A 57,671-nucleotide genomic window follows, 5' to 3' on the forward strand; every position below is an offset into this window, starting at 1 on the left:
CTTCCAGTGCAGCAAAAATCTCCCGTGCGTCTGCCTCTTCTGTAGGATGAATGGCAATCTGAACCGTATCCCCGTCCGCCTGATGTGACGTGCCCGGAAAAGTATCGGAGAACATGAGATCTGCATTACCGACCTTCAGATGCGCATGCATCACAAGCGTTTTCATCTCATCGGTCAGCGGATGCTCCGGATCTTCCGGCAGGTCTCCGAACGTCGTGATTGCAACTACGCTGCCATGCAGCGCTTTTTCATAGAAATAAAGCGCTTCTCTTGTGTTTCCGTTAAATACAAAATACGGGTTCAAACGGATTGACATCATTCTTCATCCCCTTTGGAATAAGCTTAACAGTCAGCCTTATTATACACCAAATTTGAAGAAAATATACGGTTTTTGCGAACGTATGGTCTTATTTTTATTTTGCTGTAGGCGACCCAACTTCTGGCCTAATCAGGAGCAGCTTATTACAAATACAATTCCAAAGCCGCCTAGCCCATTATCATCTAAAATCTCAATGCGGACTTCAGGTTCATTCTTTTCTATTCCCGTATTCTAAACATAAATTGTAAAATATATCCAAAACAAGACTTAGCGAAAGAACCATTTATTAAATTTGGCATATACCTATCTTGTGAATAAAATTACAAAAGAACGAAAAGGAGCTACGTTAATGAATCAATATCATAACCACTATCATTTTCACTATCCCTCAAGACCGGATCAGCCTGGAGATTCGCAATACTATTTACCACAAGAAACTTTAACGGAAGAATTTGATCTAGGTAGAGTGGGTCATTTTTATAAATCCGGGACCTCTACGATGGGAGAATTCACATTTCAATTTTTAGGAATTTCGCGTAATGGCATGGTTTCAATGAATATTTTTGATACCACAGCTACCCCGGTGAAATTTTTAGGCTTCAGAAAAATACATCGTTCTGATCTTGTCGGGCTAGAATATATTGGTCCAAACCTGACCTAAACAAAAACAGTCCGAAATAACCCACCTTTAATCCTTCATATAAAAGTCAGTCACAAACCCTGCTCCCTTGAGCGGAAATCAGGCGGCCCAATCTGTAATATTGCGTATTAAGCAGTAATATAATCTGCAACAGTCCTCAAGCCCACCGCCTTCGAAAAGCTGCTATAAACGAGAACAAGGACATGGATGAGCCCTCCAAAGTCCTTGTTTTTTATATGATCGATTGAAAGAATAGGAATGCTAAAAGCACTCCCTATGTCCAAAGCCATACTCCATGGCAATCACACAATCCTAACTGGTTAAATAATGCGTCCGTATACGCTACTTAGGGTCTTCTTCTTCCAGGTATCCTAAATAATCGCTATACAACTCCATCATCCCATCTCCGAACCCCAGATTTTTCATCATCTATGTCTCCATATGAAAGAGTAAAGTCTACTCCACATTCCACTGTAAAAATCATTAGCTCTGCAATTTGCCCTTTATTTGTTGAGACATTACTAAAGTCTTTTATTGCTTGCTTCATAATCTGGTATCGCAGAATCTCTCCCTTGTGGACCAATTCCTTCTCAATAATTTTCTTGTACTTGTCTAAGACTTCCTCACTATCAGGAAATAGTATTGAAAAATAGTGCTCCTGAATGATCGGATATATCTTGGTCATATTCAAGATTTCAGCCTCAAGCTCTTCCCTCGTTAGATTCTTTAAATGCTTTTTAATGGTTCAGTTACTTAGTTTCAGCATTACTATGATCTCCTTAATCCGGTTATAATCCCCAATATTATTACTCAGCAACTTACAAGGTATAATATAAATAAAACGCGAGGACCAATCAATGGACAATATCGAGGACAAATATAATGCAGCTCTGGCTCATATTGAGGAACTTAAGCTGGAAGTCACCCGGTTGAGAGGTCTACTATAAGCTCGCCCTGTATAAAAGTTATTTTCGCGGCAGAGACGATGTTTATCCGATTCGTTGGAGCAATAAACAAGGAAAGTCCGGGTATTCTCCGGCTTGCGCCAATGAATGGACTTCCGTTTGCAAGAAACCTAGAGTGAAATGCTCCGTTTGCAAACACCAGAACTTCATGCCCCTTACAAGCGAAGTGCTGTCAGCCCATTTAGATGCAAGGCAAGACCGGACGATTGGTATCTATCCCATGCTGCAGGACGAGACCTGCTGGTTTTTGGCTATGGATTTTGACAAACACGATTGGAAGCAGGATGTTACTGCCGTGATGGAGCTATGTAAAAGCCTTGAAATCCCCGCACTCTTAGAGCGTTCGCGTTCCGGCAATGGGGCGCATATCTGGATTTTCTTCAGTCGAAATATCGAGGCGGCTACAGCCAGAAGATTTGGAATGACCCTGCTGAGTCTTACCATGAACAACAGATATCAGATCGGCATGGAATCCTATGACCGCCTGTTTCCCAATCAGGATACACTGCCCAAAGGCGGATTCGGCAACCTCATTGCCCTTCCTCTTCAAGGCGGGCCGCGTAAGCAGGGAAACAGTGTTTTTGTTGACGAGCGCTTTGAGCCCTACGCTGATCAATGGGGATATTATCCGAACTTGGCAAGATGGGCGAAGACCAGGTGAAGCAATTTATATACACGCACGGGGAGCGTGGACTTTTTAGCAATGACAGAATTACTACGGGATCAGACCACGACTCAGATGGATTAATCTTATTACAAGGGAATCCGACTCAGATTGAAGAGGTTCTAATGGAATCTTTGCCTGCTGAAATACAGATTTTGCAATCGGATCGCCTTTATATCCTCAAGTCTGGACTTCCCTCAAGTGCAATTCATGCGCTGATCAAATTAGCTTCCTTCTCCAACCCTGATTTTTATAAAGCACAAGCGATGCGGCTCTCCACCTATGGTAAACCCCGGGTCATCTCATGCGCCAAGGATCTGGAGAATTACGTAGTACTGCCAAGGGGATGCTTGCCGGATTTGTTATCTTTTTTCGAGCAAAATCAGGTTAAGGTATCGCTTAAGGATCAACGTTCGTCTGGAACTTCTATCGAGGCAGAGTTCACCGGTACGCTGAGTACTCTTCAGGACACAGCAGCCAGAGCTATTCTAAGCCGGGATATAGGCGTTCTCTCAGCGGCAACCGCATTTGGCAAAACTGTCGTAGCAGCCAGCATTATCGCTTCAAGAAAGACAAATACCCTCATTCTGGTTCACCGACGGGAGCTTATGGAGCAATGGCAGGAACGTTTGCAAACCTTTCTTGAAGTTCCTAAACAAGCAATCGGTACGATTGGCGGCGGTAAAAATAAACGAACCGGCATCATCGACATTGCTGTCATTCAGAGCCTCAACTATAAAGGAAACGTTAAACCCTTCATAAGTGAATACGGCCAGGTGATTGTGGATGAATGTCACCACGTATCAGCCTACAGCTTCGAACAGGTTCTGCGGGAAGTCAAAGCAAAGTATGTATTTGGCTTAACAGCCACCCCTAAACGGCAGGACGGACAGGAAGCCATTGTACGGTTCCAGCTTGGACCTGTGCTATTAAAGGTGGATGCCAAAAGCCTAAGCAGCTCTAGAGGATTTTCATTAAGGGTGGTCCCCCGCTATACTCACTTTCAGATCAAGTCAGGGGAACAGGTTGCCGGAATTCAGGACATCTATCAGCAGCTTGTAGACAATGAGGAGCGTAACACGCTTATTTTTGACGATTTGTTAACCTGCTTAGATGAAGGACGTTCTCCACTGCTTCTGGTTGAACGGACCGCTCATGCTGAATATTTTGCAGAGAGATTACACGCCTTTGCCAAAAACGTAATTGTGCTTAGGGGCGGAAAGGGGAAAAAGCAAAGAGAAGCTCTACGCGCCCAAATTGCTTCTATTCCAGACGATCAGGAGCGTGTAGTCATCGCTACGGGTAAGCTAATCGGTGAAGGCTTCGATGACGCCAGACTGGACACCTTGTTCCTGGTCCATCCCATCTCCTGGACAGGCACCTTACAGCAATATGCTGGCCGCCTGCACCGGAGTCATGCGAATAAAGAAGAAGTGAAAATATATGATTACATCGATCTTCAGGTTCCAATGTTAATGGCGATGTTCAAGAAACGAGTGAAGGGATATCGTAAGATGGGGTACCGGGGGGCGGAGTTGTAGGAAAGTGCTTCAAAATAGAGTGGGCATGCTTAACTAGTTGTTTATATCCCAACAAAGAACGTCAGTTTAAGCTCCTGCCAATAGGAAAATTAATAACCGAATCACAAGACATCTACAAAAGATCAAACGGGAGCATCCGCTCATAGGATGCTCCTGCGTTTTTTCTTTCTCAAAGCATTGATCCCCTGCTCCGTTAACCTAGCAGCCTTCTATTATCAGCATAAAACAATCATTATAAATGAAAAAAGACACCTTAGGGGGTGTCTTTCACTGATACTCCATATGGAGCCGAGGGGAGCCCGCCCCCCTGTCCGAAGATAACGGCACATAAGCTTCTACGAGTGTAGTTACAGTTTTGATGTCACCCGAGTATCGCCCCGTAACCGGCTATACGTTGGGTCAGCCTGATTGTCTTCTTCAGTTCACCCCAGGCGGAGATGAGACAGCGTATCCCACTACTTGTTAGCCCCTATCCCTGTCACATGGGCAATGCAGAGTAGAAGCACGCGCACAGTTTCTTAGGCTGCGAAAGCGTAGTTTGTTTGTTGTTTGCCGTTTAATAGGCTTTAGCGTTGATGAAACTTCTATCACTAAACAGGCAACATATTAAAGCTTGATAGACTTGATTTCATCTTCTCTAAGCCCTGTCGCCTTCGCTACAGCTGCATAATCCATCCCCATTGCCAGCAAGTTGCGAGCCACTTGAAGCTTACCCTCGATAATCCCAGCAGACTTTGCCCCTTCAACCATGGACGCTTCATCATGCAAATACTTCTGTCTAGCCTCATACAATCGTCTAGCATCCGAATCCTGACTCAAATATTGCAAGGTATCCATTGCCTTCTCCAACCCTGGCTCATTCATCTTCAGCACCTCCCATTGTGATGTATCGGCACCTTTCAGAAACAGTAACCAATTGATCAGTCCGCCTTCAGACGGAATACTACGTTCATCCAGCTTCGGCAATTCCAAGAAATGAACCTCGATGTCGTCAATCAAGGATATCCCTGTCCGGTCTTCCCGCAGATGAAATACGTTATGATATTGCTCATTCTTCAAGAACGCATAGTTTAGAATGTTAATCGTTACGCATTTCTTAAGCTCTGGATACTTCTCGACAGCTGCATCTCTATATCAAGCAGTTTACCTTCAGAGGTCTTGGCGTAAACATCAAAGATGGATTGTTTGTCGAGCGGATCGTCTTTATCCGTATAAGGATTCATCAGAATGATCTCCGTCAGCGGCGGCTCGCCCGCTTCTGTGAAAATGCGGTTAAGAAACGCCAGGAGCACATCCTTATTGTTCTCGCTGCCAAATATCCGTTTGAATACAAAATCCACACGCGGGTCTAGCAAATCCATCGGCATCAGCTCCATTCATTATTATTATAGCATTTATCAATGGTTTTGAACCTTTTAAGGAGGTATAAGCCCTTCAGATTAAACTAACTATTATCAGCGTAAAACAATCATTATAACGAAAAAGACACCTTTCCAGGTGTCTTTCAATTTACTCCATATGGAGCCGAGGGGAGTCGAACCCCTGTCCGAAGATAACGGCACATAAGCTTCTACGAGTGTAGTCACAGTTTTGATATCACCCGAGTATCACCCCGTAACCAAACACTCATCTATTAGCGTCTACCTCTAACTTTACCAGATTGGCGTCTTGCATGGACCTTAGGAGGGTTATATTGGCTTATTCTCAATACTTTATCACTTATCATACTACCAGACATCTTCAGAGCGGACTGTAACTCTCCCTGATTGTTAAACCAAATAAATGCAAAACCCCTACTTCGATTACCATTATGCTTATCCCTTGGCACTATTAACCTGTCAACCTTACCACATTGATGAAAATGCTTTTCAAGCTTCTCCTCATCTATATCATCAGGCAAATTTGCAACAAAAATAGCTGTCTCACTTGAAAAAGAATTATCTAATGTAGGAAGCTCAATTTTGAATCTTGGAATTGCTTGCTTCTCTTTATTATTTTGTCTAGCCATTTTACTCGCTTCTAAGTTTGATCTTATCTCTTTTAAAATACCAGTTACTCTTAGGGCTGTTACTTCTCTGTCATAAATATTTCTATCATTAGTATTTAAAGCTTGATAAATATCGCTTGGTGAAATCAATCTATCATTCATGCCTAGAACTACTATTTTTTTCTGCAAGTTAGTAAGATTAAAATTACTAAACAAATTGATCCACTCGTTTTCTCTAAGAGAGTAAACTGACTTATGGTATAAAGTAACGCTAAAATAATTATCAATTGAACTTATATTTGGCTTGGATAATTCGAATTCCTCCATTAACTCAAAAATACGGCGCATTCCTTCTCCAAGTTCTCGCATGATTTTATTTTCTCTAAGTATCTTAGCTATTAATGAATTTCTAGATTCATGAACATTTTTTAGTTCTAACAAATCGTTTAAAGATATAGTCGAAAGTAGTAATCCTGGACTTTTAATTTCCATCCTGTCATCAAAAATGAAAACGTCAATTCCATTTTGAATCACATAGTCTCGATGTGCTATAGCGTTCACAATAGCTTCCCTACATGCTAACTCTGGGTAAATAAATTTCTGTTCAAACTTAGCATCCATTCCAAACTCAGTTTTAAAAGCTAGAAAAGGTCTAAGTGACTCCCAAGATTTCACCAACAACTCAAAAATATTTCCGTAAACTATCTCATCTGAGAGTACATTATACTTTTCTCCTGAAAGAAGTTCTGTTCCATTCACCTTAATTATTCTAACTTGGGAACGTGGGTGCCAACGTTGAATATCCTTTGCAAATAAGAGCAATGCTGCTCTTCTAAGTCTGAGACCACTGCCAGCATACTCCCCTAGTCCTATTTGTTGTATGTATTTTTCAACACTCATTCCTCTCAAGTATGTATCTGCCATTGATTGTACTAAAGTTAAATCCAAATCAGTAGAAAGAGCTCCATCTACAAACTCCCGATCAAATCCTCTTGATTTAACTTCTTGCCTTTCAAATAAAATTCTATTCATCGGAGCTGGCACTGTGCTTTTATCTTGACGGCGAACACATCTTCCATCAGGAAGTTGATAAATTTCACTCGTACCCTTTGAAACAGCGAAGAAAAGAATTGTAAGACCATCAAAATTTAATTGAACATGATTAACCATTGGTAAGAAGCTATTCTCATGTACATGAGTTTTATACGCATTAAGCATTACTTCTATGTCTTCTTCTGAATGAGGAACACCCGTTATCAATCCGTTATCTTCCACTCCAACAAGCAATTCTCCACCATCAGCATTAGCAAAGGATACAAGTGCTTCACCTATATCTTCACATACTTTCTTTACTTGTCTTGGAACCTTCCTGTCTGGTCTACCCTCTAAAGCACTCTTGAATTCACGAAAATGGCTTTCTCCTAATTGAATAGTGTTTTTAACTCTTTCATATAGATTTAATATATCCATGTTTAATATATCCCCCCAACTCCTATTGATATTCCAAAATATTGGTACGAATGCATTTATATTCTCATATCCTGAATTTACTGTCAAAGCATTGTTTAGTCTATATATTTTTCTTTATATTAAGTGCCTTCTTATGTGTTTCTCCCTTAAAAATCCACTTCCCAAATCTGACTTGGAATCAGAACAAGAACGAGAGATTCCCGTCATTCAGTGTCTTTCCCTCGTTTGATGATTTTATTCAATACTGCGAAGATACCTTTCAGTTCATTGAGGATTGATTAAAGCTTGGAGGATGATCACCGTACAAACTCCAGAAGAAATTGAGCTACTTCCCTTGCTCGGGTCGGAGCCAGAACTATTGTAACTGACTTTGGAACAAGATGAACTCACCAGACCCGACCCTACAGCGGGAATTCAAGTCACACTCCAAGTTGAATTTCAAGGAACACTTAAAGCACTAAATGACTGCATCCATAATCTTTTAAGTGGTGGTATCCATTTAAAGAGCGACTAAAAAACTTCTTACACTCGCCATATGCTACCAAAAACCCAGTCATATCAAGGTTTCCGCAACCTCTATGAATAGAGAACAAAACAAAAAGACACCCCTAAAGGTGTCTTACACTGATACTCCATATGGAGCCGAGGGGAGTCGAACCCCTGTCCGAAGATAACGGCACATAAGCTTCTACGAGTGTAGTTACAGTTTTGATGTCACCCGAGTATCGCCCCGTAACCGGCTATACGTTGGGTCAGCCTGATTGTCTTCTTCAGCTCACCGCAGGCGGAGATGAGACAGCGTATCCCACTACTTGTTAGCCCCTATCCCTGTCACATGGGCGATGCAGGGTAGAAGCACGCGCACAGTTTCTTAGGCTGCGAAAGCGTAGTTGTTTTGTTGTTTGCCGTTTAATAGGCTTTAGCGTTGATGAAGCGGACGCGTCCCCACTACTCGCTACTCATGCTCGAACTATCCCCGTCGAATCCAAGAACGGCCCCTCATTAGAAAGGGCGCTTCGGATTAACGGATCAATGATAAGCATAAATGCTGATCCGGTTCACAGCTATCTTGATCAAGATGGCTGTTCAGAAGCAATAAGTTTACTTACACAGTATAGCACATTTATCAACACTTTAACACGTAGGTTAAAGGAATTGAAGGTCGAATCTGGAACAATTGGGCGCCAGGTGGTTACCAGTCTAGCGGGCGATCTTCTGCTTGTCGCGCAGCACACGCTGGATATCACGCTGAGCATCACGCTTCGCGGCGGAATCGCGCTTGTCGTATTCCTTCTTACCTTTACCAAGACCGATCAGCAGCTTGGCATAGCCATTGCGCACATAAATCTTCAGCGGCACAATCGTGAAGCCATCCCGCTTCGAGGAACCAAGCAGCTTGTGAATCTGTTCCTTATGCATGAGCAGCTTACGTGTACGCGTCGGATCGGTAGGATTGGCACGGTTCCCTTGTTCAAAAGGGCTAATATGCATATTGTGAATATGAATCTCACCATTACGGATGGTAGCAAAAGCGTCCCCGATGTTAGCACGGCCGTTACGCAGCGATTTGATCTCTGTACCCGTCAGAACCAAACCCGCTTCATACGTATCCTCAATAAAATAATCATGGGAAGCTTTTTTGTTCTGGGCAAGCACTTTCCCGTCTGCTTTTTTACCCATGAAAGTCACTCCTTGAATCGAATTCCCGGCATCTTATGAACGGACACCAGGTCTATATTGTATCAAAAGCCAAGCAGGCTGCGCAAGGAAGGATCACCCTGTCCCGCAGCAATCATTTTGACATACGGGTGTCAGGAAGTGCTACGTTTCAGTTGAATAGAAGCACTTATATTCTAAAAAAGCACTGTCCCCCTAAAGGAACAGTGCCCTCTATTAATTCAGCCTAGGCCTGAGGTTTCTTCTTCCGCTTTCTGCGGCCGCCGCCTTCCGGATTGCCGCTCTTGTCGCCAGCGCCTGCCGGTGCCGGATTGGTGGTCTCCACGTTGCCTGGAGTCACAGAAGTGCCGATGAAGACGCCGCCTTTCTTCTTCTTGCGGCGGCTCTTGCCCTCCGGCGCCGCGCCTTCGCTTCCGAAGCCGCTGCCGAGGTCTTCGCGGCTGCGGAACCGTGTGCTCGCGTCCACGCCGCGCAGCTCACCGCCCGCCTGCTCGGCTCCGCCCCCGCTTGGCGCGCCGTAGCCGCCCTTGCCGGAGCCGAAGCCGAAGGCAATGCCGCGTCCCCCGGCACTGCCTCCGCCGTCTCCGCCGCGGCCTCTGCCGCGCTCACGCTCGCGCGGAGCACCCGAACCGCCGGCTTCGCCCCGGCGGTCCGCCTTCGCAGCGCCGCCCGCTGCGGAGGCGGCGGCAAGTGCACGCCGCGCTGCCGCTTCCGGCCCGCGGCCGCGCTTACGGCCGCCTGCTGCGCCGCCGTCTTCAGCCGGCGCTACGCCTGCGCGCGGCTCTTCACCAGCGCCAGCCTCAGCGGCGCCGCCCTTAACTGCCCCGCCAAAGACACCGGCGCCAGCGCTGCCGCTCTTGCCTTTACCTTTGGCGCCGAATCCAGCCGCACCGCCGTTCTTGCCCTTCCCAGCGCCGCCTTTACCCGCACCGACAGCCGCGCTGCCTGGTTTGCCTTTACGGCCCTTGCCCGCACCACCGCCGGCCTTACCTGCGAACGGCTTGCTGGCGCCGCCGACACCAGGGCGCCCGCCCTTGCCGCCGCGTCCGCCGTAGTTCCGGTGGTCGCCAGCCGCGCGTGGCTTCATATCAACCAGTTCGAAGTCGATCGTATGATCGTCCATGTTGACCTTGGCCACACGGATCTTCACCTCGTCACCGATGCGGAACACTTTGGAGGTACGCTCACCGATAAGGGCCATGTGCGCTTCATCGAAGTGGTAATAATCATCGCTCAGCGCGCTGAGGCGGATCAGACCTTCTACGGTGTTATCCAGCTCGATGAACATTCCGAAGCTGGTCACGCTGCTGATCATTGCATCGAATTCTTCGCCTACCTTATCCTGCATGAACTCCGCTTTCTTCAGCTGCTCAGTGTCACGTTCAGCCTCTACCGCTACACGCTCGCGTTCGGAGGATTGCTGGGCGATATCCGGCATCCGCGATGCCAGATACTCATGACGTTTCTCAGTCAGAGCTCCGCCATTCTCAAGCACCTCACGCATGACGCGGTGAATGACAAGGTCGGGATAACGGCGGATCGGTGAGGTGAAGTGGGAATAGAATTCTGCCGCCAGTCCGAAGTGGCCTGTACTCTCGGCATCATATTTCGCCTGCTTCATGGAGCGCAGCATCATCGTGCTGATCACCGTCTGCTCTTTGGTGCCTTGAATCTGCTCCAGCAGATCCTGCAGCGCACGCGGATGGACGGAATTGCCGCGACCCTTGACGTGGTAGCCGAAGTTAGCGGCGAAGGCCATGAAATTCTGCAGCTTCTCCGGGTCCGGATCTTCATGAATCCGGTACAGGAATGGCACCTTCAGCCAGTGGAAGTGCTCCGCTACAGTCTCATTAGCCGCGAGCATGAATTCCTCAATAATCTGCTCCGCCACGGAGCGCTCACGCTTCACAATATCGATAGCCTTACCTGCTTCATCCACGATGATTTTGCTTTCTTCAAAGTCGAAGTCAACAGCTCCGCGACGCATCCGGGCATCGCGCAGCTTCATCGCAATTTCCTTCATCAGGCGGAAATCACCGATCAGCGGAGCGTAGCGCTCCAGCAGCTCAGGATCTTCATCTTCAACAATTTTGCGTACATCGGAGTATGTCATTCTCTCCTTGGTACGGATCACACTCGTGAACACATCATGCTTCACAACCTTCATGTGCTCATCGAATTCCATTTCACAGGACATCGTCAGCCGGTCTACCTGCGGGTTCAAGCTGCAGATCCCGTTCGACAGCCGGTGCGGCAGCATGGGAATGACCCGGTCAACCAGATACACGCTGCAGCCGCGGTCATAAGCTTCTTTATCCAGCTCGGAGCCTTCGCGCACATAATAACCTACATCGGCGATATGAACGCCCAGCTTATAATGCCCGTTCTCCAGACGTTCAACGTTCACCGCATCATCCAGGTCCTTGGCATCCGCGCCGTCAATGGTCACAATGTTCAGTCCGCGCAGATCGCGGCGGCCCTGCTGGATAATCTCCTCGTCGGTAATGGAATCCGGTGCCTGCTCCGCTTCCGTCATCACCTCAGCCGGGAAAGCCTCCGGCAGCTGATGCTTGCGGATAACCGACAGAATATCCACGCCCGGATCATCCTTATGACCGAGGATCTCGATAATTTCACCTTCAGCCGCAGCACGGCCTTCCGGATAGTTCACAATGCGGACAACGACCTTTTCCCCGTCAACCGCTCCCTTGAAGGACTGCTTCGGAATGAAGATATCCCGGTTAATCCGCTTATCATCAGGCAGCACGAAGCCATACGTCTCCAGGCTCTGGAATACGCCAACCGTCTGCGACACGCCTCTGATCAGAATCCGCTCGACTTCGCCTTCCATACGCCCGCCGGACGGGCTTTTCGAGGTAATCCGTATCAATACGATATCACCGTTCATGGCGCCCTTCAGATCATTGGCATGGATGTACACATCCGGATGATCACGGTCATCGGGTATCAGAAAAGCAAAACCCTTCGCATGGGCCTGCAGCCGTCCGCGCAGCAAATCCATCCGTTCCGGCACGCCATAACGGCTATTCCGGGTAAGAATAATCCGGCCGTCCTTCTCCAGCTCAATCAGCAGGCTCTCAAAGGCTTTGAACGCCTCGCTGTCCTCTATTGCGAAATGGCTCACCAGTTCTTCATAAGTCAGCGGTTTATAAGCGGTCTCCCGCATGAAATCAAGTAGAATTTCTTGTGTTATCATCTTCGTCACCTCGGCCCTCCGCAGCATTCACATGCCGCTGGCATATATGTATGTCTTGTCCTATCTCACATCTAATAAATCCAAGTAAAATTTACCTTTATATACTTCATACCCTAGTATACACGAAATCAATCCCGGGCATCCCTGTTATGATGTGCAAACACTCAAATCTGCATACAAAAAAGCCCCCGCCTATTCCATTCAGAACAGAGCGAAGGCTTACTGTAGGCAAACTAATCAATAACAATGGCCACAACGATTGACATGATGAAGAATCCTGCAGCCAATCCAACTGTTACACGCTGCAACACAAGCTCCATACCGCGTGCTTTTGTTTTACCGAAGAGATGCTCAGCACCGCCGGAGATGGCACCGGAAAGACCCGCGCTTTTCCCTTTTTGCAGAAGAACGACCGCAATCAGACCTACGGCAAAAATCAGAAGCACCACTTTCAAAAAGATATCCATTCACTTCCACCTCCTACGTCCAAGCATCACTATCTATGCTAAATTGGAATTTCCGTTTCATAAACAGCATTCTTATTTTATCATAGCCATAGATTGAATACAACCTTACAAACCGCATTCTATCAATATGCTACTATTAATGTTCTCAGGTTTGTTTTCTATAGGAGACAAGAACGAGCAGCAACAGACCAGAGATTAATAATATAGGCACAGAGAAGAAGGCATACCCGATCCCCTCCCAGCCTCCAATTACAGTGAAACTTAGAACCAGCAATATCATACTGCCCAGTAAACCAGTGATCCCCGGATAAAAAACAGCTCTGCTCCGCATGCGCCCGGTCCGCGACAGCACCCAGCTGAGAATGATTAGAAATATCCCCACACCTATACCCGCAACAATAGCGTTCATGCCCACTCTCCTTCCAGTTATCTACAATTATAGAATAACCCACTAGAAGCATCCGAGGCAACCTCGCTGATCGCATTGCACTTTCGGATCTAGAATCCAAAAAAAAGACCTGCCGAAGTTCGGCAGGCCCTTTAAATATAGGGTCAAAAGAAATTATCTTTTGAGGTTGTAGAAGGATTTCAGGCCGTTGTATTGAGCCAATTCGCCCAGTTCATCTTCGATGCGAAGCAACTGGTTGTATTTAGCAACGCGGTCTGTACGGGAAGGAGCACCCGTTTTGATCTGGCCAGCGTTAGTCGCAACAGCGATGTCTGCGATTGTGCTGTCTTCGGATTCACCGGAACGGTGGGAGATAACTGCTGTGTAACCAGCACGTTTAGCCATTTCGATAGCATCGAAAGTTTCTGTCAGTGTACCAATCTGGTTAACCTTAACCAGGATGGAGTTACCGATACCTTTTTCAATACCTGTAGCAAGGCGCTCAGTGTTAGTAACGAACAAGTCGTCACCAACCAATTGGACTTTATCGCCCAATTTTTCAGTAAGCAATTTCCAGCCATCCCAGTCGTCTTCGGACATACCGTCTTCGATGGTGATGATAGGATACTTCTCAACCCATGAAGCAAGAAGGTCAACATACTCAGCGGAAGTGTAAGATTTACCTTCGCCTGCAAGTGTGTATTTACCGTCTTTGTAGAACTCAGTGGAAGCAACGTCCATACCGAGGAATACGTCAACGCCTGGTTTGTAACCGGCTTTTTCGATCGCTTCAATGATGGTAGTGATTGCTTCTTCATTCGAACCAAGGTTCGGAGCGAAACCGCCTTCGTCACCTACAGCTGTGTTCAGGCCTTTGGATTGCAGTACGGATTTCAGGTTGTGGAAGATTTCTGCACCTGTACGAAGAGCTTCTTTGAAGCTTGTAGCGCCTACAGGAAGAACCATGAACTCTTGAACGTCGATGTTGTTATCGGCATGCTCACCACCGTTGATGATGTTCATCATTGGTACTGGAAGAGTTTTAGCGTTGAATCCTCCCAGGTATACGTACAAAGGAATATCCAGAGCTGCTGCAGCTGCACGAGCTACGGCCATGGATACTGCCAGGATTGCGTTAGCGCCCAGCTTGCCTTTGTTAGGAGTTCCGTCCAAAGTGATCATCAATTTGTCGATGCCCACTTGGTCAAGAGCGTCCATACCGATTACTTCTGGAGCGATAATTTCATTTACGTTCTCAACAGCTTTCAGAACGCCTTTGCCCATGTAACGGGATTTGTCGCCGTCACGAAGCTCTACAGCTTCATGAGCACCAGTGGAAGCGCCGGAAGGAACGATAGCGCGGCCTTTAGCACCGGATTCAAGATAAACGTCAACCTCTACTGTCGGGTTACCGCGGGAGTCAAGGACTTCGCGAGCATACACATCAGAAATAATAGTCATGTAAGTTTAATCTCCTTTTAACTTTGGTTTTAGTGTAACAATGTAACTTAGGGTATTACCTATTTGCGGCTGGCAATCATGGATTGTCCGGTCATTTCCGCAGGCTGCGGAAGTCCCATCAGATCTAAGATTGTCGGTGCTACGTCTGCGAGAATACCGGATTCGCGCAGTACTACATCTTCAGTCGTAACAATGAAAGGAACAGGGTTGGTAGTATGGGCTGTGAACGGACGGCCGTTCTCATCGAATACCATATCCGCATTGCCGTGATCGGCAATGATGATTGCAACGCCGCCTTTGGCAACCACTGCATCCACAACTTTACCTACGCATTCGTCCGTCACTTCAACTGCCTTAATAGTAGGCTCCAGCATGCCGGAGTGTCCAACCATATCAGGGTTAGCAAAGTTCAGGATAATGGCATCTTGTCTGTCTGCTTCGATCTCCGCTACGCAGGCCGCCGCCACTTCGTATGCGCTCATCTCAGGCTGCAGATCATAGGTTGCCACTTTCGGTGAGTTAATCAGGATGCGTGTTTCGCCGGGAAGCTCCTCATCACGTCCGCCGCTGAAGAAGAAGGTAACATGCGGATACTTCTCAGTTTCCGCGATACGCAGCTGCTTCTTGTTCTGCTGAACCAGCACTTCACCGAGCGTGTTGTCCAGGTTCTTCGGGGAGTAAGCCACGAAGCCTTGAACCGTCTCGCTGAAGGTTGTCAGACATACGAAGTGCAGACCTTCAGGGAACTTAGGGCCACGGTCGAAACCGCGGAAGTCAGAGTTCGTGAATACTTGCGACAGCTGAATGGCACGGTCAGGACGGAAGTTAAGGAAAATGACAGAATCGCCGCTTTCCACTGTCGCAACCGGGTTGCCCAGGCTATCTACAATCACACTTGGCTCTACAAATTCATCATACACAGAATTCTGGTAAGATCCAGTGATTGCCTGAAGTGCATCGGTATATTTAGGACCTTCGCCATACACCATTGCACGATAAGCCTTCTCTACACGTTCCCAGCGTTTGTCACGGTCCATGGCATAATAACGTCCGGATACCGTAGCAATCGTACCTACGCCAACCTCTTCGATCTTGGCTACCAGTTCCTGAATGAACTTCTGTCCACTGTCGGGTGGTACGTCGCGGCCATCCATGAAGGCATGAATATAAACTTCATGCAAATCTTCTTTTTTGGCCAGATCGAGCATCGCGAACAGGTGGTTAATGTGACTGTGCACGCCGCCATCGGATACAAGTGCATAGAGGTGAAGCTTTTTGCCGGTTGTTTTGGCGCTTCTCACCGCAGCAACCAGCGTTTCGTTCTCGAAGAATTCCCCATCACGGATAGACTTATCGATGCGGGTCAGATCCTGGTATACGATCCGGCCTGCGCCGATGTTAAGGTGCCCTACTTCAGAGTTACCCATTTGTCCTTCCGGCAGACCTACAGCTTCACCGCAAGCGGTAAGTGTAGTGTTCGGATATTGTTTCAGGTAACGGTCGTAGTTCGGTTTGTTGGCTTGGGCAACTGCGTTGCCTTCATCCGTATTACGCAAACCGAAACCGTCCATGATGATTAGAGCTACAGGTTTTGGTGCTGACATTCTTATTTCGCCCCCTCAACGAGTGAAACGAAGGAAGCAGGCTGCAGGCTGGCACCGCCGACTAGAGCGCCGTCGATGTCGCTTTGACTCATGTACTCCGTTACATTCTCAGGCTTCACGCTACCGCCGTATTGGATACGGACAGCTTCAGCAGTTGCTTCATCGTACAGGCCTTTTACAAGGGTACGGATGTAAGCAATAACTTCATTAGCATCCTGGGAAGTAGAGGATTTACCTGTACCAATAGCCCAGATAGGCTCATAAGCGATAACTACGCTTGCTGCCTGTTCCGCGCTAAGTCCGGCAAATGCCGCTTCAGTCTGCACTTTGCATACATCTTTAGTCTGGTCCGCTTCGCGCTCTTCGAGCTTTTCGCCTACACAGACAATTGGAGTAATACCATGGCGGAATGCCGCATGCATTTTTTTGTTGACGATTTCGTCTGTCTCGCCGAAGTATGCACGGCGTTCGGAGTGGCCGATAATAACGTATTCCACGCCGAGATCTTTCAGCATTACACCGCTGATCTCGCCTGTGTAAGCACCGTTATCTTCGAAGTGAAGGTTCTGAGCACCAATTTTGATGCTGGTGCCTTGTACCGCTGCAACAAGTGCAGGCAGGTTAGTGAATGGTGCGCAGATTACAGTCTCTACGCCTTCAACTTCCGCCTGGCCTTTGATTTCAGCGATGAAGCCTTCGGCTTCCGGAACGGTTTTGAACATTTTCCAGTTGCCTGCAATGATAGGTGTTCTACTCATAGTAATGGAATGCCTCCTTCTACCTTCTACGTCTTACTTGTCGTTCAGTGCTTCTACGCCTGGAAGTGCCTTACCTTCCATGAACTCGAGTGATGCGCCGCCGCCAGTGGAGATATGATCCATTTGGTCTGCGAGGTGGAATTTCTCAGCAGCTGCCGCGGAATCACCACCGCCGATAACTGTGTAGCCTTCGGTAGTTGCGCAAGCCTGGGCTACAGCAATTGTACCTTCAGCGAAGATATCAATTTCGAATACGCCCATAGGTCCGTTCCAAACAACCAGCTTGGAGTTTTTGATGATATCGGCATAAATTTCACGGGTTTTAGGACCGATGTCCAGACCTTCCCAGCCAGCAGGAATTTCAGTCACATCTACAATTTTGGTGTTGGCATCTGCGCCGAACTTGTCAGCGATAACTACGTCAACCGGAAGCACAAAGTTTTTGCCGAGTGCTTTGGCTTTTTCGATAAATCCAAGCGCAGCATCGATCTTGTCGTTGTCTACCAAAGAATTTCCGATTTCGTAACCTTGTGCTTTGGTGAAGGTGTAAGAAAGGCCGCCGCCAATCAATACGTTGTCAGCCAGAGTCAGCAGGTTGTCGATCACGTCAATTTTGTCTTTAACTTTGGATCCGCCGATGATCGCAGTGAAAGGACGTTCAGGATTGGACAGGGCTTTGCCCAGAACGGACAATTCCTTCTCCATCAGAAGGCCGGATACTGCAGGCAGGAAGTGAGCGATACCTTCTGTCGAAGCATGGGCACGGTGAGCCGCACCGAATGCGTCATTGACGAACAGGTCAGCCAGTTCAGCGAACTGCTTAGCCAGTTCAGGATCGTTCTTTTCTTCACCTTTATAGAAACGGACATTCTCAAGCACAAGCACGTCGCCTTCGTTCAGTTCAGCGATTTGTGCTTTTACCGCTTCGCCAATCGCTTCATCAGCTTTGGCTACCGGTTTGCCGAGCAATTCGGACAGACGTACAGCTGCGGAAGTCAACCGCATGGAATCGACGAATTCACCTTTAGGACGGCCCATATGGCTGGCCAGAATGACCTTTGCACCGTTCTCAATCAGGTATTTAATTGTTGGAAGGGTTTCGCGGATACGGGTATCATCAGTGATCTTACCGTCTTCCACTGGCACGTTGAAATCCACACGCACGAATACGCGTTTGCCTTTTACTTCTACATCACGGACACTTTTTTTGTTCATGATTAACATTTCCTCCACACCCAAAATTGGTTCATTCACGAATCCATTTCATTTAGAAAGAGCGGAAACAGACTTTCATTGTTTCCGCTCTATTGTACTGCCTATATAAAATCGGTATTATTGAGCAAGTTTAGCGAATTTTTCTAGAGTACGAACGAGCTGTGCAGTGTAGGACATTTCATTGTCATACCAAGCAACGGTCTTAACCAGTTGTTTGTCGCCAACAGTCAGAACTTTAGTTTGTGTAGCATCGAACAGGGAACCGAAAGTCATACCCTTGATGTCGGAAGATACGATTTCATCTTCAGTGTAGCCGTAAGTTTCCGGATCGGAAGCTTCTTTCATGGCTGCGTTGATTTCTTCAACAGTTACGCTCTTATCCAGAACAGTAACCAGCTCAGTCAGGGAACCAGTAGCTACAGGCACACGTTGTGCTGCACCGTCAAGTTTGCCTTTAAGTTCTGGAATTACCAGGCCGATTGCTTTTGCAGCACCGGTAGTGTTAGGGATGATGTTCTCAGCAGCAGCGCGGGCACGTCTGAAGTCGCCTTTAGCGTGTGGAGCATCAAGTGTATTCTGGTCACCTGTGTAAGCGTGGATAGTAGTCATCAAGCCTTCGATGATACCGAATTTGTCGTTCAGAACTTTGGCCATAGGAGCCAGACAGTTCGTTGTGCAAGATGCGCCGGAGATTACTGTTTCGCTACCGTCAAGGATGTCATCGTTAACGTTGTAAACAACAGTCTTCATGTCGCCTGTAGCTGGAGCGGAAATAACTACTTTCTTAGCTCCGCCTTTAAGGTGCTTTTCAGCTGCTTCTTTAGTTGTGAAGAAACCTGTGCATTCCAGAACGATATCAACGCCAAGCTCTCCCCAAGGAAGTTCTTCAGGGTTGCGGTTCGCCAGAACCTTAACATCTTTACCGTTAACTTTGAAGAAGCCGTCGTGAACTTCAACATCGCCTTGGAATTTACCTTGAGTTGTATCATATTTAAGCAAATGAGCAAGCATCTTAGCGTCAGTCAAGTCATTGATTGCTACCACTTCGATACCTTCTACATTTTGAATACGGCGGAATGCAAGGCGTCCAATACGTCCAAAACCGTTAATACCAACTTTTACACTCATTGAATAGTTCCTCCTAGATTTCGTTTTATTTATTCAAGACAAGCCGTGAGGCTCGTCAAGACAACAAGGTTAAGTATAATGCATAATACCTTTGCGCGCGTCCCATAAAATGGAATCTATAGGACCTCTTGCAATTGTTTGTCGATTTCTTTGCCGATTTCGATAGCAGCCGCCTCGTCTGTCACGAGAATATCCTCTTGGCCGAACCGCAGCATCGCATGAATGGCCTTAGCCTTGCGTTTGCCGCCGGCAATACCGATGACGACTTCTGTACGGATAATGTCTTCCAGGCGCAGCCCCATGGTCAGCATGGTATGAACCACCTCGCCATTCTCATTGAAATAATATCCGAACGATTCGGCTACCGCACCCTCGTCCTGAATCTCTGAGATGGTACCGGGGTCCAGCTTGCGGCGGTGAGTCATTTCAATGGCATCGCCAATTCCATGCACAATAATACGCGATCTGCGGATAATCTGCACAATCTCTCCAATATTGGAGTCCAGTGCGAGCGACTGATAGGCATCGCCGCTGAGCAGATCAGGCACATGCAGCAGACGGTAATTGGCACCAATCCGTTTGGCCATGGTCGAAGCAATGGTGTTGGCTTGGATCTCCATGCTCTCTCCCAGTCCTCCGCGCGCCGGAACTACCCAGGCGTTCTTATAGGAAAGGGATAGCGGCGGGGTCAACTGATCGGCCATTTCGGCCAGGGTCGATCCGCCTGTGACGGCAATCGTATCGTCACTGCGCAGTACACTGAGCAGTGCCTTCGAACCTGCACGCCCCAGTTCACGTTTGGTGAACAGCGAGGTCTCGCAGTCGCCAGGTACAACAACTACTTTACTGAGACCGTACGTAGTACGAATTTTCTCTTCCAGATCATCCAGGCCGAAGAGGCTCTTGGCGATCGGCTCCAGCAGGTCAAGCAGTCTGCGACCGGCTTCGCTAATGCGCATGCCGACGCTCTCGATCTCAATGAGCCCTTGCGATTTCAGAAGATCCGTCTCGGCGCGCAGCACCCGCTCGGTCATATCAAGCGAGGCGGCAAGCGTTCGGCGCCCAATAATATCGGACAGCATGATCTGATGTAGAATCGTATACCGTCTCTTAAGGGTTTCCATGAGATCAGGCAGAAGCTGCTTTTGGATTTCCAATAAATTACGCATGCTTTCACTCCTGCAACTTCGTCTTTCTCTTTTCCCTTGTTCGTGGTCTCAAAATGTCCCGGGTTAACTTTTTAAGTCCCACCCATATTCTACCCAAAACTGACGCCGAGTGCAAGTGTTCCGAGACTATAATTCTCAGACCCGTTTCATCTTATACATCTGCCGGTCTGTGAGAGGTAACCACGCCCTTAAGCACATGACTGAAAACCTCCATCACCTGACTGTCAAGTGGGAAGCTATCATCTGCCTGGGAGCCGGAAAATTTTTTTTTGCACAACGGGTTTTACACGTTGCTTTTATGCAATAAGTGTATTATAATAATTTCTGTTGCGCCCGTGGTCCAATGGATATGACGTAGGCCTCCGAAGCCTGAGATCCAAGTTCGATTCTTGGCGGGCGCGCCATTATTTTCACTTTTGTACATAATTTAGCAATGCTTATATTATATTTAACCAAAGAGCCGCTTGATGGCTCTTTTTTTTGAATCTAAGTTTGACTTTCTTTGACTTTTTGTTTGAATTTGTTTATCATGTGGTTAATACGGTAACAGTAAAAAATGAACACATTCGAAGCACCAATTTCAAGGAGGTTTTCCACGTGAGTTATATTCCTATGGTAGTAGAACAGAGCAACCGCGGTGAGCGCGCTTATGACATCTATTCCCGCCTGCTGAAGGACCGCATCATTTTCCTTGGAACGGAGGTTAATGACGTGGTAGCCAATTCCATCATCGCACAAATGCTCTTCCTGGCTGCCGAGGATCCGGATAAGGATATTCACCTGTATGTAAACAGCCCTGGCGGTTCCATTACAGCGGGTATGGCTATATTTGATACAATGCAGTACATTAAACCGGATGTATCCACCATCTGTGTAGGGATGGCCGCTTCCATGGGTGCCTTCCTGCTGAACGCCGGCGCCAAGGGCAAACGCTTCGCCTTGCCGAACAGCGAAATTATGATTCACCAGCCGCTCGGCGGTGCCCAGGGTCAGGCTTCGGATATCGAAATCCGCGCCCGCCGCATCATCAAGCTGCGCGAGAAGCTGAACCGTATCCTGTCCGAACGTACGGGCCAGCCGATCGAGAAGATCGAGAAGGATACCGACCGCGACTACTTCATGAGTGCTGCCGATGCAGCTGAATATGGCATTGTCGATAAAGTCATTGAGAAGACCTTGCCGACTGGCGTTTAATTTCTATACTTCACCAACACATAAAGAGGCTGCCACGGACCTACAGGTCTGCGGCAGCCTCTTTATTTGGCATATATACTGATGTTTCACCTCAAGGTTCCATATCCCAGGGCATCCAGCTTGCCGGCAATCACCCGGTAGCCCCTGCCGTTCGGATGGATATGATCCAGGAACAGCAGCCCCCGCTCATTTCCGGCAAATTCATGATAAATGGAAGCAAACCCCACAACATAACTGCTGTAGCCGGCAGCATAGCGGTTGAACTGCCGCACCCAATCTGTAGCCGCATCCACCTGAGGATACGGATTATAGAGACCTACAATCCGGATAATGTAAGGACTTCGCGTACCCGCCTTCAGCTGTGCCAGAGTATTCATAATATCACTGAAATTCCGTTTGCATTCCCGGAGCGCTTTTTGCAGATATCCATTCAGCTCACCTGGCCTCCCCGCTGCGGCTTTGGCGGCCTTAATCAGATCATTGCCGCCAATAGAGACGGTGATGATCTCCGCATCCTTAACCGCAGAACGAAAGCCGCCATCTGTCTTGAGACGCTGCTCCAGCCCTGCTGTTGTCAGACCGTTCACTCCAAGATTCGCTGAAGCCACCGGAGTCTGCAGCCGCCCTTCCGCCATCCGGCGGTAGACGGGGACAAATCCGTTCCCGGGCAGAGCCCCGAATCCGGTCGTTAATGAATCTCCAATGGCCGTATATTGATAGACCATATCCTTCCCTCCCCGCTATAAGCTGCTTGCTTTCTTTAGCTTATGACTGCCTCGGGGATGTGGTAACGGCAGGGCAGCCTTAATAGGCCCGCAAAAGAAATCCTGCCCTTATGTCTCCGGAGGAAACGCATGGGCAGGATATATGAAACTACTATATTATTTCAGTGCAGCGAACGGACTGCTTCCGTCCGGCAGCAGCTCTTTGAAGCTGAAGATTACCTCCGGGAAGCCTGTAGCGTATGCAGTATACTCATATTGCTGGAAGAAGAGCACGGCTTTGCCCTCTTTCAGATAGAAGTATTTCTCTGTATTCAGGCCTGTGAATCCTCCCAGATAACCTCCGTTTGCTTTGATTTCAGTAGATACCTTGGCATTCAGCTGTTTCTTGTAGTTAGGATTAGCCTTGAACAAATCCCCCAGCAGCAGGCGTTTACCGTCTTTAAGTGAGAAGGTAAAGGCATTGCGGATAGTCGATCCATGTGCACCGCCGGTATATCCGTATTGATTCGTGATCAGACTGAGCACGCCGTCCTGATTATAAGTGACCACATAACCGCCTTCGAATTCATACGGACGGTCGTCCTCGGATTTAAGGGAGATTTGATCTTCGGCGTAAGCCGCGTATTTCTGAATCGTCTGTTTGATTGTATCATTGATTGCCTTCTCAGCCTCGCTACTTGCAAGACCGCTGACCTGTGGATAATCCAGCTTGATTGGTGCATCTTTATGGTCCTTAACATAGCTCTCAGTCTTTATAGTTACCGCATTTTGCGTTCTCTTCATCACATTGAGCCGTCCCGTAGCGGCACTCCAGTCACCCTTGTAGCCTAAGTAATCGCTGAGCAGGTCAAACGAAACATAGAAGCGGTTATCCATATTCTTCACTTCATATTCGCCGATAAAATAATTGTTCACTTTAATCGTAGTATAGTATTCAGTAACCGTCAGTTTAGTTTGTGTAGTACCTGTACCGATGGTATACGTCTTCTCTGCTTTATCATAAGATAGCGGCATCCCCAGCGCATCGCGCATAAACGTTACCGGAATCCATACCTTTCCGTCCTGGAAAAGCCCCTTCTGCGCTGCAATCTTGCCGTTTACCTTCAGTACTACCGGGGAGGATGCAGCCTTCACCTGAGCAGCTGCTGGAGCTGCCTGAGTTATACCTGCCGGTATTGCGGCTCCACCGAGCAGCATTCCCGCTGCAATCATTCCTGCGCCCCATTTACGGGCGTATTTCTTCGAAGTATCATTCATTTTCATTGTTGTTCTTCCCCTTCCGCTGGTGCGATGTATTATGACGTGATGTGTTCCCTCAGCTTCACTCTTCCTATTATAGGGATAAGAAGGTCGGCGGATGTTACAATGCGCTTTACAGTTTCTTAAGGATTGAAGAGTCTTTCTATCAACCTTATTACATTTATTTAAACAATTTGAGAGATTTCAACGAAAATTTCTCCTAAAAAAGGCGCCGCCCTGCCATAAACAGCAGAGCAAGCGCCTCTTCGCGGTCACTTTATTTCAATTCATAGGTTACGCTCAGCTGAGTGGTTACTTTAACTTCTCCGGGTTCAACAGAGCTTCCGGCAGCTGAATCATTCGCTGCTTTGGACATGGCGGCCTGTTCAACGAAGACAACCGGGTTATTCCCGTCGTCGTTCTGAATGACCGTTACCACCTGCCCGAGTCCGCGTTTCGCCGCTTTAGCAATCGCTGCCGCTTTTACATCTGCATTCTGCATTGCTTTTTCGATAACCTGTGCTTCAAAGGCTGATGGATCTTCGATCGCAAAGCTTGCATTGCCGATATTGTTCGCGCCTGCCGTCGATGCTGCATCCAGCAATTGTCCGACCTTAGTCAGATCACGGTAGGAAATCTTCAGCGTATGCTGGGCATTATAGCCTTTAACCTGCTGGCCTTCCTTTTCGCTATAGATGTAATTAGGCTGTACATAGAACTGCGTGCTCTGAATATCCTTGTCCGCAATTCCCCAGGTTGTTTTGAATAATGCAGTCAGCTTCGCAATCTTTGCCGCGGTACCCTTCTGCGCCTCTTGTGCAGTATCAGCCGTGGTAGTTACCCCGATGGAGAGATAGACGATATCCGGTTTGATCGCAAGTTCACCTTTACCGACTACGTTCACAATATTCTTCTGCACCTCATCGGCAGCGTAAGCCTTTTCAGGACCTTTTAGCACCCCGCTCAGCCCCATTCCTCCTATAATCAAGCTTCCTGCCAGCAGCACTGCTCCGATTGATTTGCCAAATTTCATCATGCTTGCCATCCCCTTTCGTTTCTTTAAGTTGTTGGTACCCTCTAGACGGACCAGCATGGCAAAAGTTGCATATCCTATGTACGTTATTTAATAATTTATTCCGTCTCTATCCAGAAACGCCGGATGACATTTCCGTCCTCCTCAATATATTCGCTATCCTCTACTCCGCCATTCTTGCGGATCGTCCGTTCCGATGCTGTATTGACGGCGTCGCAGACCACGAGTGCCTTCTCTATACCCAGTTCAGCAGCTTTCACGAGGGCCTGCTTCAGAAGTTCACTGGCATACCCCTGTTTGCGCTCCGAAGGGACCACGCCATAGCCGATATGCCCGCCTGTACGGAGTAACGCTTCCGTCAACCGGTGTCTGATGTTCACGGCAGCCACCACCCGCTGATCCGTTGTCACCAGACAGAAGGTTGAACTGCTCACCCATCCGTCTTTGATATTCACACCGCCGGCATGCTCACGCAGAGACTGAAGCATCCCGGCAAAGTCAGCAGGATCGATCTCGACTACCCAGGGAACGAATGATTCTCCGCTGGCCTTCCACTCTTCATAAAATGCCAGATAGGGCTCTCTGAGAGCTTCTGTAGGCTCCACTAATGTTACCTCACTGCCTTGGATCTGCATCTGTGTATCTCCCCTTATACATAAATAATATGAAAAAAAGCCCCTAAGGGCTTTCGGTAAGACGTGTACCATTTATTGATTCTCGAGTTCTTCCTTACTTACAAGACTTGTCAAAGCGGTTACAGCTTGTTCCGCATCTGCGCCATCTGCGCTGATATAAATCTCCGTACCGGAACTGATCGCAAGGCTCATAATGCCCATGATACTTTTGGCGTTAACTTTTTTATCGTCTTTTTCCACGAAAATCTCCGACGAAAACTTATTAGCTTCTTGCACAAACAATGCTGCCGGCCGAGCATGGAGCCCCGTCTTCAACCGAACAACTACCGGGTGCTTTGTCATGAAACGCTTACCCCCTATTTGAGATCTGCCCAAAAATTTCACATTAATTTTATAATATTATATCATTATAACCTCTACCGCACTAGAAAAAAAATAATCAACTGCCCCGCACCTTGTCAGCCAGCTCATCAATTTTGCGCAAACGGTGGTTTACGCCTGATTTACTGACGGTGCCGCCCAGCATATCGCCAACTTCCTTCAGGTTGATATCCGGGTGTGCAAGTCTGATTTCCGCAACCTCGCGCAGCTTATCCGGCAAGCTTTCCAGTCCCACCTCACGCTGCAGCAGCTTGATATTCTCAATCTGGCGTACCGCGGCGCTGATCGTTTTGTTAAGATTGGCCGTTTCGCAGTTGACGATCCGGTTAACGGAATTACGCATATCGCGCATGATCCGTACATCCTCGAATTTGAACAGTGCCTGATGGGCTCCGATCAAACTTAAGAATTCAATAATCTTCTCGCCTTCCTTGATGTATAGGATGAAGCCTTTCTTGCGTTCTATGCAGCGGGCATTCAGGTGAAATTCACCAGCCAGCTCCACGAGCGCCTTGCAGTGCTCCTCATACATCGAAGCGATTTCCAGGTGATACGAGGAACCCTCCGGATTATTCACCGAGCCGCCAGCCATGAAGGCCCCGCGCAGGTAAGCACGCTTGCAGCAGTTCTTGCCGACGATTTCATCATCGATCCCATCGGTGAAGATGAAGCCTTCCGAGACAATCCGCAGATCCTTCAGGATCTCCTGAACCCGGTTTGGGATTCTTACGATATAGACGTTATTCTTCTTCAAACGCATTTTTTTACGCACGAGCAGCTCGATATGGACCTGGTAATATTTCTTAAGTAAAGAATATACCCGCCTTGCAATCGCGGCGTTCTCCGTCGAAATGTCGAGAACAACCTTTTTGCTCGAAAGCTGCACCGAACCATTCATCCGGATCAGCGCTGACATTTCCGCTTTCTCACAGCAGGGCTGGCTCTCGACCATCGTCAGCTCTTTTTTGGTAAGGGCCGCAAAAGACAAGGGGCTCACCTCTTTCATGTTAACTCTTTCTGTCAATCCAATCCTGAACCAGCTGGAAAATATGGTGGCTAAGCTTATCTGTATCATGCCGCAAATAGGTTTTAAATAATACCAGTTTGTCGGCAATCACCTTATATCCGTTGCCGTCAACGACATCGCGGTCAAGCTGCACCGGACGTGCGCCTTTCTCGGCATATTTGATCTGTACCTGCTCCGGGATCTCTCCGTCGTTCACAATTACATAATCGAACAGATGCAGTCCGATATGGTCGTATACCGCCTGAAGATGATCACTGACCGTATAATTATCCGTTTCACCGGGCTGGGTCATTACATTGCATACAAATATTTTGATCGCATCCGAGGCCACGACAGCTTCAGCCAGCTTCGGCACCAGCAGATTCGGCAGAATGCTTGTATACAGACTGCCCGGACCGAGCAGAATGGCATCCGCATTCCGGATCGCCTCCAGCGCCTCCGGCAGAGGCTCCACATCGGCAGGCTCCAGGAACACACGTTTGATTATACCGCCGGCCTCCGGTATTTTGGATTCGCCGGTAATCAGGGTACCATCCGACATCTCGGCGTGCAGGACCACCGCTTCGCCTGCAGCGGGCAGCACCCGGCCGCGGACGGCGAAAAGGCGGCTAAGCTCTCTGACTGCCGTAACGAAATCCCCGGAGATGTCTGTCAGCGCTGCCAGAATGAGATTGCCCAGGCTGTGTCCGGCGAGGCCCTCTCCGGTACTGAAACGGTAGCGCATGATCTGCGCCATCAGAGGCTCCACATCGGCCATAGCCGTCAGTACGTTACGGATATCCCCCGGAGGCGGCATTTGCAGCTCACTGCGCAGAATCCCGGAGCTCCCCCCGTCATCTGCCACGGTTACGATAGCCGTAATATCCAGCGGCTTCTCCTTCAATCCCCGAAGCATAACAGACAGCCCGGTACCGCCGCCCATGACGACGATCTTCGGACGCTGCCCTTGTTCTTCAGTCACTACTCATCCCTTCTCTCGTCAATGCCGATCACGTTCGGAATCCCGATGGCTGATTGCTACCGATTCCGTCTCGCTTACCCCCAGCATTTTGCCCAGATACTCTGCAATGGCTACGGAACGGTGTTTGCCGCCTGTACAGCCGATGCCGATAATAATCTGGGATTTGCCTTCCTTGCGGTATTGCGGAATAAGAAATTGAAGCATGTCAAGCAGCTTGGTCAGGAACGTCTGCGTTTCAGGCCATTTCATCACATAGTCATACACATCGTTGTCTTGGCCTGTCTTGGGCCGCAGCTGATCCACATAATGCGGATTAGGCAGGAAGCGGACATCGAACACCAGGTCAGCATCAATCGGAATACCATACTTGAACCCAAACGAAGTAATGTTAACGGAGAGGGTGCTTTTCCCGAGATGGGAGAACCGTGACACAATTTTTTCTTTTAGCTGTGCCGGCTTCATGCTGCTGGTATCCAGACACAGGGTAGCTGAATTCTTGAGCTCCTCCAGCATTTGGCGCTCCATCCGGATACCGTCAAGCGGCATGCCCTTGGGAGCAAGCGGGTGGTGACGCCGGCTCTCTTTGTAGCGTTGCACAAGCACTGAATCTGTTGCATCCAGGAAAAGAATCTCAAAGCCTATGGTCGACTCGTCCTTGATATAGGCCAGAGACTCCGACAGAGCGGTGAAGAATTCCCGTCCCCTGAGGTCGATCACGAGCGCCACTTTGGCGATTTTGCCTTTGGACTGCTCAATCAATTCGGCGAACTTCGGGATCAGCACTGGCGGAAGATTATCGACGCAGAAGAAGCCGAGATCCTCCAGGCTCTGCACTGCAATCGTCTTGCCTGCTCCCGACATGCCGGTAATGATGATCAGGGTGGCACGACCGGGCGATATTTGCTCGAATTCGGTCATTAGAGCGTCCCCTCCCTAAGGTTAGTATATGAATAATTCCTGCTCCTTAAGAACGCAGCAAAAGACCTGCCGCACCAATAATACCGGCATCATTGCCAAGCTCCGCAGGCACGATGGTAACACCAGTCTGCAGAGGTGCAGGTGTTAGCTTGGCGAATACACGGCGGACTTCATCAAACAGGATATCGCCGGCTTTGGATACGCCGCCGCCTACGATAAACACTTCCGGATTCAGTACCGCAGCCACCGCAGCCATCGATTTGCCCAGGTAGAATGCTGCACGGTTCACAATACGCAGAGCGACTTCATCGCCTGCCTTGGCAGCGTCAAAGACTTCCTTGGCCGCAATCTTCTCCACCGTGGACAGAGTGGTGCGGTCCCCGCGGGCCACTGCATCATTCGCCATGCGGATAATGCCAGTCGCAGAGGAAACGGTTTCCAAACAACCCATGTTCCCGCAGCCGCACTGGATAGCTTCCAGATCGGGAACTACTGTGATATGGCCAAGCTCTCCGGCCAGACCGGCAAAGCCCTGATACACCTTGCCATTGATAATAATTCCGCCGCCTACCCCTGTACCCAGCGTATAGCAGACGCAATTCTCAATGCCGCGTCCTGCACCGCTCCAAGCCTCGCCCAGCGCAGCCACATTGGCGTCATTGTCTATTTTGACAGGCTTGTTCAAACGACCTTCCAGAATGGAACGGATCGGCACATCTCTAAATCCTATGTTAGGCGCAAGGATGATGATTCCTTCACGAATATTCGTAAACCCGGCAAGCCCGGCTCCCACACCGGCAAGCTGTTCCCAGGAATACGGAGAGTCCTCCACAATCAGGCGCACATACTTCTCGATATTATCGATAACGGCATCGACGCCGTCTGCGGTCCCCGTTGGACCTTCGTAAGTGTGCAGCAGGCTTCCCTCGGCATTGCAGATTCCAACCTTAATCGTGGTTCCACCTAAATCCACGCCAACGTAGATATTTTCAGACATGTTACAAGCCACCTTTTTCTATGCTAAAATAGTTAATCCTACGTACCCACTATAATAGAAGCCTCCCCTGCGGTCAAGGAAAGGCGATACACCCGGGGCAATGTTCTTCAGGAAGCGGTATGGGATGTTTTGACATGCTCCGTCTGCGGACAACCCGCCTAACAAAAAGACCTTCTCACCCGGCAGGCAAGAAAGTCTGAAAGTAATCTTCTATTGCCCTGGTCCCTGTAAATCTGCCATTATTCCGACAAAATACGCTTTTGCCCCTCTAAGGCACGGATCGGAGCAATATTCTGTGTGAACTCCAGCGTCCCCATATAGCGGCCGGTCTCATCACGTACTGCGAAGTAGCGGATATAGATGAATTTATCTTTGATGGCAATCCAGAAATCCTCAGCATCCTTAATGCCTGCCTTGAAATCTGCCAGCAGCTTCTCCACCACATGCACGCTTTGCGGCGGATGACAGTTCTGCACCGTACGGCCGATAACCGCCTTGGTCCGGGCGAAGATCCGTTCCTTGCCATGTGAGAAGTAGCGGACCACATCGTTCTCATCGATAAAGGTCAAATCCACCGGCAGATGATTCATCATCGTCTCGAGCTGATGAAGCGACAACAGGCCGGTCTCAAAGCGGATGAAGCCCTGCGGTGATGCAGCTTCTCCTTCTTCCTGACTCTGGGCACCCTCCGGTTCAGCGGCACGCTCCGGAATCCATTCCTGCTCCGGCGCGGTCAGGCAGAAGCCGATTTCGTCACTTTCGCGGGCGATTTTGACCCATTCATCTTCAGTCAGCTTATCGAGCGCCATCGGCAGCAGAATATTCTCTTCTTTGAAGATCATCTCGTTGACTTCTTTAATGATCTCCTCCAGTGAAGCTGCAATCTGCTCAGACTCCCCGCTATACGCGCTGAGTGCTTTCTTGGCTTCCTTAATCATATTGCGGATCCCGTCATCCACGCCCCACATTACCTTGGTTGGACCATAAATGCCGTACTTCTCTAAGTAAGGAAACAGCAGATTCTCCTTGCGGCTGTAATGCTTGTCGAGGTCGAGCAATAGGCTCAGATCCTCCAGCAGCTTGAAGATGATCTCTTCGCTGGCGTTCTTCTTGAACTTGTCTGTGTGCAGCTCCAGCCGGAAGTTAACCAGCCGTTCAATCTCACGGTTCTCCAGCTTGAAGGTATGCACAGGATGCCCCGGCTGCTCTTCAGCCTTCGAGGAGCGGTGAATCTGCTCGATCGAGCCTTTGAAGATGGCCGTATGCACGGAGCATAGGCGCTGCACTTCCTCTACCGGAATACCCTCTTCGGTCATCAGGGAATGCTCCATGGCAGATATCTCAGCTACAGTCACATCGCCTACCGCTTCGGCAAAACGCGCCTTCACTTCCTCTACACTTTTACCCGCATGCAGCTCCTTGATGATCTCCTTCAGCATAGCCTGGCGGCGTGTCTGCTCCGGTACATCCACTTCACGGTTATTAATCAGTTCGCTCATTATATTCTCTCCTTCTATTCAATAATCTCGAAGCCGTGCTGCTCAAAGGCCAGCCGAACGGTTTCCAGCTCTATTCTCTTTAATTTCATGCCCTTGGATAATGTCATGAACCTGCCTGCCGTCTGCAGCATTCCAGGCTTCGTTATATCATGGAAACCCAGACCGGCCATAATATCTACGGCTTCCGGGTGCCTGGTTACCAGCTCCAATATAGACTCATCTAGCTTCAACACTTTGCTCAAGATCTGCACACCTCACAATTGAGAATTCTTCTCAGCAACAGCTTAGCATAGGGCAGGGGGGTAAATTGTGATTACAGTCACTAAGTATAAAATTACCCCACAACATATTAGCTTTTAAGGAAAAAGCTGCCCGTACGCCTGTTACAGCATAGGGACAGCCATGTATGTTAAGAATTCACAGAATTCAAGGCTTCGGCTATGAAAAGCGTACATATAAAATTCCTTTGCAGGGTGCCGCCATTCCGGCCGATCAGCTTATGTAACCTGGCGCTTAATTCAATCTGCTCCGCTTCCTTCAGCCCGATGAACCCGTTGCAGGTCCGCAGGAAGTTAATGAAGCTATCCGCGTCATCCCTGCTGTCCCAAGGATACCGGTAGACCTCCGGGGCTCTGAAATTTCCGCTGCCGGACAGCTCTGCTACAGTTCGCTCCACTCTCTGTTCAATTACATCCCGCTTATTAAACCAGAATACCTCATACTCCGCACAGACCTCGGCAATCTCTTGCTCCATCTCACTGTCTCCCTGCAGATAAAAATTCCAAAAGAGCGCGAGCCGCCCTCCCGGCTTCAGCAGCCGCCCACATTTCTTGTAACCTTCCGGCTGCGGCACCCAATGAAAGGCTTGAGCGGAGAAGATCAGGTCGAAATCCTTCTCCGGCCCAGACCAGTGCTCGAATCTGGAGGTTACAAATCGCACGTTTTTATCCCTATGCTTCTGTCTTCCCAATTCCGCCAGTTGTGGGCCCGGTTCAATACATAGCAGCTCATACCCGCGGTCCAGGAATAATTCGGAGGCTTTACCGCTCCCGGCACCGATCTCAAGAATTCTGGACTCCTTAGTCAGAGAGGCTTCTTGTACAATCTGCTCAATCAGGGCGAATGGATAACTGGGTCTATACCTATCATAGTATTCAGCCGCTTCATTGAAACGTTCGCTTTCCTTGAGCCAGTCTTTGTTCCTCATTCGATTCACTCCCTATACTTGGATAATGCTATTTACGCCAACGGTTGTGCATGGTTTCACATAATAGGGAGAAGAATCTTGTGCTATTCGCGCATAAGAAAAGCTGCCCTCACGCCTTTTACAGCATGGGACAGCAGGGAAATAGCTATAGAAGACTTGCCTTTTTACAGCGACCTGCTCAATCTGTAGGAATTACGGATATCATGCGAAATCCGCATGCTGCAGAATTTAGGACCGCACATAGAGCAGAAATGAGCTTGCTTCGCCCCCTCCGCAGGAAGCGTCTCATCATGATACTCCAGCGCCCTTTCCGGGTCCAGAGAGAGATGGAACTGGTCTCGCCAGCGAAACTCGAACCGTGCCTTGGACAGCGCATTATCCCTGTCCTGTGCACCCGGATGCCCCTTGGCGAGGTCTGCGGCATGTGCAGCGATCTTGTAGGTAATGACTCCCTCGCGCACGTCATTCTTGTTAGGCAGACCTAAATGCTCCTTGGGTGTAACGTAACACAGCATAGCCGTCCCGAGCCAGCCGATCATCGCCGCCCCGATGGCTGAAGTGATATGATCATAACCGGGTGCAATATCGGTAGTGAGCGGACCCAGGGTGTAAAAAGGGGCTTCCCGGCAAATCTCGAGCTGCTTGTCCATATTCTCCTTAATCTTGTGCATCGGCACATGCCCCGGGCCCTCAACCATTACCTGAACATCGTGCTTCCAGGCCAGCGCTGTCAGCTCTCCCAGTGTCTCCAGCTCAGCGAATTGAGCTTCGTCATTGGCATCTGCTATAGAACCCGGACGAAGTCCGTCCCCCAGAGAGAAGGCCACATCATACGTCTTCATAATCTCACATATAGCTTCGAAGTGTGTGTACAGAAAGTTCTCCTGCTGATGGGCAAGGCACCAAGCGGCCATAATCGAGCCGCCCCGTGATACGATTCCCGTCATTCTTCCGGCAGTCAGCGGAATATAGCGCTGTAGCACCCCGGCATGAATGGTAAAGTAATCGACCCCCTGCTCCGCCTGCTCAATCAGCGTGTCGCGATAGAGCTCCCAGGTTAAATCCTCGGCTATGCCGTTCACCTTTTCGAGCGCCTGGTATAAGGGCACCGTGCCGACAGGCACAGGAGAATTGCGTATAATCCATTCACGGGTGGTATGAATCTTGGAGCCGGTGGAGAGGTCCATGATGGTGTCGGCCCCCCAGCGGGTTGCCCACCGCATCTTCTCCACTTCCTCTTCAATAGAAGAAGACACCGCAGAATTTCCGATGTTCGCATTGATCTTAACCAGGAAGTTACGGCCAATAATCATCGGCTCGCTCTCGGGATGATTGATGTTGGCCGGAATAATGGCCCGTCCGGCGGCCACCTCATCCCTTACGAATTCCGGCCGGGTATTCTCGCGGATCGCGATATACTCCATTTCCGAAGTAATGATCCCTTGCCGCGCATAATGCAGCTGGGTAACATTGTTGCCCGCATGTGCCCGCAGGGGACTCCGCTGCAGCCCTGGATAAGCCTCTGCGGGCGGCCCGCCCCTGCGGATTCCATTATCCTGCGGCTGCACAGCTCTTCCGGTGTATTCCTCCGAATCGCCACGCTCCGCAATCCAGCATAAACGGTGCGGCGGCAGCCCCCTCCGAATGTCAGCCTCTTGCGCAGCATCGGTGTAAATTCCGCTTGTGTCATAGACACGCAGCGGTTCGTTCTCCTCTTCCCCGGCAACGCCCTCGGTTCTGCTGAGGCTGATCTCCCGCATCGGAACCTGAATATCCGGGCGCGAGCCCTCTACATACACTTTGCGGCTTGCAGGAAATCGGGAAAGGTCCACCTCTTCGTTCTTCATCATTTCTGGCATTCTAATCTCCTCCTCTTCGCTCTATGAGCCAATCAGATAAGATTTCACGCAGCAGACTGAGCCGAAGAATCATGTATAGCACAAGGCATATGAATTCTTGCAAGTCAAAAAGCCGCTCCACCTGGAGCGGCTTTATCAAAGGAACAGCCCAATAAGACTGTATTCAAAAAAAGGTCCGACTCCACTTTCCTACGCTGGTATGATCCAGATCAGGTTCAAGGGTCCGGAAATTCACTTTTCCCGTCTCAGCCTATTCAGGCTCCCCTAGTGGGTATCTTATCTAATTAAATACATTCTACTGGTATAGGATTTTTTTGTAAACCCGTAAATAACAAGAACCTTCTCCGGTTATTTATCGAGCGATTCGCTCCAGTCATGCACCATCGTGCCTTCCAGGAACTTCTCGGCATCCATGGCGGCCATACAGCCGGTTCCGGCTGCCGATATGGCTTGACGGTAACGCGTATCCTGCACGTCGCCGCAAGCGAATACGCCGGGAATATTCGTCTCTGTGGTGCCCGGGTTAACCACTATATAGCCATTGGCATCGGTGTTAATCTGCCCGCCTAAGAAAGCGGTATTCGGTGTATGTCCGATAGCGACAAATACACCATCCGCTTCCACCAGCTCGGTAAGTCCCGTCTCATTGTTAAGGACGGTGATGCCCTTAACTCCGGTATCGCCGACGGTTACCTCAAGCGGCGTGCGGTTCAGTGCCCATGACACCTTGCTGTTGTCGCGTGCGCGGTCCTGCATGATCTTCGAAGCACGCAGCTCCGGACGGCGGTGCACCAGCGTTACGCTGGAAGCAAAGCGGGTCAGGAAGCTGGCTTCCTCCATCGCGGAATCGCCGCCGCCGACCACGACAATCTTTTTGTTACGGAAAAAGAATCCGTCACAGGTCGCACAGGTGCTGACCCCGCGTCCTACATTCTCCTGCTCGCCCGGGATACCCAGGTATCTGGCGGAGGCGCCGGTCGAAATAATGACCGACTCCGCTTCCAGTACACCCATTCCGTCTACAGTCACCTTGAACGGACGCTGAGAGAAGTCAACCGACTCCACCCAGCCATTCTTGAATTCAGCGCCGAAGCGTTCGGCCTGCTTACGCATGTTGTCCATCAGATCAGGACCCAGAATTCCTTCAGGGAAGCCTGGAAAGTTCTCCACTTCTGTCGTCGTTGTCAGCTGTCCTCCCGGCTGCAAGCCTTCAATTACGAGCGGGCTCAGGTTCGCGCGCGCCAGATAAATCGCGGCAGTCAGCCCGGCCGGGCCTGTTCCGATTACAATCGTTTTGTACATTACATTGGCCTCCTTACAAGTAGGTTTGTATTTACAAGTGGAAACGGCTTTATCGTCCTTTTATTAAGACGGTACCGTTTCAGCGAGAAATATAAGGATAAGTTATCGTGAGAAACGTATAGATTCTTATATTTGAAAAAAGGGTTCAAATATTGTTGGTGGACGGCGACAAGCCGTCCGTTCCCGGCAGCATGCCCTGGGTATCGCATTCACTGTCGATCCGCCGTGCATAGCGGCTTACCATGGAGACCGAGACGCCGTAACGCTGTGCCGCCTCGCGGAAGGTGACCGGACGCCCGTGCAGCCTGGCAGTCAGATACTCCAGTGCCGCACACCAGCCGCCGTCATTGCGGAATAACGGTACATCCGGATACAGGCTGCCGATGAACTGCTTCCAGATAAACTCTGCATCCTTCTTCTGCACAGCATCATATCTCCGGTCCATCATGGCCACCGTATGATCGATAATCCGCTGCCAGTCTTCCTTCCATTCAGCCGGGCCCTTGGGGCTGGAAGCCGCTTGCAACGGCTCTTCCTCAGGAGCTGCAGCTTCTTCCAGATTCTCTCCAATCAGCCGCTGCAGGCTGAACAGCGCCGCCTCCTGCAGCCGGTCCTCCTGGAGCGGCTGATGCTCCAGAACTCCGCGCAGTACCTCGGACATCTCCTCATCCTCAATCCAGCGCAGGGCTTCGGTCACCTGCAGCTTCGTGGAGGAATCGCCGTAGCGCAGCGCCCAGAAGAACGAGGCTCGCAGCAGCGGATTGTTCCGTACTTCTTCGGTGAACTTGCCTGTATTCCCCTTCCACTGCTTAAGCTGCTCCTGGAAAGGCAATTGGTAATTATAGCTGACAGCAGGCATGGGTCTGTCTTCTCCCCGGGCTTGCTGGAGCTGGGACAGGAAGAATGCCGGCACGGCAGACTCAGGGTCCAGCTTCGCAGCCTGTCTCCAGCAGCGTAGCGCTTCAGTGTAGAGGCCGCTGTTGCTGGCCGCTGCTGCGCAGTAATGATACAGGCCGGCGTCTCCGGCGACCTCTTCATCCTTCAGCAGACGCCGGAAGTGGCTGTATGCTGCAGTATGTCTGCCCAGGATGCCCATCGTCGTGGCCATTTTGAATACATGCTCCTGATGAAAAGGCACAGTGGCTTCAAGCATGCCCAGCAGAGAATCCAGCTGCTCCTTGTCACCTGCATACTGCAGGAAGATCGCCATATTGCAGAGCGCATGCAGATTGCCGGGGTCCTGCTTCAGCACCTCGTTCAGGCATTCCTTCGCTTTGGCAAACCGGCCCATATAGAAATAAGCGAGGGCCAGGTTATTATGCGCAGCCAGAAAGTCCGGCGAGATCGCAATGATCTCTTCCAGCAGCTCTACGGCCTGGGGAAACTTGCCCTCCTCCAGCAGACTGCGGGCCCGGTCATGCTCGACCACACCCTCACGGCTGCGGATCCGCACAAGCGGAGCAGGACGGTTCAGCTCATATTGCAGCAACTCCATCAGCTCTTCGGATTCGGCCATGAACTCGCCGCTGGCATCCTCCTCCAGATACGTGACCAGCGAACGCTCCGCCTCTTCAAAGCTTTCCATATTGGCGTAATTATTAGCCATATAGAAATGACATTCGGTCATTGCGGGATCAATCTTCTCCAGTACATGGGTCAGAATCTCATTAGATGCTGTGTAATTACCCATCTCAGATAATATACCCGCCATGTTGCAATGATTCACCGGATTATCCGGCTCATATTCAACAGCTTTGCGAAAATTCTTTAATGCCTTATCATATTGAAAGCGGTCAAGCGACCGTACGGCTCTTTCAAAGAAAAAATTGGCATCCAGAGTGACCGGAATCACATTACCGCTGTCCGTATCATTCTCTGAAGTTTTCTCAATCATGGAAGCAAGGCACCTCCCTTTGTAAGCTTCCCTAGCCTAACGAAAAATAGGAGAGCGGCATCAAATATATACCCATACTCCCTGTCTTAAGTGTTCTTTTCGTTTCCATTTATGGACTTGGCTGTCTTCTTCACACAGTATACCACATGTGGTAGTGAGATTCTCAACCGGGGAGGAGAGTTAAGGGGAGGAAAAAGCTTGAAAAGTTGCTGCTGCAGCATAACTGTAAAAAGAAACGCAGGGACTATATCCCCGCGTCTCTAAATAGCTTGTCTATGGAACCGCCTTCGATGATAATACGTGTGGCTTCTGCCAGCATAGGTGCAACAGAGAGCACCGAGAATCTGCTGGAGTGCTCATCCGGCAGCGCAATAGAATCCGTGACGACAATTTCGTCGATATTGGGATGATCCATCCGCTCCAGCGCATCTCCGGAGAACAGCCCGTGCGTGGCACAGACGATGCTGTTCCGGGCCCCGCGCTCCTTCAGCCCTTCTACCACATTGACGATCGTGGTCCCCGTATCAATAAGATCCTCAATAATAATCGGCGTTCTTCCCTCAACGTCTCCGATGACATGGGTAATCACCGATTCGTTATGAGCCGGACGTTTCTTGATCATGATGGCAAACGGAGAGTCCAGCCGACTGGCCAGCTTCTCAGCCATGGAGGCGCGGCCTGCATCGGGTGATACGACTACCAGATCGGAGAGGCCTTTGATCTTCAAATAGCCGCTGATCAGATCAAGCGCAGTCAGATGATCCACGGGAATGTTGAAGAAACCCTGGATAGCCGCTGCATGCAGGTCAATAGTTATCACGCGGGTAGCTCCTGCAGTGGTCAGCACATCGGCAACCATTTTGGCTGAGATCGGCTCACGCGGCGCAGATTTGCGCTCCTGCCGGGCATACCCGTAATAAGGAACGATAATATTCACTGTTCTTGCCGATGCGCGTTTGGCAGCGTCGATCATGACCAGCAATTCTACAAACAGCTCGTTAATCGGATGAGCCAGGGATTGCACCAAAAATACGTCGCAGTTCCGGATGCTCTCTTCATAATGCACATATATCTCGCCGCTCTTGAAACGTGTCAGCTTAATCAGGCCCAGCGGTGCGCCAAGGCGCTCCGCAATATCAGCGGCCAGCTTCGGATTCGACGAACCGGAAAAAATACGTAATTGATGATGCATAGTACCCTCCTGGGATTATAATTTAAACTTCGAACGCAAGTGGAAACGGCTTTGCCGTCCTTGTATGGACGGTACCGTTTCAGCGAGAAATAGAAGGATAATATATAGCGCGAAGCCTATACATTCTTATATTTGGACGGATGTGCGGCGGCGTCCTTCGAACACAGCCAGTTCACGGAAGCCCGTGCGCCACAGCATTTCCCGCGCCTCCTGTAAGCCGTCTCCCAGCTTCAGAGGGTCATGGGCGTCTGAGCCCACGGTGAGCGGAATGCCCAGGGCATACGCCTGCTGAAGCACATGCTCAGCCGGGAACATTTCGGCGCAAGGCTTAGTGAGTCCCGAAGCATTCAGCTCCATCGCGATTCCGCTGCCGGATATAACCTTGAGCGTCTCCAGCTCCAGTGCTCTGGCCTCGGCTCTTCCTTCCGGAGTCTGCGGCCCGTAACCGAACCTTTTGATGACATCCATATGTCCTATAATATCATATAATCCCGATAACGCCGACTTCTGCACTGCATCATAATATCGGCGGTAGACGCTCATCACGTCCTGGCCTTCCCAGCCATGGGTCTGCCGGTGGTCCGTAATATCCCATTCTCCGAGAAAATGCACCGACCCGATCAGATAGTCCCACGGATAGGGTGCTAAAAGCTCGCGGATCTGCTCTTCATATCCCTCGATATAATCCGCTTCAAGCCCCACCCGCAGCTCAATCGTTCCGCGGTAGCGCTCCTTCAGCGTAAGACATTCCTCCACATAACGCGGAAGCTCCGCAAGCGGCATAGCCATCTCGGGATAATAGTACTCCGGATCTACATGGATAAGCGGCAGATGATCGGACAGTCCAAGCTGCTGCAGCCCGAGCGCTATGCCGCGCTGCACATACTCTTCAAGCTTCCCTACGGCATGGCCGCAGCGCTCATGGTGGGTATGGTAATCAATACGCATGCTGAACCTTCCTCCTAGTCCCGGCGAGGCCGTTCATGGCGGGCACTCAGCTCTTCCAGAATCTCATCCAGCGGAAGCTTCCGCTCCTGCAGCAGGACCAGTAAATGATAGATCAGATCGCTGACTTCAAGGCGAAGCTCGGCATTATCTTTATTTTTGGCGGCGATAATGGTTTCGGAGGCTTCTTCGCCGACCTTCTTGAGAATCTTGTCGACGCCCTTATCAAACAGATAAGTAGTGTACGCCCCTTCCGGACGGTTCACTTCCCGCTCGGCAATTACGCGCTCCAGCTCACCCAGTACAGCAAAGCGGTCATGGCCTGCTGCTGCCGAGTTAACTGTACCCCCAGCTGCTTCAGCTGTTGCCGGTGCATCGAGGGGAATCTCGCGGAAGAAGCAGCTGTTCTCACCCGTATGGCAGGCCGGTCCTTCCGGCACAACTTTCACCAGTAGCGTATCGCTGTCACAATCGTAATGGATGGAGGTGATGGCCTGGGTATTGCCGGAGGTTCCGCCCTTATGCCAGAGCTCACTACGCGAACGGCTCCAGAACCAGGTCTGACCGCTCTCAAGAGACAGCCGTAGTGACTCCGGATTCATATAGGCGAACATTAATACTTCCAGGGTACGGGCATCCTGCACCACTGCCGGCAGCAGGCCAGCTTCATTCCAGCGGATGCCTGACAATGCCTCCTGCTGGCTCTGCGCTATATCTTTCTTGTCCTCGCTCATCGGATCTCTACCCCTCTTTGCTTCAGATCAGCCTTCAAATCATGAATGGCAATCTCTTTATAGTGAAAAATAGTTGCCGCAAGTCCGGCATCTGCCTTGCCTGCGGTAAATACATCATAGAAATGATCAATTCTTCCCGCACCGCCGGAAGCAATTACAGGAATGCTCAGCAGATCGCAGACTGCTGCCGTCAGCTTCAGATCGAAGCCGTCCTTGGTGCCGTCGGCATCCATGCTTGTAAGCAGGATCTCGCCGGCTCCCAGCTGCTCAGCTTCCTTGGCCCAGGTAAGCGCCCGGATACCGGTAGGCGTACGGCCGCCGTGAGTGTACACTTCCCACTCGCCCCAAGCCTCATTATATTTGGCATCCATCGCCACCACAATGCACTGGGAGCCGAAGTGGCGGGCGCCTTCAAGAATCAGCTGCGGATTATTGACAGCTGCCGTATTAATGCCGATCTTGTCCGCACCGGCGCGCAGGATCCGCTTCATGTCCTCGGGTGTAGAAATCCCGCCGCCCACCGTGAATGGAATAGCAATCTCCCCGGCAGTCTGCCGCACGACCTCAACCATAGTCGCCCGCCCTTCCACTGAAGCGGAGATATCCAGAAATACCAGCTCATCTGCACCTTCGCTATCATATAAAGCCGCCAGCTCCACCGGATCTCCGGCATCGCGCAGATTTACGAAATTAACGCCTTTTACCACCCGCCCGTCCTTCACATCCAGACAGGGGATAATCCGTTTGGCTAACATCCAAGACCCCTCCTTCACAGGCTAACAAAAGTAATTACTAAGCCCGTAACCCCTACGCCTTACCCAGCGCCTGCAGGGCTTCAGCCAGATCAATATTGCCGGTGTAGAGCGCCTTGCCGACAATCGCTCCACCGATCCCGCTGCCGCTATGTACGCTCAGACGCAGCAGATCGTCCAGGCTGGTAACACCGCCGGAGGCAATTACGGTTTTGCCGCTCGCCCCGGCCATGGACAGAATCCCCTCCACGTTCGGTCCCTGCATCATCCCGTCACGGGAGATGTCTGTGTAGATGAAGGTCTCTGCACCTTTGGCTGCCAGCTCCTTGGCCAGATCCTCGGCGCGCACCTCGGAGGTATTCAGCCACCCATGCGTAGCCACATAGCCGTTACGGGCGTCAATACCGATCGCTACCTTATCGCCATACTTCGCGAGAACCGCCTCTGTAAAAGCATAATCATTGATCGCCGCCGTTCCAATAATGACCCGGCTGATGCCAAGACCCAGCAGCTTCTCCACATCCGCAAGCGTGCGGAGACCGCCGCCGACCTGAACCGGAACATTGGCATTCCTGGCAATGGCTCCGATGATGGCATCATTAACGGGATGCCCGGCCTTAGCGCCGTCCAGATCGACCAGATGGATAAACTGTCCGCCCTGCTCTTCCCAAGACTTGGCCACCTGAACCGGACTGTCGTTATAAATGGTTTCCTGGCTGTAATCCCCCTGCTGCAACCGGACACATTTGCCGTCACGGATATCAATCGCCGGATATACGATAAAAGAAGACATGTAGCGCTCCCCGCTTTCATTACAATTTGCAAATATAGTTATTCAGGATTCACGCCTGCTCTCTTCGAAGCCGCAGGAAATTCCCCAGCAGCTTGATGCCAAGCTCACCGCTCTTCTCCGGGTGAAACTGCATGCCGTACACATGGTTCCGCCCGACTATAGCCGTTACCGGATGTCCATAATCCGTGACCGCCAGCAGGTCGCTGTCGCTACCTGCAAGCACATGATAGGAATGGACGAAGTAGACATGCCCTTCTTCAAGGCCGGTCAGAAGCGGACTCTCCGGCTGGAGGAAGCCCAGCCTGTTCCACCCCATATGCGGCACCTTGTAGCCGTCACGGGGTGCGAAGCGTACCACCGAGCCCGGCAGAAGATCCAGCCCCTTATGCTCGCCATGCTCCTCGCTGCTGCTGAACAGCAGCTGCATACCAAGGCATATACCCAGCAGCGGCTGTCCCGCTTCAGCTGCAGCCTTAACTACAACATCCATTCCGCTCGCCCGCAGATGCTCCATCGCATCGCCGAATGCACCGACACCCGGCAGGATCACGCTGTCTGCCGCCAGAATCTCACCGGCATCTGCCGTCACCAGACTCGTATACCCCAGGCGTTCCACCGCCTTGCTGACACTGTGCAGGTTGCCCATGCCGTAATCGACGATTGCAACGGTCATGCTACAGCACTCCCTTCGTTGAAGGCACACCCTTCACCCGGGGGTCCACTTGTGTCGCTTCATCCAGCGCCCGTCCCAGTGCCTTGAAGACCGCTTCAATCATGTGATGGGTGTTGGAGCCGTAATGCACAATGACATGCAGCGTAATTCTCGCTTCCAGCGCAAATTTCCAGAGGAATTCGTGAACCAGCTCCGTAGAGAAGCTGCCTACCTGCTGCGAAGGATACGTTGCCCGGTATTCAAAATGCGGCCGGTTGCTGATATCAATCACTACCTGAGCCAGTGCCTCATCCATGGGGATGAAGACACTCGCATAACGCTTGATGCCTTTTTTGTCGCCAAGCGCTTCCCGCAGCGCCTGTCCCAGACAGATACCGATATCCTCAACCGTGTGGTGGTCATCGATATCGATGTCGCCCCGCGCCTGTACGCTCAGATCAAACTGTCCATGCTTGGTGAATAGATCCAGCATATGATTCAGAAAAGGCACATCGGTCTCCAGCTCGGAAACTCCGCTGCCGTCCACAGCAAAGGTCAACGCGATGTCCGTTTCGTTGGTTGTACGGCTAAGTCCGGCCTTGCGCAGCGCCACTTCATTATTATTGTTCTCCATTTCCGTCTCCACCTTTCGCTTCGTTCTCCAGCCGGATTTCTATTGCGCGGGCATGGCCTTCCAGGCCCTCACGCCGGGCGAGCTCCATAATCGCCGCCCCGTCCCGCAGCAGTGCTTCCTTGCTGTAATAGATCAGGCTGGATTTCTTAATGAAATCATCCACGTCCACAGGCGAGGAGAACCTTGCTGTGCCGTTGGTCGGTATAATATGGTTCGGTCCGGCGAAGTAATCGCCGACCGGCTCCGAGCTGTACGGACCCAGGAAGATTGCCCCGGCGTTCTCAATCGCGCCGGTCAATGCCATCGGGTCGGCCACTACAATCTCCAGATGCTCCGGCGCCAGCCGGTTCACAATGGAGATGCCCTCCTCGAGCGATTCCACGACGATAATCGCGCCGTAGTTCTCTACCGAGGCCCGCGCGATAGCTTCGCGCGGCAACGTCTGCAGCTGCCGTTCTACTTCGGCAGCAACGGCCTCCGCGAGACGCTGCGACGGCGTCACAAGGATCGCCGAGGCCATCTCGTCGTGCTCGGCCTGCGAGAGCAGGTCGGCCGCGACGTAGGCGGCCTCGGCGGTATCGTCGGCGAGCACGACGATCTCGCTCGGTCCGGCGATGCTGTCGATATCGACAGCGCCGTAGACCTCGCGTTTGGCCAGGGCCACGTAGATGTTCCCTGGCCCGCAGATCTTATCGACCGGCACGATCGATTCCGTGCCGAAGGCCAGGGCGGCGATCGCCTGCGCGCCGCCTACGCGGTATATCTCGTTTACGCCTGCCTCAGCGGCGGCAACGAGAATATAGGGATCGATGCCTTCGAAGCCGCCCGTCGAAGGCGGTGTAACCATCACGATCTCCGGCACGCCAGCGATCTGTGCCGGAATAACGTTCATCAGCACCGAGGAAGGATACGCTGCCTTGCCCCCGGGAACATAGACGCCCACCCGCTTCAGCGGGCGGATGATCTGTCCGAGGATCGTGCCGTCCGGCTGCAGATCCATCCAGGAATTGCGCTTCTGCCGCGCATGGAACGCACGGATATTGACAGCTGCCGCCCGGATTGCCGTCACGAAGGACTCCTCTACCCGGCCATAGGCGGCCTCTAGCTCCTCCTGCGTTACCCGCAGCTGCGCAGGCGTCAGCACTGCGCCGTCGAAGCGCTCCGTATACCGGAGCAATGCCGCATCACCTTCCTGTTTGATACCGGCCACGATTTCACGTACCGCCTTGTTCTGCTCCGGCGTGCCGTATTCCACTTCACGCTGCAGCTTAAACTCCTTACTGGACTGGACCTTCACCGCTGCTTCCCCCCTGAACTTTCTATTTACTAGCTAGGCTCAGCCGTAACTACGGATAATGTTTGGACTTCCGCTCCTACAGTTCCAAACTTCCCCTTCGTCACTTCTATCCTTTTTTCATCTCTTAAAGTTTAATCTGTATAGCTTATTTAATCTGCAGCTCCGGGCCTGCAATCACGGCCTGCAGGCGGTCACACAGCTGCTGGATTTCCTCATTCTTCATCCGGTAGCTTACCCGGTTGGCCACCAGGCGGCTGGTAATTTCGAAGATACTGGTCATTTCCACCAGCCCGTTATCCTTCAGGGTCTGGCCGGTCTCCACCATATCCACGATCCGGTCAGCCAGTCCAATCAGCGGCGCCAGCTCAATCGAGCCGTTCAGCTTCACAACCTCGACCTGCTGGCCCTGCTCACGGAAGTACCGTGAGGCCACGTTCGGATATTTGGTCGCTACCCGCTGCTGGATGCCCGGCTGCCAGTTCGGGAGTCCGATAATCGACATCCGGCAGCGGGCGATTCCCAGATCAAGCAGTTCGTACACATCACGGTTTTCTTCCAGCAGTACATCTTTGCCGACAATACCGATATCCGCTACACCATACTCTACATATGTAGGCACATCTACCGGCTTGGCAAGAATAAACTCCATTCCGGCTTCCGGCAGTGAAATCACCAGCTTGCGTGATTCTTCCCCGTCCGGAGGAATCGGCAGTCCCGCCTTGCGGAACAGCTCTGCGGCTTTGTTGTAAATCCGGCCTTTCGGCATGGCTACCTTAAGAATCTGTGCCATTCATACCCGCCTCCATTTCAATTTCCGCTACATACTTGCAGGGATTACTTGAGTTCACATTTTCCTTCATTTCACGTATTGTCACCAATTGCTTCATTCCACATTTATGAGCTCAGCCATGCTCGCTGATAAAAGACACAAACGTATAAATCTCTCCGTAACGTTCACCCTCTGCCTCTACGGTATCCGTATCCAGGCGCTTCACAACCTTCAGCTCTTCCGGGCCTGCCGCCAGCCGGGTTACCACAGCGTGGCCCTCATTCCGCAGCCGGGCCGCCTCAGCAAGACCTTCCTGACGCCGCAGGGCATCGTACTGGACCAGTACCGGCAGTTCTTCCTCTTCGGTCACTCCGGATACACCATCCAGAATGCGGTTGGTCTTCAGTGAGAAGCCTGTCGACGGAATCGGGCGTCCAAACTGCTGAAGCAGATTGTCGTACCTTCCGCCGCTGCACACCGGGAAGCCCAGCTCCGAAGCATAACCTTCAAACGTCATGCCCGTATAATAGGAGAAATCACCGATCATCGTCAGATCAATCAGCACATGCTGAGAGACGCCGTATGCGACAAGCACCTCCCATACCTTGCATAAATGCTCAATGGAAGCGCGTGCCAGCGGATGGCTGCTGAGCTCCAGCGCCTGTCCGCAGATTTCCTTGCCTCCCCGCAGCCGCAGCAGTCCGTCCAGTTCCTTCTTCTGGGCTTCCGGCAGTTCCAGGCGGCGCAGCGTCTCCCGGAAAGCGACATAATCACGGCCCAGCAGATGACTCTTCAGCTCTTCCTGGGCCTGCGGGAGGCCGGATACCGCTTCCTGGAACAGACCGTCGAGGAAGCCTACATGCCCTATCGCAATTTTAAAAGATTTCACTCCCGCGGCCTCCAGCGAGGCAATTGCCAGTGCAACGACCTCAGCATCCGCCTCTGGTGAATCATCTCCGACAAGCTCCACTCCGGTCTGGAAGAATTCTGCTTCCCGGCCGGCCTCCTCTTCGATAGCACGGAAGACATTGGCATGATAGGACAGGCGCAGCGGCAGCGGTTCGTCCTTCAATAAGGAGGAGACTACGCGGGCAACGGGCGCTGTCATTTCTGAACGCAGCACGAGTGCCTGACCGCGGTTATTCAGTAATTTATACAACTTCTGGTCTGACGTGGAACTGGCCACACCGACCGTATCGTAATATTCAAGGGTGGGGGTAATCATCTGGCGGTAGCCCCAGCGGCTCATGCAGTGCAGCACATCGTTCTCAATCTTGCGCAGCTTCGTTACCGCACGCGGGAGATAATCCCGTACGCCGGCAGGCTTTTCGAATCCCTTTGGTTTGGACATCTTCACTTTTCACCTCATCAGATATCATAAGAAGCATCTTAAATCGCTTTAATATGGTAAAGTGGTAGTAAACTAAAGCAGTGATAATATCGTATCACGGACTATCCTTTTGCGTCAACAATCTCCTTCTATACCCGCCGGTTTCGGAAGCTTGGACTATATATGTTAAGCAGCGCCTATCCATCCTCTCTTTGCCACCGTGATTACCTGCGAATATAATAAGCTGTAGAACATGAACTTCAGAATGTTTCATACGAAATATATAATATAATTGTACTTTATTTCCTGCATTAAGTATTCCCGGTATCTATTTCAGAGCAGAAAGAAGGACTGACGGCTTGAGTACATCCTATATGATCGGCGTTGATATTGGAACCACCAGCACCAAGGCTGTCCTCTTCGAGGAGAACGGAACAATCGTCACACAGAGCAACCAGGGCTATCCGCTGCATCAGCCTTCCCCTTCTGTAGCAGAACAGGACCCTGGTCAGATTCTGCAGGCTGTCCTGCACACTATCTCTTCAGTCATGCAGGACAGCCACGTCCCTCCTGGACAGGTTCTGCTTGTCTCCTTCAGCTCGGCCATGCACAGCGTGATTGCTGTAGATTCTTCCGGCAAACCGCTTACCGCCTGCATCACCTGGGCCGATAACCGGAGCAGTGCAGCTGCCCGGCGGCTGAAGAATGAACTGCACGGGCATGAGCTGTATATGCGGACAGGAACACCCGTCCATCCGATGTCTCCAATTACCAAGCTGATGTGGCTCGGTGAGGAGCATCCGGAGCTGTTCAGCCAGACCCATAAATTCATCTCCATTAAAGAATATATCTTCTTCAAGCTGTTCGGCAAATATGTAATTGATCACTCCATTGCCTCTTCTACAGGTATGTTCAATCTGGAGAAGCTTGACTGGGACGCTGAGGCGCTCCGTATCGCCGGAATTACTCCAGAACGTCTATCAAGACCGGTGCCCACCACGCAGATCCTGCAGGGGCTGCTTCCGGGACTTCCGGAAGAGCTTGGACTTCTGGCCGCCACACCGTTTGTCGTAGGCGCCAGTGATGGTGTCCTGTCCAATCTGGGGGTCGGTGCCATAGAGCCGGGGGTTATTGCCGCGACTATAGGAACCAGCGGTGCCATCCGCACCGTGGTCGACCGGCCGCTGACCGACCCGAAAGGGCGGACCTTCTGCTATGCACTAACGGACAAGCACTGGGTTATTGGCGGACCCGTGAATAATGGCGGCATGCTGTTCCGCTGGGTGCGTGATGAGTTCGCCGCCTCTGAGGTAGAGACCGCGAAGCGCCTCGGTATTGATCCTTATGAGGTTCTAACCCGGATCGCCGAGCAGGTACCGCCAGGCAGCAATGGCCTGCTCTTTCATCCCTATCTGACCGGTGAGCGTGCCCCGCTGTGGAACCCCGATGCGCGCGGCTCCTTCTTCGGACTGAGCATGAATCACCGCAAAGAGCATATGATCCGCTCTGTGCTGGAGGGTGTCATCTTCAATATGTATACCGTCCTGCTCGCTATGGAGGAAATTATCGGCCAGCCGGGCAGAATCCTGGCTACCGGCGGCTTCGCCCGCTCCGCTCTATGGCGGCAGATGATGGCGGACATATTTGATCAGGAGGTGGTAGTCCCTGAGAGCTTCGAGAGCTCCTGTCTTGGCGCCGTTGTCCTCGGGCTGTACGCCATCGGCCGGATCGATTCCTTCGATTCCGTATTCGGCATGATTGGCTCGACCCACCGCCATGAACCCGTCCAGGCACATGCCAAAGTCTATAAGCAGCTGCTGCCCATCTATATCTCCGTATACCGCAGCCTCGAAGGCCAATATCAGGCGATTGCCGATTTCCAGCGCGAACAGGCCGGAGAGTAGTCTGCAATCCTGCCAATATATGAATAAAAGCGCCAACTGGCCCGCATCTGCGGCCAGTCGGCGCTTTTATCATTCTGGATTTGAAGTCCCATTCATTACTGCATTTCAAGGCATCCCAGCTACACTGTTTCTTTAGGCGCCCGCTTAACCTTCTGCGGCCCAGAGCCAAAGAGTACCCATGCCGGCTTCACATAACGGAAGACGAGGGCAACGACCAGCCAGGAGCCGGCGAAGGCTATCAGCCAGCCCCCGGCAATGGCAGCCGTGTAGGCAAGTGATCCGCCGTGCAGCGGCAGCTTTCTATAGAAGAAGAGCAGCGCCGGATGCAGCAGATATATCCCGAAGGAACAGGCGCCGGCAGAGATCAGCAATCTTGCCAGCAGGCTTCGCCCCGCTCCGTACAGCAGGAAGGACAGCTGGAACAGCACAAGACAAGAGAGCAGCGCATGAAGATTGGAGAAGCCTTCATACCATAGACTGTTGATGACCGTCTTCTTCGTATAATTGTTGAACCACAGCTCCACATGAACGATTCCTGCAGTGGCCCATATGAACCACAGCACAATCCAGCTTGCCCCCTTACCGGAGCGCCACCCTTCGCGTGTAGGAATCAGCCACTTTTTCAAAGAGCTGTAATATACCGCAATCGCTGCACCGAGCAGGAAATAAGAGAAGTACGTAATTGCAAGACTGCCCTTGGACAGCTGCCAGTATCCGTGATTAGCCATATATTTGTTCAGCAGCACGAATCCCCACTGTAAGGCCAGTCCGATGAGCGGTGCCCACGCCGCCAGACGGCGGACCTTCTGCAGACACCAGAGCATGAGCGGGAACAGTACATAGAACTGAATTATGATAATAATATAGTACAGATGGGTATACGCCGTACCAGTCCACAGATATTTGCCGAATTTGGCCGCCTGCTCATTAAGAGGCATGCCCCATGTATGCCCGGCAGTCATTTTCAATATAAAGTACAGCACCGAGAAAACAAGATAAGGCACAATAATATAAATCAGCCTTCGGCTATAGAATTTCGCGAGAGTCTTCCCGCCAAGCGGACGGTCAATATAATTGTAGAACAGCACGAACCCGCTTAGGAATACAAACGAAGGTACAGCGAACTGGCTGAACTTGTTTATGAACAGAAACGGATGAAACAAAGAGGTATCCAGCGTTTCCGCCAGTGTCCGCGAAGTGGCGTGTATCGCTATGACCGCAATAATCGCTATCGCCCGGAATACATCAAGCTGCGGTATTCTTTCCTTTTGAGCCATTATCTTTCCTCCTGCCTAGACCCTCATCCCTGATGCCCTGAGTTGTGGTCTGTTGAACTCTCATGATTTACTGATATCTTTACCTTCGAGCACTCTATTGGTGCTCCCGTGCACAGGCTTGTCCTTCACCGTAGGGGCAAGTGAACGCGGTACACTCCCGAATGCCACCCAGGACAGGCGGATGCGGCGGAACGCAAACTGCACAAGCATCCAGCTTCCTGCCAGCGCCGCAGCCAATCCCCCGTAAATATAGAATACATAGGTTAATGAATCTGTAGGAATTCCCGTTCCGAATCTTCTATACACTGCAAGCAGCAGAGGATGGATCAGATACACCGCAAATGAAACCTCACCCAGCCGGGTCAAAATAGCAACGATCACCTTCGGTGCCCTGCGGTAGATAAGAAAGGTGGCATACAGCAGCACCAGCGCTGACAGCATCGTATGTACATTCCAGAGCAGCTCGTACCAGAGCGAGTCCGTCCATATCCCGAAGTGGCGGGCTCTATACCATAACTGTACATGCGTGAAGGCTGCTCCGAGCCACAATGTAACAAGCAGCAGGATAAGCATTTTATACCTTGCAGCCAGTTCATGCCAAGGCTTCAGCAGCCACAGCTTGATCGCTTCGAAATTAATGGCGATATAGGCGCCCAGCATATAGTATGCCAGATACGAGATCGACAAGCTTCCTTTTTCCACAATATGCAACTGATACTTGTTCCAGATAATGAATACCCACTGCAGCGCAAGTCCAATCGGAAAAGCCCAGCGCACCCACAGCCGTGAGCTCTGCAGCAGCTTAAGCAGCAACGGAAACAGCAGGTAGAACTGGATACTGATGAATACGAAATACAAATGCGCATACGCCGAACCCGTAAATAAGGCACCCAGGAAGCCGGAGATGCTCTCTGCCAGAGGCTGTGTCAGCTTCCCATTCACGTACAGGGTCAATCCGTAATAGCCGATGGATACCAGCATATAGGGGAGCAGAATGTACTTCAGCCTGCGGCGGTAAAAGCTTCCGATCAGGCTCCGCGTCACGGGCCGCCCGTAATAATTATAGAACAGCACAAAGCTGCTTAGAAAAATAAACGACGGTGTACCGAATTTAAAGAAGATGTTGATCCAGTTCAGCCAATAATAATAGGGTGACTGGAGTGCCAATTCTCCGGCCGCAAAAGATGATGAATGGACATGCAATACGCCCAATATCGCCAGAGCACGGTATATATCCAGCTGGGGCAGACGTTCCTGTTTTGCTGCATTCACTTTAAGATTCCTCTTCTCTGCTATGATGGCTGTTCATAGACGCCAAGCGGAAGTGATACCTATCAGGAAGTCTGCCCCTGCTGATTATTTCATTCTGATATGTGCTGCGCGTCCGTATGCGGAAAGATCCGCTCCTGCACTTACAAGTATATCGCCAATATATACCCGCCGAACACTTAAAGGTTGCTTAAGATTGATTAATTGCCTCCGGCTGCGAAGTTTACACAAGAAACCCTGCAGCTTCTGCGCAGATACACGCAATATGAAACTGCAGGGTAAGAGGTTACCTGGTGACTATTCTTCTACAGCCTTCTCCGCTGATCCCGGCGGACGCAGCTCACGCAGCGGATTGCCCCCGACGAACGAGCCCGCAGCTACATTCTTGTGCACGACAGAACCCGCGGCGACAACCGCCCAATCTCCAATCGTAACGCCGGGCAATATCGTTGTGTTGGCTCCAATCAGGACGTTCTCCCCGATAATGACTTCACCCAGCCTGTACTCTTTGATGAGGTATTCATGGGCAAGAATGGTCGTGTTATAGCCGATGACCGAGTTCTCACCGACCGAAATTTTCTCCGGAAAAAACACATCCACCATCGCCATTAGCCCAAACGCAGTATGCTTGCCCACCTTCATCCCGAGTACCCTGCGGTAAATCCAGTTCTTGAGCGGCAAGACCGGACAGTAGCGGGCAATCTGGATAAAAATAAAATTGCGTACGCCCTTCCACGGGCTCACCGTACGGTAAATATACCAGAGTGAATTATGGCCCTCCACCGGATAGCGGGTTAACTTTCTCACGGCTGCTTCGTCTCCTGCTCCACTATAGTATACAAGTCTTTCATGTCGTGGATGATGTAATCCGGGTTGTACTTCCGCAGCATTTCCTCACCTTTGAGTGACCAGGCGACCGCAGCTACACGCACACCCGCTGCCTTGGCAGACTGAATATCGACCGCACTGTCACCTACCATCAGGGTTCTGGCCGGATCAACACCCAGATTAGAAACCGCAGTTAGGACAGGCTCCGGATGCGGCTTCGCCTGACTGACATCATTGACCGTCACAATCGTCTCCATATACTTCAGCAGATCGAACATTTCCAGCGCTTTGAGTGTAGTTGGACGAATTTTCGTTGTCACAATTCCGAGCTTTATTCCCCGGCTTAACAGCCCTTCCATAGTCTCATTCACATGAGGAAAAGAACGGATTAGCTCATCATGATGCGCATAATTATATGAACGGTAAGAAAGCTCCAGCACGCTTGTGTCCTGCAGACCGGAGAACGCGCTCATCTGCTGCTGGAGCGTAGTTCCCATATGGGGAATAATCTCTTCCCGGGTTAGAGCCGGGAGGTTATTCTCCTTCAGCGCATGCATGAACGAGCTGATGATCAGCTCATTAGTATTCACAATCGTTCCGTCCAAGTCAAATAACACGCATTCTATCATTAGTTCTACTACTCCTTTGTTTCCTTATCTTCAGATGAGTCCTTCACCGGCTGGATAGGCTGAGGAGCCTTCTGCGGTGTATTCACTGCACTCTCGGGAACTACAGCATCTGCCGCTGCCGGTTTAGTGCTGACAATCGGATCAGAATAATGATCCTTCGGCTGACCGCTGACACGCCGTACAATGATCAATACAACTGCAACGAGAATGATCAGTAGTGCCAGCAGCTGTGAGATACGGACATTCCCGTATGCCGGATCGAAATACCCCTGCTCAAATCCCAGCCATTTCATCGGACTCCATAGACCGTTAATGAACGATGCCAAACCGCTGCTGCCGTTAAATCCTAGGCTGTCCGTACGTAAAGCTTCAATAAAGAAGCGGCCGATCGAATACCAGATGAAATAGGACATGAAGATTTCGCCGGCACGGACAAATTTCTGGCGGCGCAGCACCATGAGGATCAGAATGCCCAGCAGGCTCCAGAGCGATTCATACAGGAAGGTCGGATGGTGAAACGCATCCCCTATGTACATTTGATTCACAATAAAGTCCGGCAGATGCAGCTTGTCACGCAGGAAAGATTCCTCTACAACGCCGCCGTAGGCTTCCTGATTGATGAAATTACCCCAACGGCCAATCATCTGACCGGCGAGCAGTCCAGGTGCACAAATGTCCACGATACGCCAGAACGGATATCCCTTGTAACGGAAATAAATAATTCCGCAGATGATCGCCCCGATCAGCGCGCCATAAATAGCAATACCGCCATTCCAGACTTTGAATATATCCAGCAAGTTGTCCTTATAATCTTCCCATTTGAACGCTACAAAATAAATCCGCGCTCCAATGATCGCCGAAGGGACTCCGAGCAGCAGCATGTCCATGAAGAACTCCTGCGGAATGTTATAGCGTTTGCCTTCTTGAATAGCAAGGAATAATCCGGCTAATGCACCAAGACCCAGTATCAAACCATACCAGTGAACAGGCAGTGAACCGATGGAGAAGACAATCGGATTAATCGCTAATGAAAAAAACATGCTCTCACACTCCTAGTCCAGATCATCCATGTCTTCAGAGATGGTGGCTGTAAGTTTATTCGTAAATTGTAGAGCCGCGTTAAAGCCCATTTGTTTCAACCGGTAGTTCATCGCTGCAACCTCGATAATTACCGCAAGGTTACGTCCCGGACGTACGGGGATCGTTACAAGCGGCACATCGGTGTCAATGATCCGTGTAGTCTCCTCGTCCAGTCCGAGCCGGTCATATTGTTTGTCCTGCTGCCAGGCCTCAAGTCTAACGACCAGTGTGATCCGCTTATGATTACGGATGGCCCCGGCACCGAAGAGAGTCATTACATTAATAATCCCTACCCCGCGGATTTCGAGCAAATGACGAATGAGCTCCGGAGCTGTACCATGCAGCTGGTTATCCGAGGTCTGACGGATCTCTACGGCATCATCGGCGATCAGGCGGTGCCCGCGTTTAACCAGTTCGAGCGCCGTTTCACTTTTACCGATACCGCTGCTGCCTGTAATCAGCATACCTACACCATATACATCACAGAGAACACCGTGGATTGTTGCCGTAGGTGCCAGTCTGCCTTCCAGGAAGCTTGTCAGTCTGCTCGAGAAAATAGTGGTCGCCATCGAGCTGCGCAGCACAGGCAGTCCCTTTTCATTACTGATCTCAATAAGCTCCTGCGGAACGTCCAGCGCACGGGTAATTACAATACAAGGGGTATTATCGTTACAAATCCCGCGAATCCGGCTTTTGCGTTCTTCCTCAGGAAGCATTGAGAAAAAGGCCAGCTCTGTTTTGCCCAGCAGCTGAACACGTTCTTCCGGATAATATTCGAAATAACCGGCCATTTCCAGTCCCGGACGATTCAAATCATCCACTGTAATCGGTCTTTTCAGACCCTCTTGTCCGGAAACAACCTCTAATTGAAAATGCTGTACCAGTTCTGATACCTTTACCTTCTTAGCCATGTATGTCCGTCCTTTCGTCACCTGCGGTTGTGCCCGTTTCCTGCACCCGGGTTCACAACTTTTCCCATTCCAGCTACAGGTAATTCTCCTGCTATCTTAATTGATAACGCCTATGAATGCAATCTTATTACCTACGGTATTGCTAAGCCAGTCCTGACGGAATCCCCTGCTTTCCGGGTCCTTGGACCATTACGTTTTATCTCCGGCTCTACATGCCCAATACAAGAAAAAGCCGCCTGTGAGGGCGGCTTTCTTCTATTATAACCTATATCCCGCTGTGCTTTGTCTTATCCCAGCAGAATGTTCAGTTCGGACTCTTTATCGAAGAGGTGAATTTTGTTCATGTCGATTGCCAATCTAGGCTTGCTGCCTTCACGGGTAGTGGAACGTCCATCTACACGGGCAATTACAGTGTTAGCGCCAAGGCCGCTCAAGTAGAGGAGCATTTCATGACCAAGGTTTTCAGTAACATCAACCAGCGAAGTGAAGATTGTGTTAGGGGAAGCTTCCAGGAACACTGGCTCTTCATGAATATCTTCTGGACGAACGCCCATGATTACATCTTTGCCGATATAACCTTTGTTGCGCAGGATTGTAGCTTTGCCGCCTGGAACTTCAACATCAAGGTTATCTGCGCGGAAGCGGACAGCGCCGCCAACATCGGAGAGTGTACCATTGATAAAGTTCATTGTTGGGGATCCGATGAATCCTGCAACGAACAGGTTTGTAGGCTCATTGTACAATTCTTCAGGGGAAGCTGCTTGTTGAATGATACCATCGTACATAACTACGATACGGTCACCCATTGTCATAGCTTCTGTCTGGTCATGCGTTACATAGATACAAGTGGTTTCAAGACGTTTAACCAGCTTAGTGATTTCAGCACGCATTTGACCACGAAGTTTAGCATCCAAGTTGGAAAGAGGCTCATCCATCAGGAAGACTTGCGGATCACGGACAATAGCGCGGCCCAGAGCGACACGTTGGCGTTGACCACCGGACAGTGCCTTAGGTTTGCGTTCCAGCAAATGCTCGATATCGAGGATTCTTGCTGCTTCGCGCACTTTCTTGTCGATTTCTTCTTTCTTCACTTTACGCAGTTTCAGACCGAAAGCCATGTTCTGATACACGCTCATATGCGGGTACAGGGCGTAGGATTGGAATACCATCGCGATATCGCGGTCTTTAGGAGCCACGTCATTCACTACACGGTCACCAATGTACATTTTACCTTCAGAGATTTCTTCAAGACCTGCGATCATACGCAGTGTTGTGGATTTACCGCAACCGGAAGGACCAACCAGTACGAGAAATTCCTTATCTTTAATATCAAGATTGATATCGATTACTGTTGCTTTATCAGAACCCGGGTATTTTTTGAAAATATGCTCTAAACGTACGCCTGCCATTGTATTTCCCCCTCGAGTCAATTATTGGATTAGAAAATCAAACGCTTTCTTGTACACTTATCTTACCCCAGACCAGGCCTCCTGGCTATTTGTAAGGTTCACAAAAATCCTATTTTCTTTTCGTCACTTTATACAATAACATGGCTAACTTCACAATCGCCGCATCCCCGAAACTGCGGACATCGGCTCCCGTTTCCTGTTTGATCTTGTCGAGTCTGTACAGGAGTGTATTCCGGTGGATATACAGCTTCTTCGCGGTTTCGCTGACATTGCAGTCCATTTCAAAAAAAGTCTCCAGCGTCAACAGCATTTCCTTATCCGCCAGCACAGCCGTATAATCACCGATCTGACCCAGCAGCTGTCTGCGGCGGTCATCGGGGATACTGTTCACCAGACGCTCCATATGAAGCTCCCACGGCAGATGGATATAATCGCCTACCTGGAAAATCCGGCCCAGAATAATCGTCTCGCGCAGCAGAGCAACGGAGCCTGTCAGGCCTTTAACCGGAATGATGGCCGGAGAAACCGCCAGATGGAAGACGCCAACCCATTCACTGGCGATCAGTTCATGCAGTCCCATAGAGGTCTGAGACAGCAGATCCTCAGCACTTTCTTCCTCATCTTCCTTATCATCTCCGCCGGTGAGCAGTTCCTTACGGGCTAAAATTAACCATTCCTTATCCAACAGGGGAATTAGCAGAACTTCGTTCTCGAAATAACTGCGCAGCAGCTTCATTAACGAACGGTATGTCATCTGCGGATTATGGACATTCTCACTAACCAGCAAAAAAGGAATCATATCCCCGAACAGCCGGCCTTTCAGCGTAATATCATCCGGAATCTCTGTATCATCCTTCTCTTGCTCAAGCTGCGAGTTCAACCATCCGCTAAGCTGACGGGCCTCCATCTCTCCTTCTTCCTTAAGCCCGGTAGCCTTGAGGGCTACCGCGAAATTACGGCCCGCATAATTGACCAGCTGCAGTTCCAGAGGCGACAGCCCTTCTGTCTCCACCCACACCGCGGTTATACGCCCGTCATTCTCATATAGGGGAATCCACAAATACCCCTCATGAAAGACCGCCTGCTCTTGATCCTTCTCCGTGCCCATGCCAAAAAGAGAAGCTGAATGCTGCCTCCCGAGCTGCTTGATTCCGGTTCTCTTTCCGGTGAGTTGCTCCAATTTTTGACGCAAAACCTCACTATCCATCGTCACCATTCTCCACCACTTTTGCTCTTTTCGCCTATTTTATCATATTTTGCTGCAAATTGCGGAATAGCTCTCCTGAACCCTGAGTGACATTTGATCAGTTGTGAATCAAAAGTCTATTTTGCTGCATAATGCTTCTTGGCTGGAGGCAGACTTACCGGATTCATCTTTTTCAAAATCTTATGCATCCAGATCCCGGCAATGGCTCCTTCGCCCATAGCGACCGTCGCCTGCTCCGCATGCACTGCAACATCTCCTGCCACCCATACATGCTCAATATTAGTCATTAATGAACGTTTATTCGCCTCCACATGCTTGTTCTTATGAAGCGTTGCTCCCAGCTGTGCAGCTAGCTCAGAATGTACCGGATTCTGGCCAAAAGCAATAAATCCGCGCTCTGCCAGCAGAACCTCACCGTTCTCCAAGGCTACCGCCTTAATTCTTCCGTTCTCTTCCTCAATGCGGGCAACCGGTTCTTCGATATACTGTATATCCTCATCCCGCAGCCGATTACGATT

The 57,671-nt window shown here is 50.4% G+C and carries 52 protein-coding genes, 1 tRNA gene, 2 other RNA genes, 1 pseudogene and 1 riboswitch (2 of these 57 only partly in view); of the genes and pseudogenes, 6 read left to right on the forward strand and 50 right to left on the reverse strand.

Annotation, left to right across the window (positions count from 1 at the left end; genetic code table 11):
- Nucleotides 1-316 carry the 5' portion of a VOC family protein gene (locus tag NSU14_RS31345; RefSeq protein ID WP_340949025.1) on the reverse strand. It extends 113 nt beyond the left edge of the window, so the window shows 316 of its 429 coding nt (coding positions 1-316); the start codon lies at nt 314-316; its stop codon lies beyond the left edge, outside the window.
- Nucleotides 317-668: 352 nt separating this feature from the next.
- Between NSU14_RS31345 and NSU14_RS31350 the strand changes: the two genes are divergently transcribed.
- On the forward strand, nt 669-980 hold the full coding sequence (locus tag NSU14_RS31350; protein WP_042132795.1) for a hypothetical protein: 312 nt from the start codon (nt 669-671) through the stop codon (nt 978-980).
- A gap of 361 nt (nt 981-1,341) precedes the next feature.
- On the opposite strand, the gene NSU14_RS31355 is transcribed toward NSU14_RS31350, so the two are convergent.
- Entirely contained in the window at nt 1,342-1,644 is a 303-nt protein-coding gene (locus tag NSU14_RS31355; protein WP_340948432.1) for a hypothetical protein, read from the reverse strand.
- 311 nt (nt 1,645-1,955) lie between these two features.
- Between NSU14_RS31355 and NSU14_RS31360 the strand changes: the two genes are divergently transcribed.
- Together NSU14_RS31360 and NSU14_RS31365 are read left to right on the forward strand one after the other, a co-directional pair.
- Nucleotides 1,956-2,585 (forward strand): TOTE conflict system archaeo-eukaryotic primase domain-containing protein, encoded by a 630-nt coding sequence (locus NSU14_RS31360; protein WP_445670103.1) that lies wholly within the window; start codon nt 1,956-1,958, stop codon nt 2,583-2,585.
- Nucleotides 2,567-4,129, forward strand: a complete 1,563-nt coding sequence (locus tag NSU14_RS31365) for a DEAD/DEAH box helicase (RefSeq protein ID WP_076243425.1) — start codon at nt 2,567-2,569, stop codon at nt 4,127-4,129. Before NSU14_RS31360 ends, NSU14_RS31365 begins: the two co-directional genes overlap by 19 nt.
- A 280-nt stretch (nt 4,130-4,409) precedes the next feature.
- On the opposite strand, the gene ssrA (NSU14_RS36095) is transcribed toward NSU14_RS31365, so the two are convergent.
- The 14 genes and pseudogenes from ssrA (NSU14_RS36095) to NSU14_RS31430 all read right to left on the reverse strand — a co-directional run bounded on the left by ssrA (NSU14_RS36095) (nt 4,410) and on the right by NSU14_RS31430 (nt 20,670).
- Nucleotides 4,410-4,795, reverse strand: a transfer-messenger RNA (tmRNA) gene (gene ssrA / locus NSU14_RS36095).
- A 9-nt stretch (nt 4,796-4,804) separates the two neighbouring features.
- Nucleotides 4,805-5,505 (reverse strand): annotated as a pseudogene (locus tag NSU14_RS31370) (Rpn family recombination-promoting nuclease/putative transposase); the annotation flags it as partial.
- 257 nt (nt 5,506-5,762) lie between these two features.
- Nucleotides 5,763-7,586, reverse strand: a complete 1,824-nt coding sequence (locus tag NSU14_RS31375; RefSeq protein ID WP_340948436.1) for an ATP-binding protein — start codon at nt 7,584-7,586, stop codon at nt 5,763-5,765.
- A gap of 634 nt (nt 7,587-8,220) precedes the next feature.
- Nucleotides 8,221-8,585: a transfer-messenger RNA gene (gene ssrA, locus NSU14_RS31380) on the reverse strand.
- 201 nt (nt 8,586-8,786) lie between these two features.
- Complete coding sequence (gene smpB / locus NSU14_RS31385; RefSeq protein WP_039296783.1) at nt 8,787-9,266, reverse strand: SsrA-binding protein SmpB; 480 nt, start codon at nt 9,264-9,266, stop codon at nt 8,787-8,789.
- A gap of 223 nt (nt 9,267-9,489) precedes the next feature.
- Nucleotides 9,490-12,480, reverse strand: a complete 2,991-nt coding sequence (gene rnr, locus NSU14_RS31390; RefSeq protein WP_076243565.1) for a ribonuclease R — start codon at nt 12,478-12,480, stop codon at nt 9,490-9,492.
- A gap of 233 nt (nt 12,481-12,713) precedes the next feature.
- Nucleotides 12,714-12,947, reverse strand: a complete 234-nt coding sequence (secG, locus tag NSU14_RS31395) for a preprotein translocase subunit SecG (protein WP_042132758.1) — start codon at nt 12,945-12,947, stop codon at nt 12,714-12,716.
- A 145-nt stretch (nt 12,948-13,092) separates the two neighbouring features.
- Nucleotides 13,093-13,356, reverse strand: coding sequence for a YesK family protein (locus NSU14_RS31400; RefSeq protein ID WP_039302437.1), 264 nt, complete (start codon nt 13,354-13,356; stop codon nt 13,093-13,095).
- Nucleotides 13,357-13,509: 153 nt separating this feature from the next.
- The gene (gene eno, locus NSU14_RS31405) at nt 13,510-14,796 is read right to left on the reverse strand and encodes a phosphopyruvate hydratase (protein WP_039302434.1); all 1,287 of its coding nucleotides are present in this window, start codon (nt 14,794-14,796) and stop codon (nt 13,510-13,512) included.
- A gap of 59 nt (nt 14,797-14,855) precedes the next feature.
- Nucleotides 14,856-16,400 carry a 2,3-bisphosphoglycerate-independent phosphoglycerate mutase gene (gene gpmI / locus NSU14_RS31410; RefSeq protein WP_042132756.1) on the reverse strand — a complete coding sequence of 515 codons (1,545 nt, stop codon included), beginning with the start codon at nt 16,398-16,400 and terminating at the stop codon, nt 14,856-14,858.
- 2 nt (nt 16,401-16,402) lie between these two features.
- On the reverse strand, nt 16,403-17,158 hold the full coding sequence (gene tpiA, locus NSU14_RS31415) for a triose-phosphate isomerase (protein ID WP_039302428.1): 756 nt from the start codon (nt 17,156-17,158) through the stop codon (nt 16,403-16,405).
- Between the two features lie 33 nt (nt 17,159-17,191).
- Nucleotides 17,192-18,373 (reverse strand): phosphoglycerate kinase, encoded by a 1,182-nt coding sequence (locus NSU14_RS31420; protein ID WP_042132755.1) that lies wholly within the window; start codon nt 18,371-18,373, stop codon nt 17,192-17,194.
- Nucleotides 18,374-18,490: 117 nt separating this feature from the next.
- Complete coding sequence (gene gap, locus NSU14_RS31425) at nt 18,491-19,501, reverse strand: type I glyceraldehyde-3-phosphate dehydrogenase (protein WP_039302421.1); 1,011 nt, start codon at nt 19,499-19,501, stop codon at nt 18,491-18,493.
- A 116-nt stretch (nt 19,502-19,617) separates the two neighbouring features.
- Complete coding sequence (locus NSU14_RS31430; RefSeq protein WP_042132754.1) at nt 19,618-20,670, reverse strand: sugar-binding transcriptional regulator; 1,053 nt, start codon at nt 20,668-20,670, stop codon at nt 19,618-19,620.
- A gap of 329 nt (nt 20,671-20,999) precedes the next feature.
- On the opposite strand from NSU14_RS31430, the gene NSU14_RS31435 reads away from it, so the two are divergent.
- Nucleotides 21,000-21,074: transfer RNA gene (locus tag NSU14_RS31435), tRNA-Arg, on the forward strand.
- Nucleotides 21,075-21,267: 193 nt separating this feature from the next.
- Entirely contained in the window at nt 21,268-21,864 is a 597-nt protein-coding gene (gene clpP, locus NSU14_RS31440; RefSeq protein ID WP_042132753.1) for an ATP-dependent Clp endopeptidase proteolytic subunit ClpP, read from the forward strand.
- A gap of 86 nt (nt 21,865-21,950) precedes the next feature.
- On the opposite strand, the gene NSU14_RS31445 is transcribed toward clpP, so the two are convergent.
- The 25 genes from NSU14_RS31445 to NSU14_RS31565 form a co-directional block, all read right to left on the reverse strand.
- Nucleotides 21,951-22,589 carry a GDSL-type esterase/lipase family protein gene (locus NSU14_RS31445; protein ID WP_042132752.1) on the reverse strand — a complete coding sequence of 213 codons (639 nt, stop codon included), beginning with the start codon at nt 22,587-22,589 and terminating at the stop codon, nt 21,951-21,953.
- Nucleotides 22,590-22,745: 156 nt separating this feature from the next.
- Nucleotides 22,746-23,852, reverse strand: coding sequence for a PdaC/SigV domain-containing protein (locus NSU14_RS31450; protein WP_052421607.1), 1,107 nt, complete (start codon nt 23,850-23,852; stop codon nt 22,746-22,748).
- Nucleotides 23,853-24,105: 253 nt separating this feature from the next.
- On the reverse strand, nt 24,106-24,864 hold the full coding sequence (locus NSU14_RS31455) for an SIMPL domain-containing protein (protein ID WP_076243422.1): 759 nt from the start codon (nt 24,862-24,864) through the stop codon (nt 24,106-24,108).
- 95 nt (nt 24,865-24,959) lie between these two features.
- Nucleotides 24,960-25,496 (reverse strand): GNAT family N-acetyltransferase, encoded by a 537-nt coding sequence (locus NSU14_RS31460; RefSeq protein WP_340948441.1) that lies wholly within the window; start codon nt 25,494-25,496, stop codon nt 24,960-24,962.
- Between the two features lie 72 nt (nt 25,497-25,568).
- Nucleotides 25,569-25,838 (reverse strand): HPr family phosphocarrier protein, encoded by a 270-nt coding sequence (locus NSU14_RS31465; protein WP_036651317.1) that lies wholly within the window; start codon nt 25,836-25,838, stop codon nt 25,569-25,571.
- A gap of 97 nt (nt 25,839-25,935) precedes the next feature.
- Nucleotides 25,936-26,865 (reverse strand): DNA-binding protein WhiA, encoded by a 930-nt coding sequence (gene whiA / locus NSU14_RS31470; RefSeq protein ID WP_039302402.1) that lies wholly within the window; start codon nt 26,863-26,865, stop codon nt 25,936-25,938.
- A 19-nt stretch (nt 26,866-26,884) separates the two neighbouring features.
- Entirely contained in the window at nt 26,885-27,826 is a 942-nt protein-coding gene (locus NSU14_RS31475) for a gluconeogenesis factor YvcK family protein (protein ID WP_042140618.1), read from the reverse strand.
- A gap of 57 nt (nt 27,827-27,883) precedes the next feature.
- The gene (gene rapZ / locus NSU14_RS31480) at nt 27,884-28,783 is read right to left on the reverse strand and encodes an RNase adapter RapZ (protein WP_039302396.1); all 900 of its coding nucleotides are present in this window, start codon (nt 28,781-28,783) and stop codon (nt 27,884-27,886) included.
- A 46-nt stretch (nt 28,784-28,829) separates the two neighbouring features.
- Complete coding sequence (locus NSU14_RS31485; protein WP_039302392.1) at nt 28,830-29,780, reverse strand: ROK family glucokinase; 951 nt, start codon at nt 29,778-29,780, stop codon at nt 28,830-28,832.
- 239 nt (nt 29,781-30,019) lie between these two features.
- The gene (locus NSU14_RS31490; RefSeq protein ID WP_171720821.1) at nt 30,020-31,279 is read right to left on the reverse strand and encodes a DUF438 domain-containing protein; all 1,260 of its coding nucleotides are present in this window, start codon (nt 31,277-31,279) and stop codon (nt 30,020-30,022) included.
- Between the two features lie 14 nt (nt 31,280-31,293).
- Entirely contained in the window at nt 31,294-31,521 is a 228-nt protein-coding gene (locus NSU14_RS31495) for a DUF1858 domain-containing protein (protein WP_042231578.1), read from the reverse strand.
- Between the two features lie 167 nt (nt 31,522-31,688).
- On the reverse strand, nt 31,689-32,486 hold the full coding sequence (locus NSU14_RS31500; protein ID WP_336103301.1) for a class I SAM-dependent methyltransferase: 798 nt from the start codon (nt 32,484-32,486) through the stop codon (nt 31,689-31,691).
- A 164-nt stretch (nt 32,487-32,650) separates the two neighbouring features.
- On the reverse strand, nt 32,651-34,345 hold the full coding sequence (thiC, locus tag NSU14_RS31505; protein WP_144026042.1) for a phosphomethylpyrimidine synthase ThiC: 1,695 nt from the start codon (nt 34,343-34,345) through the stop codon (nt 32,651-32,653).
- Between the two features lie 169 nt (nt 34,346-34,514).
- Nucleotides 34,515-34,621, reverse strand: a riboswitch (TPP riboswitch).
- A 72-nt stretch (nt 34,622-34,693) separates the two neighbouring features.
- The gene (gene trxB, locus NSU14_RS31510; protein ID WP_039302384.1) at nt 34,694-35,647 is read right to left on the reverse strand and encodes a thioredoxin-disulfide reductase; all 954 of its coding nucleotides are present in this window, start codon (nt 35,645-35,647) and stop codon (nt 34,694-34,696) included.
- Between the two features lie 145 nt (nt 35,648-35,792).
- A complete protein-coding gene (locus NSU14_RS31515; protein ID WP_076243417.1) occupies nt 35,793-37,541 on the reverse strand; it encodes a tetratricopeptide repeat protein in 1,749 nt (582 codons plus the stop codon).
- Between the two features lie 244 nt (nt 37,542-37,785).
- Nucleotides 37,786-38,733: a ribose-phosphate diphosphokinase gene (locus tag NSU14_RS31520; RefSeq protein WP_039302378.1), complete on the reverse strand. Its 948-nt coding sequence runs from the start codon at nt 38,731-38,733 to the stop codon at nt 37,786-37,788.
- Between the two features lie 126 nt (nt 38,734-38,859).
- On the reverse strand, nt 38,860-39,681 hold the full coding sequence (gene hisJ, locus NSU14_RS31525) for a histidinol-phosphatase HisJ (RefSeq protein WP_340948443.1): 822 nt from the start codon (nt 39,679-39,681) through the stop codon (nt 38,860-38,862).
- Between the two features lie 14 nt (nt 39,682-39,695).
- Nucleotides 39,696-40,412 carry a bifunctional phosphoribosyl-AMP cyclohydrolase/phosphoribosyl-ATP diphosphatase HisIE gene (hisIE, locus tag NSU14_RS31530; protein WP_076243415.1) on the reverse strand — a complete coding sequence of 239 codons (717 nt, stop codon included), beginning with the start codon at nt 40,410-40,412 and terminating at the stop codon, nt 39,696-39,698.
- A complete protein-coding gene (gene hisF / locus NSU14_RS31535) occupies nt 40,409-41,167 on the reverse strand; it encodes an imidazole glycerol phosphate synthase subunit HisF (protein ID WP_340948445.1) in 759 nt (252 codons plus the stop codon). Before hisF ends, hisIE begins: the two co-directional genes overlap by 4 nt.
- A 52-nt stretch (nt 41,168-41,219) precedes the next feature.
- Nucleotides 41,220-41,957, reverse strand: a complete 738-nt coding sequence (gene hisA / locus NSU14_RS31540; protein ID WP_042132744.1) for a 1-(5-phosphoribosyl)-5-[(5-phosphoribosylamino)methylideneamino]imidazole-4-carboxamide isomerase — start codon at nt 41,955-41,957, stop codon at nt 41,220-41,222.
- A 49-nt stretch (nt 41,958-42,006) separates the two neighbouring features.
- Nucleotides 42,007-42,630, reverse strand: coding sequence for an imidazole glycerol phosphate synthase subunit HisH (gene hisH, locus NSU14_RS31545; protein ID WP_042132743.1), 624 nt, complete (start codon nt 42,628-42,630; stop codon nt 42,007-42,009).
- Nucleotide 42,631: 1 nt separating this feature from the next.
- The gene (gene hisB / locus NSU14_RS31550; RefSeq protein WP_042132742.1) at nt 42,632-43,243 is read right to left on the reverse strand and encodes an imidazoleglycerol-phosphate dehydratase HisB; all 612 of its coding nucleotides are present in this window, start codon (nt 43,241-43,243) and stop codon (nt 42,632-42,634) included.
- Nucleotides 43,230-44,540 (reverse strand): histidinol dehydrogenase, encoded by a 1,311-nt coding sequence (gene hisD / locus NSU14_RS31555; protein ID WP_042132741.1) that lies wholly within the window; start codon nt 44,538-44,540, stop codon nt 43,230-43,232. Before hisD ends, hisB begins: the two co-directional genes overlap by 14 nt.
- Nucleotides 44,541-44,685: 145 nt before the next feature.
- Nucleotides 44,686-45,330, reverse strand: coding sequence for an ATP phosphoribosyltransferase (gene hisG / locus NSU14_RS31560; protein WP_039302355.1), 645 nt, complete (start codon nt 45,328-45,330; stop codon nt 44,686-44,688).
- Nucleotides 45,331-45,442: 112 nt separating this feature from the next.
- On the reverse strand, nt 45,443-46,660 hold the full coding sequence (locus tag NSU14_RS31565) for an ATP phosphoribosyltransferase regulatory subunit (RefSeq protein WP_042132740.1): 1,218 nt from the start codon (nt 46,658-46,660) through the stop codon (nt 45,443-45,445).
- 353 nt (nt 46,661-47,013) lie between these two features.
- Between NSU14_RS31565 and gntK the strand changes: the two genes are divergently transcribed.
- Nucleotides 47,014-48,543, forward strand: coding sequence for a gluconokinase (gntK, locus tag NSU14_RS31570; RefSeq protein WP_445670104.1), 1,530 nt, complete (start codon nt 47,014-47,016; stop codon nt 48,541-48,543).
- A gap of 119 nt (nt 48,544-48,662) precedes the next feature.
- On the opposite strand, the gene NSU14_RS31575 is transcribed toward gntK, so the two are convergent.
- From NSU14_RS31575 to NSU14_RS31615, 9 genes are all read right to left on the reverse strand, one after another.
- Entirely contained in the window at nt 48,663-49,820 is a 1,158-nt protein-coding gene (locus NSU14_RS31575; RefSeq protein ID WP_336103306.1) for an acyltransferase, read from the reverse strand.
- 60 nt (nt 49,821-49,880) lie between these two features.
- The gene (locus NSU14_RS31580) at nt 49,881-51,092 is read right to left on the reverse strand and encodes an acyltransferase (protein WP_340948448.1); all 1,212 of its coding nucleotides are present in this window, start codon (nt 51,090-51,092) and stop codon (nt 49,881-49,883) included.
- 294 nt (nt 51,093-51,386) lie between these two features.
- Nucleotides 51,387-51,896, reverse strand: coding sequence for an acyltransferase (locus NSU14_RS31585; RefSeq protein WP_076243413.1), 510 nt, complete (start codon nt 51,894-51,896; stop codon nt 51,387-51,389).
- A complete protein-coding gene (gene ppaX / locus NSU14_RS31590; RefSeq protein WP_340948449.1) occupies nt 51,893-52,546 on the reverse strand; it encodes a pyrophosphatase PpaX in 654 nt (217 codons plus the stop codon). The genes NSU14_RS31585 and ppaX overlap by 4 nt, the downstream gene beginning before the upstream one ends.
- A gap of 8 nt (nt 52,547-52,554) precedes the next feature.
- On the reverse strand, nt 52,555-53,586 hold the full coding sequence (lgt, locus tag NSU14_RS31595) for a prolipoprotein diacylglyceryl transferase (protein WP_340948450.1): 1,032 nt from the start codon (nt 53,584-53,586) through the stop codon (nt 52,555-52,557).
- Between the two features lie 12 nt (nt 53,587-53,598).
- On the reverse strand, nt 53,599-54,537 hold the full coding sequence (gene hprK, locus NSU14_RS31600) for an HPr(Ser) kinase/phosphatase (RefSeq protein WP_042132736.1): 939 nt from the start codon (nt 54,535-54,537) through the stop codon (nt 53,599-53,601).
- A 287-nt stretch (nt 54,538-54,824) separates the two neighbouring features.
- A complete protein-coding gene (locus tag NSU14_RS31605; protein ID WP_042132735.1) occupies nt 54,825-55,946 on the reverse strand; it encodes an ABC transporter ATP-binding protein in 1,122 nt (373 codons plus the stop codon).
- 109 nt (nt 55,947-56,055) lie between these two features.
- Entirely contained in the window at nt 56,056-57,138 is a 1,083-nt protein-coding gene (locus tag NSU14_RS31610) for a PucR family transcriptional regulator (RefSeq protein ID WP_340948451.1), read from the reverse strand.
- Nucleotides 57,139-57,269: 131 nt separating this feature from the next.
- A protein-coding gene (locus NSU14_RS31615; protein WP_340948453.1) for an NAD(P)/FAD-dependent oxidoreductase crosses the window boundary here: on the reverse strand, nt 57,270-57,671 show its 3' portion. It continues 543 nt past the right edge of the window; only the last 402 of its 945 coding nucleotides appear in the window; its start codon lies beyond the right edge, outside the window; its stop codon occupies nt 57,270-57,272.

The organism is Paenibacillus sp. FSL R10-2771 (genome assembly GCF_038000205.1).
GTDB lineage: Bacteria > Bacillota > Bacilli > Paenibacillales > Paenibacillaceae > Paenibacillus_AQ > Paenibacillus_AQ phytohabitans.

What these genes read in the sequence shown, in the direction of transcription:
- NSU14_RS31465 (WP_036651317.1), bottom strand. Translation starts at nt 25,838, where the DNA reads ATGACAAAGCACCCGGTAGTTGTTCGGTTGAAGACGGGGCTCCATGCT.
- NSU14_RS31450 (WP_052421607.1), bottom strand. Translation starts at nt 23,852, where the DNA reads ATGAAAATGAATGATACTTCGAAGAAATACGCCCGTAAATGGGGCGCA.
- NSU14_RS31350 (WP_042132795.1), top strand. Translation starts at nt 669, where the DNA reads ATGAATCAATATCATAACCACTATCATTTTCACTATCCCTCAAGACCG.
- NSU14_RS31365 (WP_076243425.1), top strand. Translation starts at nt 2,567, where the DNA reads ATGGGCGAAGACCAGGTGAAGCAATTTATATACACGCACGGGGAGCGT.
- hisG (WP_039302355.1), bottom strand. Translation starts at nt 45,330, where the DNA reads ATGGCACAGATTCTTAAGGTAGCCATGCCGAAAGGCCGGATTTACAAC.
- rnr (WP_076243565.1), bottom strand. Translation starts at nt 12,480, where the DNA reads ATGATAACACAAGAAATTCTACTTGATTTCATGCGGGAGACCGCTTAT.
- NSU14_RS31605 (WP_042132735.1), bottom strand. Translation starts at nt 55,946, where the DNA reads ATGGCAGGCGTACGTTTAGAGCATATTTTCAAAAAATACCCGGGTTCT.
- NSU14_RS31400 (WP_039302437.1), bottom strand. Translation starts at nt 13,356, where the DNA reads ATGAACGCTATTGTTGCGGGTATAGGTGTGGGGATATTTCTAATCATT.
- NSU14_RS31500 (WP_336103301.1), bottom strand. Translation starts at nt 32,486, where the DNA reads ATGAGGAACAAAGACTGGCTCAAGGAAAGCGAACGTTTCAATGAAGCG.
- gpmI (WP_042132756.1), bottom strand. Translation starts at nt 16,400, where the DNA reads ATGTCAGCACCAAAACCTGTAGCTCTAATCATCATGGACGGTTTCGGT.
- hisH (WP_042132743.1), bottom strand. Translation starts at nt 42,630, where the DNA reads ATGACCGTTGCAATCGTCGATTACGGCATGGGCAACCTGCACAGTGTC.
- NSU14_RS31575 (WP_336103306.1), bottom strand. Translation starts at nt 49,820, where the DNA reads ATGGCTCAAAAGGAAAGAATACCGCAGCTTGATGTATTCCGGGCGATA.
- smpB (WP_039296783.1), bottom strand. Translation starts at nt 9,266, where the DNA reads ATGGGTAAAAAAGCAGACGGGAAAGTGCTTGCCCAGAACAAAAAAGCT.
- hisJ (WP_340948443.1), bottom strand. Translation starts at nt 39,681, where the DNA reads ATGCGTATTGATTACCATACCCACCATGAGCGCTGCGGCCATGCCGTA.
- rapZ (WP_039302396.1), bottom strand. Translation starts at nt 28,783, where the DNA reads ATGACCGAATTCGAGCAAATATCGCCCGGTCGTGCCACCCTGATCATC.
- hisA (WP_042132744.1), bottom strand. Translation starts at nt 41,957, where the DNA reads ATGTCTTCTTTTATCGTATATCCGGCGATTGATATCCGTGACGGCAAA.
- gntK (WP_445670104.1), top strand. Translation starts at nt 47,014, where the DNA reads ATGATCGGCGTTGATATTGGAACCACCAGCACCAAGGCTGTCCTCTTC.
- tpiA (WP_039302428.1), bottom strand. Translation starts at nt 17,158, where the DNA reads ATGAGTAGAACACCTATCATTGCAGGCAACTGGAAAATGTTCAAAACC.
- eno (WP_039302434.1), bottom strand. Translation starts at nt 14,796, where the DNA reads ATGACTATTATTTCTGATGTGTATGCTCGCGAAGTCCTTGACTCCCGC.
- NSU14_RS31515 (WP_076243417.1), bottom strand. Translation starts at nt 37,541, where the DNA reads ATGATTGAGAAAACTTCAGAGAATGATACGGACAGCGGTAATGTGATT.
- ppaX (WP_340948449.1), bottom strand. Translation starts at nt 52,546, where the DNA reads ATGATAGAATGCGTGTTATTTGACTTGGACGGAACGATTGTGAATACT.
- NSU14_RS31355 (WP_340948432.1), bottom strand. Translation starts at nt 1,644, where the DNA reads ATGACCAAGATATATCCGATCATTCAGGAGCACTATTTTTCAATACTA.
- hprK (WP_042132736.1), bottom strand. Translation starts at nt 54,537, where the DNA reads ATGGCTAAGAAGGTAAAGGTATCAGAACTGGTACAGCATTTTCAATTA.
- NSU14_RS31430 (WP_042132754.1), bottom strand. Translation starts at nt 20,670, where the DNA reads ATGCGTAATTTATTGGAAATCCAAAAGCAGCTTCTGCCTGATCTCATG.
- NSU14_RS31565 (WP_042132740.1), bottom strand. Translation starts at nt 46,660, where the DNA reads ATGTCCAAACCAAAGGGATTCGAAAAGCCTGCCGGCGTACGGGATTAT.
- NSU14_RS31490 (WP_171720821.1), bottom strand. Translation starts at nt 31,279, where the DNA reads ATGAGCGAACTGATTAATAACCGTGAAGTGGATGTACCGGAGCAGACA.
- NSU14_RS31445 (WP_042132752.1), bottom strand. Translation starts at nt 22,589, where the DNA reads ATGGTCTATCAATATACGGCCATTGGAGATTCATTAACGACCGGATTC.
- lgt (WP_340948450.1), bottom strand. Translation starts at nt 53,586, where the DNA reads ATGTTTTTTTCATTAGCGATTAATCCGATTGTCTTCTCCATCGGTTCA.
- hisIE (WP_076243415.1), bottom strand. Translation starts at nt 40,412, where the DNA reads ATGAGCGAGGACAAGAAAGATATAGCGCAGAGCCAGCAGGAGGCATTG.
- NSU14_RS31455 (WP_076243422.1), bottom strand. Translation starts at nt 24,864, where the DNA reads ATGATGAAATTTGGCAAATCAATCGGAGCAGTGCTGCTGGCAGGAAGC.
- trxB (WP_039302384.1), bottom strand. Translation starts at nt 35,647, where the DNA reads ATGTACAAAACGATTGTAATCGGAACAGGCCCGGCCGGGCTGACTGCC.
- NSU14_RS31420 (WP_042132755.1), bottom strand. Translation starts at nt 18,373, where the DNA reads ATGAACAAAAAAAGTGTCCGTGATGTAGAAGTAAAAGGCAAACGCGTA.
- NSU14_RS31520 (WP_039302378.1), bottom strand. Translation starts at nt 38,733, where the DNA reads ATGCATCATCAATTACGTATTTTTTCCGGTTCGTCGAATCCGAAGCTG.
- NSU14_RS31485 (WP_039302392.1), bottom strand. Translation starts at nt 29,780, where the DNA reads ATGTCTGAAAATATCTACGTTGGCGTGGATTTAGGTGGAACCACGATT.
- hisF (WP_340948445.1), bottom strand. Translation starts at nt 41,167, where the DNA reads ATGTTAGCCAAACGGATTATCCCCTGTCTGGATGTGAAGGACGGGCGG.
- hisB (WP_042132742.1), bottom strand. Translation starts at nt 43,243, where the DNA reads ATGGAGAACAATAATAATGAAGTGGCGCTGCGCAAGGCCGGACTTAGC.
- thiC (WP_144026042.1), bottom strand. Translation starts at nt 34,345, where the DNA reads ATGCCAGAAATGATGAAGAACGAAGAGGTGGACCTTTCCCGATTTCCT.
- NSU14_RS31460 (WP_340948441.1), bottom strand. Translation starts at nt 25,496, where the DNA reads ATGCAGATCCAAGGCAGTGAGGTAACATTAGTGGAGCCTACAGAAGCT.
- secG (WP_042132758.1), bottom strand. Translation starts at nt 12,947, where the DNA reads ATGGATATCTTTTTGAAAGTGGTGCTTCTGATTTTTGCCGTAGGTCTG.
- NSU14_RS31475 (WP_042140618.1), bottom strand. Translation starts at nt 27,826, where the DNA reads ATGGGCGGCGGTACCGGGCTGTCTGTTATGCTTCGGGGATTGAAGGAG.
- gap (WP_039302421.1), bottom strand. Translation starts at nt 19,501, where the DNA reads ATGAGTGTAAAAGTTGGTATTAACGGTTTTGGACGTATTGGACGCCTT.
- NSU14_RS31375 (WP_340948436.1), bottom strand. Translation starts at nt 7,586, where the DNA reads ATGGATATATTAAATCTATATGAAAGAGTTAAAAACACTATTCAATTA.